This is a genomic window from Candidatus Competibacter denitrificans Run_A_D11 (assembly GCF_001051235.1).
GTDB classification, from domain to species: domain Bacteria; phylum Pseudomonadota; class Gammaproteobacteria; order Competibacterales; family Competibacteraceae; genus Competibacter_A; species Competibacter_A denitrificans.
This window is the reverse complement of sequence record NZ_CBTJ020000043.1, coordinates 1-57,671: the sequence shown is the minus strand read 5'-3', so window position 1 is coordinate 57,671 and position 57,671 is coordinate 1. Positions and strand designations below refer to the sequence as shown.

General features: G+C 57.7%; 53 protein-coding genes (1 of these 53 running past the window's edge). 31 read left to right on the top strand and 22 right to left on the bottom strand.

All coding sequences use genetic code 11. From position 1 onward, the window contains the following. The 8 genes from BN873_RS10350 to flgA all read right to left on the bottom strand — a co-directional run. Positions 1 to 873, bottom strand: the 5' portion of a protein-coding gene (locus tag BN873_RS10350) for an ATP-binding protein (RefSeq protein WP_048673514.1). 438 nt of this gene lie to the left of the window's left edge; 873 of the gene's 1,311 nt are visible here — the first part of the coding sequence; the start codon lies at positions 871 to 873; its stop codon lies beyond the left edge, outside the window. A gap of 57 nt (positions 874 to 930) precedes the next feature. After that, positions 931 to 1,107 (bottom strand): hypothetical protein, encoded by a 177-nt coding sequence (locus tag BN873_RS20395; RefSeq protein ID WP_171820453.1) that lies wholly within the window; start codon positions 1,105 to 1,107, stop codon positions 931 to 933. A 95-nt stretch (positions 1,108 to 1,202) separates the two neighbouring features. Then, the gene (locus BN873_RS10340) at positions 1,203 to 1,394 is read right to left on the bottom strand and encodes a hypothetical protein (RefSeq protein ID WP_048673512.1); all 192 of its coding nucleotides are present in this window, start codon (positions 1,392 to 1,394) and stop codon (positions 1,203 to 1,205) included. Between the two features lie 293 nt (positions 1,395 to 1,687). After that, positions 1,688 to 2,569 carry a ParB/RepB/Spo0J family partition protein gene (locus BN873_RS10335; RefSeq protein WP_048673511.1) on the bottom strand — a complete coding sequence of 294 codons (882 nt, stop codon included), beginning with the start codon at positions 2,567 to 2,569 and terminating at the stop codon, positions 1,688 to 1,690. After that, complete coding sequence (locus BN873_RS10330; RefSeq protein ID WP_048673510.1) at positions 2,566 to 3,774, bottom strand: AAA family ATPase; 1,209 nt, start codon at positions 3,772 to 3,774, stop codon at positions 2,566 to 2,568. Before BN873_RS10330 ends, BN873_RS10335 begins: the two co-directional genes overlap by 4 nt. 323 nt (positions 3,775 to 4,097) lie before the next feature. Continuing rightward, positions 4,098 to 4,565: a flagella synthesis protein FlgN gene (locus BN873_RS10325; protein WP_048673509.1), complete on the bottom strand. Its 468-nt coding sequence runs from the start codon at positions 4,563 to 4,565 to the stop codon at positions 4,098 to 4,100. A 9-nt stretch (positions 4,566 to 4,574) separates the two neighbouring features. Continuing rightward, the gene (gene flgM / locus BN873_RS10320) at positions 4,575 to 4,874 is read right to left on the bottom strand and encodes a flagellar biosynthesis anti-sigma factor FlgM (protein WP_048673508.1); all 300 of its coding nucleotides are present in this window, start codon (positions 4,872 to 4,874) and stop codon (positions 4,575 to 4,577) included. Positions 4,875 to 4,968: 94 nt separating this feature from the next. Next, a complete protein-coding gene (gene flgA, locus BN873_RS10315) occupies positions 4,969 to 5,703 on the bottom strand; it encodes a flagellar basal body P-ring formation chaperone FlgA (protein WP_048673507.1) in 735 nt (244 codons plus the stop codon). 96 nt (positions 5,704 to 5,799) lie between these two features. Between flgA and flgB the strand changes: the two genes are divergently transcribed. The 13 genes from flgB (at position 5,800) to flgL (ending at position 17,123) form a co-directional block, all read left to right on the top strand. Then, a complete protein-coding gene (flgB, locus tag BN873_RS10310; protein WP_048673506.1) occupies positions 5,800 to 6,189 on the top strand; it encodes a flagellar basal body rod protein FlgB in 390 nt (129 codons plus the stop codon). A gap of 2 nt (positions 6,190 to 6,191) precedes the next feature. Beyond that, positions 6,192 to 6,599 (top strand): flagellar basal body rod protein FlgC, encoded by a 408-nt coding sequence (gene flgC / locus BN873_RS10305; RefSeq protein WP_048673505.1) that lies wholly within the window; start codon positions 6,192 to 6,194, stop codon positions 6,597 to 6,599. A gap of 21 nt (positions 6,600 to 6,620) precedes the next feature. Then, positions 6,621 to 6,995, top strand: coding sequence for a flagellar hook assembly protein FlgD (locus tag BN873_RS10300; RefSeq protein ID WP_053085296.1), 375 nt, complete (start codon positions 6,621 to 6,623; stop codon positions 6,993 to 6,995). Positions 6,996 to 7,044: 49 nt separating this feature from the next. Continuing rightward, positions 7,045 to 8,415: a flagellar hook protein FlgE gene (gene flgE, locus BN873_RS10295; protein ID WP_048673504.1), complete on the top strand. Its 1,371-nt coding sequence runs from the start codon at positions 7,045 to 7,047 to the stop codon at positions 8,413 to 8,415. Between the two features lie 76 nt (positions 8,416 to 8,491). Then, positions 8,492 to 9,241, top strand: coding sequence for a flagellar hook-basal body protein (locus BN873_RS10290; protein ID WP_071244124.1), 750 nt, complete (start codon positions 8,492 to 8,494; stop codon positions 9,239 to 9,241). Between the two features lie 17 nt (positions 9,242 to 9,258). Continuing rightward, positions 9,259 to 10,002 (top strand): flagellar basal-body rod protein FlgF, encoded by a 744-nt coding sequence (flgF, locus tag BN873_RS10285; protein ID WP_048673502.1) that lies wholly within the window; start codon positions 9,259 to 9,261, stop codon positions 10,000 to 10,002. A gap of 10 nt (positions 10,003 to 10,012) precedes the next feature. Continuing rightward, on the top strand, positions 10,013 to 10,798 hold the full coding sequence (gene flgG, locus BN873_RS10280; RefSeq protein WP_048673501.1) for a flagellar basal-body rod protein FlgG: 786 nt from the start codon (positions 10,013 to 10,015) through the stop codon (positions 10,796 to 10,798). An 11-nt stretch (positions 10,799 to 10,809) separates the two neighbouring features. Further along, entirely contained in the window at positions 10,810 to 11,490 is a 681-nt protein-coding gene (gene flgH, locus BN873_RS10275; RefSeq protein ID WP_048673500.1) for a flagellar basal body L-ring protein FlgH, read from the top strand. 40 nt (positions 11,491 to 11,530) lie between these two features. Beyond that, complete coding sequence (locus BN873_RS10270) at positions 11,531 to 12,628, top strand: flagellar basal body P-ring protein FlgI (protein ID WP_048673499.1); 1,098 nt, start codon at positions 11,531 to 11,533, stop codon at positions 12,626 to 12,628. 2 nt (positions 12,629 to 12,630) lie between these two features. Then, complete coding sequence (locus tag BN873_RS10265; protein WP_048673498.1) at positions 12,631 to 13,482, top strand: SPOR domain-containing protein; 852 nt, start codon at positions 12,631 to 12,633, stop codon at positions 13,480 to 13,482. A gap of 11 nt (positions 13,483 to 13,493) precedes the next feature. After that, complete coding sequence (flgJ, locus tag BN873_RS10260) at positions 13,494 to 14,492, top strand: flagellar assembly peptidoglycan hydrolase FlgJ (RefSeq protein WP_048673497.1); 999 nt, start codon at positions 13,494 to 13,496, stop codon at positions 14,490 to 14,492. Between the two features lie 63 nt (positions 14,493 to 14,555). Beyond that, positions 14,556 to 16,196, top strand: a complete 1,641-nt coding sequence (flgK, locus tag BN873_RS10255; RefSeq protein WP_048673496.1) for a flagellar hook-associated protein FlgK — start codon at positions 14,556 to 14,558, stop codon at positions 16,194 to 16,196. A 3-nt stretch (positions 16,197 to 16,199) separates the two neighbouring features. Continuing rightward, entirely contained in the window at positions 16,200 to 17,123 is a 924-nt protein-coding gene (gene flgL, locus BN873_RS10250; protein ID WP_048673495.1) for a flagellar hook-associated protein FlgL, read from the top strand. On the opposite strand, the gene BN873_RS10245 is transcribed toward flgL, so the two are convergent. The 4 genes from BN873_RS10245 to mmuM form a co-directional block, all read right to left on the bottom strand. Then, the gene (locus BN873_RS10245) at positions 17,107 to 18,129 is read right to left on the bottom strand and encodes a biotin synthase BioB (protein ID WP_048673494.1); all 1,023 of its coding nucleotides are present in this window, start codon (positions 18,127 to 18,129) and stop codon (positions 17,107 to 17,109) included. The genes flgL and BN873_RS10245 overlap by 17 nt on opposite strands. Before the next feature lie 69 nt (positions 18,130 to 18,198). After that, positions 18,199 to 18,957: a hypothetical protein gene (locus tag BN873_RS10240; protein ID WP_048673493.1), complete on the bottom strand. Its 759-nt coding sequence runs from the start codon at positions 18,955 to 18,957 to the stop codon at positions 18,199 to 18,201. Between the two features lie 37 nt (positions 18,958 to 18,994). Further along, complete coding sequence (locus BN873_RS10235) at positions 18,995 to 20,431, bottom strand: coproporphyrinogen-III oxidase family protein (RefSeq protein ID WP_048673492.1); 1,437 nt, start codon at positions 20,429 to 20,431, stop codon at positions 18,995 to 18,997. A gap of 316 nt (positions 20,432 to 20,747) precedes the next feature. Next, complete coding sequence (gene mmuM, locus BN873_RS10230) at positions 20,748 to 21,713, bottom strand: homocysteine S-methyltransferase (RefSeq protein ID WP_048673491.1); 966 nt, start codon at positions 21,711 to 21,713, stop codon at positions 20,748 to 20,750. A gap of 718 nt (positions 21,714 to 22,431) precedes the next feature. Between mmuM and BN873_RS19445 the strand changes: the two genes are divergently transcribed. From BN873_RS19445 to BN873_RS10200, 6 genes are all read left to right on the top strand, one after another. Next, entirely contained in the window at positions 22,432 to 23,049 is a 618-nt protein-coding gene (locus BN873_RS19445; protein WP_082161213.1) for a PEP-CTERM sorting domain-containing protein, read from the top strand. A gap of 228 nt (positions 23,050 to 23,277) precedes the next feature. Continuing rightward, positions 23,278 to 23,574 carry a hypothetical protein gene (locus BN873_RS10220; protein ID WP_048673489.1) on the top strand — a complete coding sequence of 99 codons (297 nt, stop codon included), beginning with the start codon at positions 23,278 to 23,280 and terminating at the stop codon, positions 23,572 to 23,574. Positions 23,575 to 23,653: 79 nt separating this feature from the next. After that, positions 23,654 to 25,036: a DUF4921 family protein gene (locus BN873_RS10215; RefSeq protein WP_071244122.1), complete on the top strand. Its 1,383-nt coding sequence runs from the start codon at positions 23,654 to 23,656 to the stop codon at positions 25,034 to 25,036. 77 nt (positions 25,037 to 25,113) lie between these two features. After that, a complete protein-coding gene (locus tag BN873_RS10210) occupies positions 25,114 to 26,760 on the top strand; it encodes an outer membrane protein assembly factor BamB family protein (RefSeq protein ID WP_053085295.1) in 1,647 nt (548 codons plus the stop codon). 33 nt (positions 26,761 to 26,793) lie between these two features. After that, positions 26,794 to 27,288 (top strand): 2-amino-4-hydroxy-6-hydroxymethyldihydropteridine diphosphokinase, encoded by a 495-nt coding sequence (gene folK / locus BN873_RS10205; RefSeq protein WP_048673488.1) that lies wholly within the window; start codon positions 26,794 to 26,796, stop codon positions 27,286 to 27,288. Positions 27,289 to 27,427: 139 nt separating this feature from the next. After that, positions 27,428 to 28,204, top strand: coding sequence for a ferredoxin--NADP reductase (locus BN873_RS10200; protein ID WP_048673487.1), 777 nt, complete (start codon positions 27,428 to 27,430; stop codon positions 28,202 to 28,204). 56 nt (positions 28,205 to 28,260) lie between these two features. Here the strand turns inward: BN873_RS10200 and BN873_RS21160 are convergent, their stop codons facing one another. From BN873_RS21160 to BN873_RS10165, 8 genes are all read right to left on the bottom strand, one after another. Next, the gene (locus tag BN873_RS21160) at positions 28,261 to 29,130 is read right to left on the bottom strand and encodes a DUF533 domain-containing protein (protein ID WP_048673486.1); all 870 of its coding nucleotides are present in this window, start codon (positions 29,128 to 29,130) and stop codon (positions 28,261 to 28,263) included. A 129-nt stretch (positions 29,131 to 29,259) separates the two neighbouring features. After that, positions 29,260 to 29,700, bottom strand: coding sequence for a peptidoglycan-binding protein LysM (gene lysM, locus BN873_RS10190; RefSeq protein ID WP_048673485.1), 441 nt, complete (start codon positions 29,698 to 29,700; stop codon positions 29,260 to 29,262). A gap of 184 nt (positions 29,701 to 29,884) precedes the next feature. Beyond that, a complete protein-coding gene (locus BN873_RS10185; protein ID WP_048673484.1) occupies positions 29,885 to 30,979 on the bottom strand; it encodes an SPFH domain-containing protein in 1,095 nt (364 codons plus the stop codon). Positions 30,980 to 30,981: 2 nt separating this feature from the next. Further along, positions 30,982 to 32,166, bottom strand: coding sequence for a toxic anion resistance protein (locus BN873_RS10180; protein ID WP_053085294.1), 1,185 nt, complete (start codon positions 32,164 to 32,166; stop codon positions 30,982 to 30,984). 121 nt (positions 32,167 to 32,287) lie between these two features. After that, the gene (locus BN873_RS10175; protein ID WP_048673483.1) at positions 32,288 to 33,205 is read right to left on the bottom strand and encodes a 5-bromo-4-chloroindolyl phosphate hydrolysis family protein; all 918 of its coding nucleotides are present in this window, start codon (positions 33,203 to 33,205) and stop codon (positions 32,288 to 32,290) included. Between the two features lie 15 nt (positions 33,206 to 33,220). Continuing rightward, positions 33,221 to 33,352 (bottom strand): hypothetical protein, encoded by a 132-nt coding sequence (locus BN873_RS21155; RefSeq protein ID WP_277921593.1) that lies wholly within the window; start codon positions 33,350 to 33,352, stop codon positions 33,221 to 33,223. Between the two features lie 280 nt (positions 33,353 to 33,632). After that, positions 33,633 to 34,721: an alanine racemase gene (alr, locus tag BN873_RS10170; protein ID WP_048673482.1), complete on the bottom strand. Its 1,089-nt coding sequence runs from the start codon at positions 34,719 to 34,721 to the stop codon at positions 33,633 to 33,635. Between the two features lie 171 nt (positions 34,722 to 34,892). Beyond that, a complete protein-coding gene (locus tag BN873_RS10165; protein WP_048673481.1) occupies positions 34,893 to 35,912 on the bottom strand; it encodes a LacI family DNA-binding transcriptional regulator in 1,020 nt (339 codons plus the stop codon). 381 nt (positions 35,913 to 36,293) lie between these two features. On the opposite strand from BN873_RS10165, the gene BN873_RS10160 reads away from it, so the two are divergent. The 6 genes from BN873_RS10160 (at position 36,294) to BN873_RS10130 (ending at position 44,071) form a co-directional block, all read left to right on the top strand. Then, positions 36,294 to 37,340, top strand: a complete 1,047-nt coding sequence (locus BN873_RS10160; protein ID WP_048673480.1) for a porin — start codon at positions 36,294 to 36,296, stop codon at positions 37,338 to 37,340. A gap of 525 nt (positions 37,341 to 37,865) precedes the next feature. Beyond that, positions 37,866 to 38,822: a PfkB family carbohydrate kinase gene (locus BN873_RS10150; protein ID WP_048673478.1), complete on the top strand. Its 957-nt coding sequence runs from the start codon at positions 37,866 to 37,868 to the stop codon at positions 38,820 to 38,822. A 159-nt stretch (positions 38,823 to 38,981) separates the two neighbouring features. Next, positions 38,982 to 40,031: a sugar ABC transporter substrate-binding protein gene (locus tag BN873_RS10145; protein ID WP_048673477.1), complete on the top strand. Its 1,050-nt coding sequence runs from the start codon at positions 38,982 to 38,984 to the stop codon at positions 40,029 to 40,031. A gap of 122 nt (positions 40,032 to 40,153) precedes the next feature. After that, the gene (locus BN873_RS10140; protein WP_048673476.1) at positions 40,154 to 41,686 is read left to right on the top strand and encodes a sugar ABC transporter ATP-binding protein; all 1,533 of its coding nucleotides are present in this window, start codon (positions 40,154 to 40,156) and stop codon (positions 41,684 to 41,686) included. A 14-nt stretch (positions 41,687 to 41,700) separates the two neighbouring features. Then, positions 41,701 to 42,879: a sugar ABC transporter permease gene (locus BN873_RS10135; protein WP_242434410.1), complete on the top strand. Its 1,179-nt coding sequence runs from the start codon at positions 41,701 to 41,703 to the stop codon at positions 42,877 to 42,879. A 76-nt stretch (positions 42,880 to 42,955) separates the two neighbouring features. Then, positions 42,956 to 44,071, top strand: coding sequence for a substrate-binding domain-containing protein (locus tag BN873_RS10130; protein WP_048673475.1), 1,116 nt, complete (start codon positions 42,956 to 42,958; stop codon positions 44,069 to 44,071). Positions 44,072 to 44,234: 163 nt separating this feature from the next. Here the strand turns inward: BN873_RS10130 and BN873_RS10125 are convergent, their stop codons facing one another. Next, complete coding sequence (locus tag BN873_RS10125; protein ID WP_048673474.1) at positions 44,235 to 45,413, bottom strand: ABC transporter substrate-binding protein; 1,179 nt, start codon at positions 45,411 to 45,413, stop codon at positions 44,235 to 44,237. Positions 45,414 to 45,668: 255 nt separating this feature from the next. After that, on the bottom strand, positions 45,669 to 45,827 hold the full coding sequence (locus tag BN873_RS20390; RefSeq protein WP_171820452.1) for a hypothetical protein: 159 nt from the start codon (positions 45,825 to 45,827) through the stop codon (positions 45,669 to 45,671). Positions 45,828 to 46,191: 364 nt separating this feature from the next. Between BN873_RS20390 and ptsP (BN873_RS10115) the strand changes: the two genes are divergently transcribed. The 6 genes from ptsP (BN873_RS10115) (at position 46,192) to ptsG (ending at position 57,559) form a co-directional block, all read left to right on the top strand. Continuing rightward, positions 46,192 to 48,690, top strand: a complete 2,499-nt coding sequence (ptsP, locus tag BN873_RS10115) for a phosphoenolpyruvate--protein phosphotransferase (RefSeq protein WP_048673472.1) — start codon at positions 46,192 to 46,194, stop codon at positions 48,688 to 48,690. Then, complete coding sequence (gene pfkB / locus BN873_RS10110) at positions 48,687 to 49,679, top strand: 1-phosphofructokinase (RefSeq protein WP_048673471.1); 993 nt, start codon at positions 48,687 to 48,689, stop codon at positions 49,677 to 49,679. The genes ptsP (BN873_RS10115) and pfkB overlap by 4 nt, the downstream gene beginning before the upstream one ends. Positions 49,680 to 49,755: 76 nt before the next feature. After that, complete coding sequence (locus tag BN873_RS10105; RefSeq protein WP_048673470.1) at positions 49,756 to 51,525, top strand: PTS fructose-like transporter subunit IIB; 1,770 nt, start codon at positions 49,756 to 49,758, stop codon at positions 51,523 to 51,525. Positions 51,526 to 51,635: 110 nt separating this feature from the next. Then, positions 51,636 to 53,060 (top strand): GH1 family beta-glucosidase, encoded by a 1,425-nt coding sequence (locus BN873_RS10100; RefSeq protein WP_048673469.1) that lies wholly within the window; start codon positions 51,636 to 51,638, stop codon positions 53,058 to 53,060. A 155-nt stretch (positions 53,061 to 53,215) separates the two neighbouring features. Beyond that, positions 53,216 to 55,762, top strand: a complete 2,547-nt coding sequence (ptsP, locus tag BN873_RS10095; protein WP_048673468.1) for a phosphoenolpyruvate--protein phosphotransferase — start codon at positions 53,216 to 53,218, stop codon at positions 55,760 to 55,762. A 21-nt stretch (positions 55,763 to 55,783) separates the two neighbouring features. After that, the gene (gene ptsG / locus BN873_RS10090) at positions 55,784 to 57,559 is read left to right on the top strand and encodes a PTS glucose transporter subunit IIBC (RefSeq protein ID WP_048673467.1); all 1,776 of its coding nucleotides are present in this window, start codon (positions 55,784 to 55,786) and stop codon (positions 57,557 to 57,559) included. Positions 57,560 to 57,671: the final 112 nt, after the last annotated feature.

The window sequence follows — 57,671 nt, the reverse complement described above, 5'->3', positions numbered from 1 at the left end:
TCCCCGTAAATCGATCATTTCGCGCCGAGCAGGAGGTTGAGCCTCCAGCCGAGCCATGACCAGCAGTTGTTCAATCAGGTGGGTAGCACGCTCCAGGCCCGCATTCAAATCTCGCAGTGCGCCGGCCCGCTCCACGGCATCGGTAGCCCGCCCGGCCAGCTCGGCTTGCAGACGAACGGCAGTCAGCGGGGTGCGCAGCTCGTGGGCGGCATCGGCGATGAACTGGCGCTGATGATCAAGCGTTTGGGCCAGTTGCGCCAACAGGTCATTCAGGGCGTGAACCAGGGGGGCGATTTCCACCGGTAACCGAGTAGCGCCGACCGGTTCCAGCGCACCGGAATGGCGGTTCTGGATTTCATGAGCGACCCGCTGTAAAGGTCGCAAGCCGGCGCCTACCCCAAACCAGACCACCAAGCCCATACCCGGTAACAACAGCAGAAACGGCGCCAAGTTATGGAGAGCGATATCGGCGCTCATGCGTAGCCTCACGGCAACCGGCTGCGCGATTTGCACGATCCGGTCTCCGGCATGGAGCGCGAACAGCCGCCAGGGTTCATCGCGCCAGACCAAATCGGTAAATCCGCCCTGGGCTACAAAAGGCAATTGCCGTTGACGATCCGACACATAGAGTAGATTTCGGCTTCGATCCCAGATTTGAACCAGTAGATCACCGCCGCTGTCGGTTTCGGCTCCTATCGCCAAAGCCAGCAGATTTTGGTTACGCAATGCCAGCGCGGTCTGTTGGAACTGGTAGTCGAAGAGGGTATTGGTTTCTAGACGGGCCTGCCGGTACATGGCATAGCCGGCGATGACAAGTACCAGGGTCAACCCGGTCAGCAGCCACGTCAGCAGCCGCTGGCGAATGGAATTCACGGGGCGTCCGCCCGTGTGCTGTCGCGCCGTCTGACCGGTAATAACAGGCGGTTGCAGCTACTGGGTGTGATTGGGCGAGCGCAAACGACGAATCGCAGCCAACCACTCACGCGCCAAGCGTTGCCGCTCCTGACGAGGACGCGCCTGATCGGTCGCGATGAAATACGCGCGCATGGCTTCAAGGGCGACTCGGGTTTTTTCCTGAGAACCGTCACTGGCAGGGCTATGAATCATGGTGGCTTCCTCGGTGGCAATGCATAGAAATAAAAGAAAAATGAACCAAACTGCTGAGGGCCACCGATAAACCACCGCTGACGCGGCTGGCTCTATCAGTTCTCTCGATTAGAGGACTCGGAGGAGTGTGCGAGGAAATCACGGATAAATCGCCGCACTTCCCGTGATGCGGTCGTATCGGCCGCCTGGCACGCCTCAATGAAGGCATCGCGCAGCCCTACTTCGATCCTCACCACCAGCTTCACGTCCTCTTCCTCGTCAGACTTTTGTTTTTTTTTCTTACCCATCAGCGAGTTCAAATTAACGTATATACGCTGATCATACCTTGTATATATTTTTTGTCAACAAGCCAAAAAAAAGCCGCGCCCTATGCAGGACGCGGCAAGAGTGGGCCTACCACAACTAATACCTAATAATTGATCTTTGACCTCATTAATATAGTTACAATATAGCATTTAAAAAATAATATTTCAATCTCATACACAATAAACGATAAAAATATTATTCCAGTGTAATTAAAATGAGTGAATTAGCAATCCATAGTTCACTTAAACGGCTAAAAAGGTGGACCATCGGGAAATCAACTATCCAACGAATTCAAGCCCAACCGTTCCAAAATACCCTCGCACTCCTCCAAATTGGCAAAACCGATTTCGATGCGGCCCCGACCACGGACCGGGTCATACCGCAGCTTCACCGCCGCCGCCAGACGTTCCTGCAAGCGTTCTTCTAGCTGAACGAGATTAGGGTCACGCGCAGGAATAGCGTTAATCGGTGAATCAGCAACCAGTAATGCCCGGCGTCGTTCCAGCTCACGCACACTCCAACCGGCCCGCACGGCCTGCTCCGCAAGCTGTACTTGCGCGACAAGCGGCAGACTGAGCAGGGTTTTACCGTGACCGGCATCCAATTGCCCCTCTTCGATGAGGCTTTGCACTTGAGGCGCCAGATCAAGCAATCGCAACGCTTTACTGATGGTGGGTTGCGATAAACCAACCAGTTCCGCCAATCGCTCTTGGGTCAGACCGAACTCTTCGTGTAACCGTCGCAACGCCCGCCCCTCTTCAATGGGATTCAACTCACGACGCAAAAGATTCTCTACCAGCGCAATCGCGGCAGCAGTGCGGTCATCCGCCTCACGAATCACGGCGGCCACCCGTTGCAAGCCAGCGCGTTGGGCCGCACGCCACCGCATGTGTCCGGCTAAAATCTCATAGCGACCATCAGGCAACGGGCGGACGACGAGCGGCTCAATCACCCCGAAGCGGCGAATACTTTGCTCCAAGTCGGCCAGATAGGCTTCGTCAATCCGCTGGCGCGGCTGATACCGACCGGCAACCAGCCGATCTAATTCCAATAGCTGCACGGTGCCGTCATCGCCGTTCAACAGGCTGCCATCAAACCCGTGACCTCCGGTGCCGATCCAATCACCCAGACTCTTCAACGGCTTGTGGCGACTCATGAGCTAGCCCCCACCCGATGGCTCTCACCCGCTTCGATCCCGCTGAGAACCTCTTGCTGCCAGATCTGGCGGGCCGCCAATAAAATTTCGCTGTTGACGCCATCCAACATCATGATCGCCCGGTTATAGGTATCGCGGGAGCCGCGCGGTTGGTCGATTTCATAGATGCTGAGCTGGTCGCTGGCCGATTTCTGCAATTCCTTGGTCAGGCCCATGCGATTGCTGAGCAGCAACTCGCCGTAAGCGCCATTGATGACGGCAATGTTATTGAGCGTTTCGGTGCTGCCATCCACTTTGGTCAGCAGGATGCAGAGCCGCTGCACATTGATCTCCCGCTCGTACAGCGCACAAATCTGCTCCAGGATGCGGAAGTACTGCACGCTGGAGGAGATATCGTACATGTGGGGCACGATGGGCATGACGATCAAGTTGGCGGCCGCGATGGCATTCAGCGACAGCATGCCCAAAGAAGGCGGGGTATCCACTACGATCAGATCGTAACGATCTTCGAGCGTCTTTAGCGCCCGATGCAGCCGCACCGGCGGTGGCCCCAAGGTTTCGTTCTGGCGCTCCTCCGGCTGCGATAGCCGCCAATCGGTGTATTGCAGCGCCAACCGCGCTGGAATCAGATCCAGGCTTTCCCAATGCGTCCGCTTGATGGCTTGGGCGATCAGCGAAGGGGCCTCGGCCAACGCGGGAAACAGGTCATCACCATCGCTAAGATCAAGATCGGGAATAAACCCGAAGGCACCGGTCGCCGTCGCCTGGGGATCGGCGTCAACCAGCAACACCCGATAGCCCTCCCGCGCCAGATATTGGGCGAAATGCAAGGACATGGTGGTTTTCGCCACCCCACCCTTCAGATTGGAAAACACGACCCGTACACAACTCGCCCCGGCCGGTCGGCTGGGCCGTTTGCCGATGGCGGCGCGCAGGCGGTTCACCTCGTTGTAGTTGTAGATCCGGCGTTGGATCGAACCCGCATCGACGAGCCGGGGTTGCGGCAAGTCACCGCGCGTTTCCAGATTGCGGATATGGTTGGCGGTACAGCCGGCCAACTGAGCCGCCCGCTCAATACCGAATTCGGGCAGCGTTTTAACGGTGTGGCGCGCTTCCAACGCATCAAGCAAGCGCCGTTGCATTTGCCCGCCGCGTTCCGCCGCGTTGCGGCAGAGCGTCCGAAAATTAAATCGCATCGCTTGCATGAGAGGCTCCACATAAAATCAATCCATTGTTGATTTTATCGCATTTGAACCCAATTTTCGCATTAAAGCGAATGCGTGAATCACAGCGGCCAATGACCAGCTAACGCGGATTTTTAGGCCACACTCCAGAAAATAGGCCGCCAAAGAATTGACGGATCGGCGGTCTCGTCGCTGATTTTTAGCAGCGTGAGTGCATTTGCCATGGCAGCCGTCGAGGCAACGGCAAGCTTGTCACCACAAAGGGAGAAAATAGCCGCTGTTCAAGAACAGTAGAGGAGGAGAGAAAACGACGGAAAAAATAGTGGCCGGCGCGCTGGGCGCACTTATGCCTTGGCAATGGGCTGGGTGCTACCGCTAAACACCTTGCGGGTCTCTTGATCGTAGAGAAAATCCAGCGAATCGCGGCCGCGCAAAATAGCCAACGTCCGCTCGACATGATGACGGCTGGCAGCGATGACGGTGCCGTTCACCTCATTTTGCTGATGCACCTGCTCAGTGGCTTGCGTCAATGCCGCCCAGAGCTTGCCGGCTTCGGCCCGCTCCGGCACCGGCAACGTCTCCAGATAAGCGGCCAATCCCTGGGCGTCAGCGCTGAAGCCGAGCGCCTGTAAATCATGCAGCCGATGAGCGATCAGTCCGCGCAGGTCATCCAGGCAAACGTGTTTTTCAGCGACCGCGTGCTCCAAACCAGCCACATCACGCGATTTCAGCGCATCGTATTCGGCCGTCAACAGCCGCTTCAACCGCTCAACCGCCTGCAACTCGTCCCGTAGCAGCGCCGCCAGGTTCATGGGTCAGCCTTAGGGAAACAGGGCGGATTCGAAATCGGACATCTTGCGGGCGATCCGTTCAGAATCAACCTGATAGGTGCCATTGTTGATAGCCTCACGCAAGGCGGCGACTTTGGCATGATCAATCGGCGGCGTCTGCGACTCGGTTTCCAGTTGGCGCAAGCTCACGGAGCCGGGCGTCAACTGGACTTGATCGACCTCGCCTACTGGCTTGCCACGCAGAGTCGCTACGTTTGACGAAACCGCTCGTTCCACACCACTGCCGCGAACGGGCGGCGAATAGATGCTGTTAATTGGGTTGATGGCCATGGTGCTAAATCCATCCGGTTCGGTAAAAGGTCGGTTTTTTGGGGGCACAACACGCTTATCGGCCGTCTTCGCAGCAACTTTAATGGAATTTCCGCTACCTTCCAACCTCAACCCGTCGCTGGGCCGTCACAGTCCCTTCGACCACGCGCTTGGAGCCTTCGTTGCGCACCCGCACTCGTTGGCCTAATTCTGCATCGCTTAAGGCCGTGCCACTGGAACTGACTTCCATACCACCTTGCCGGACCACGAGTGTCACTGTTTCTCCCTGCCGAACGAGCGGTACGGTTTTGACGGCGTGCGGTGAAATAACGGCGCCCGCTACGAAAGCGCTGCGTAATCGCTTGCCGAGCAGATGATCCGGCACGGTTTCATAGCTGCCTGCCAACGTGGTCAGATCGCGCCGCTCAATCCTGAAATCCGCCCTTCCCAAAATGGTGCCCGACGCTAAAAAGCGGCTGGCGACCAACACGTCGCTAAAAATCCGCACGCTAGCCCTTTGATAGACCGTCCACGACGGGCGACCAGGGCAACGCACGCCGACCGAGAGATTGCCCGTCGTCGGCGCACCGCTAGGCAAAAAAACTTCTAGGGGTACGGTGCATTTCGGCAGCCGCAAGCGGGGATCAAGGTCAGTTAGTTGGATTTCTGGCGATTCTTTCCCCGCGCGCGGCTGCGCCAATAAAAACTGTTGGGCCGCTTGGCGGATACCTTCCAGCGGTTGAATCGCTTCCTCAGCAGCCCACGCCAGTGCCGGAATCCCGCAACAGACCAGCAGCAGGCGATATAACCAATGACCGGCTTTTACCCGATGACCTGGTTTTCGGCACATGATTTGCTTCTTAGTAGATAGTATCACAAATGAGTCGTTTTTTTGGCGGCAGAACCGCTAACTCTCAGCGGGCCAGGCTAACTCCAGGAGTCGTGAATGACCATCGGTTTCGATCAGGCGCTCAGTGTCCACGCCCAAGCGTTAACACTACGCTCCCGGCGTGCCGAAATTTTGGCGGCCAACATCGCCAATGCCGATACCCCAAACTACCGAGCGCGGGATATCGATTTCAGCGCAGCACTGGCCAGTTTACAAGGCCAGGGTGGGGCATTGAAAACCACTCACGCCGCGCATCTGCCGGCTGCTGGCGAGGCGAGAGACAACCTGCTCTATCGGACACCGGATCAGATGGCCCTTGATGGCAACACGGTGGAAGAAGAACAGGAAAAAAGCGCTTTTTCCGACAACGCCTTACGTTATCAGGCCACTTTGCAACTGCTGAGCAATCGCGTCCAGGGCCTGCTGACCGCGATTCGGGGAGAGTAACCATGTCGCTGTTCAACGTGTTCGACATTTCGGGATCGGCACTGCGGGCACAGACCATCCGCCTGAACACCACAGCTGGCAACATGGCCAACACCGATAGCATCAGCAGCAGCACGGGCAGCACCTACCGAGCACGTCAGCCGGTATTCGCCTCTCAGCTTGACGCCGCCGGTGAGGCGATGGGCGGCGTTGAAGTCCTTGGTATCGTCGAAAGCCAAGCTCCGCTGCGGCGGGAGTATCGGCCGGAACACCCGCTGGCGGACCAGGATGGTTACGTCAATCTGCCAAACGTCAATCCGGTCGAGGAAATGGCCGACATGATCTCCGCGTCCCGCTCGTATCAGAGCAACGTGGAAGTGTTCAACACCTCCAAGCAGATGCTGATGCGCACGTTGAGCTTGGGCGACTAACCGCAATCGGAGACCCCCTCCATGACCACCATTTCAACCACCGGAACCAGCGCCACAGCCACTAGCACCGGCGCGACGGCGAAAACATCGGGAAAAAAAGCCAACGACCAGCTCAATCAGGCTGATTTTCTCCGCCTGCTAACCACGCAGATGCAAAACCAGGACCCAACCAATCCGCTCGACGGCCAACAGTTCATGGCGCAAATGGCTCAGTTCAGCACCTTGAACGCCATCATTGAGATGAAAACGTCCATCGATTCGCTGGTGAAAACGCTAGGCACCAGCACAACCACCAGCACAACCACAGCCACCACGGCGAAAGCTGCAACAAGCAAAGCGAGCGCTACCCAAGCCGACCGGGCGACCGACATCATCAACGGCGCTGGTTCGCGGTAACCAAGAGTCCTTCGCCCCTGTCGCACTATTCCCGCAAGGAGATTACCCCATGTCATTTCGTACCGCCCTCACCGGGTTGAATGCCGCCAGCTCGGATCTCGGCGTGATCAGCAACAACATCGCCAATAACAATACGACTGGCTTCAAAGCGTCGCGCGCCGAGTTCGGCGATATTTATTCGCTCAGCGATCTGGGCACCTCGACTCGCCGCAGCATTGGCACCGGCGTGCGGCTCAACGCGGTCAGCCAGCAATTCAAGCAGGGCAATCTGGAAACCACCAGCAATCCGCTGGACATGGCTATCGACGGTGAAGGCTTCTTTGCGGTGAAAGATACCGATGGTTCAATGGTTTACACCCGCGCCGGTGCGTATGGCCTCGACAAGAACGGCTATGTGGTCAATAGCCTTGGGCAGAAATTGCAAGGCTATCAGACCAACCCCACGACCGGCTTAATCGACATCGGTACTGAAGGCGATCTGCGCACCCAAACCGCCAACATCGACCCCAAGCAATCCACCACCGGGGAATACGGCATCAATCTCGACTCAAGCAGCGTGGCCCTCGATCCGGCTAATTTCGATTTTCAGGATTCCCGTACCTACAGCTTTGCCTCGGCGATGACCGTATTCGACAGCCTGGGCAATGATCATAGCCTCACCGCCTACTTCGTCCGCGACAGCACGACCACGCCGCCTGCGGTTCCGGGCGGCACGGCCTCTTGGCAGATTTTTTTCAGCATGGACGGCCTGGGATTGAACGGTAATGCACTACCGCCGGCTGGAACAGCAACCCCGTCCGGCACGCTGTGTTTTGACGCCTTCGGCGCGTTGACTGGCACCCTGGATGCTACGGGAACCCCTACCGGCAATAGCTCGCTCACCCTGGCCAGCATCGTTCCTACCAACGGTCCCGATCCGATTACTGGTAACGGCACACCCAACGGTTCGGAAAACCCACTCAACAGCGCCGGAACCCCGGCGGGACTCACCCTGAAATTCGACACGGCGACCCAGTACGGCAGCGCTTCCAGCACCAATTCGGTCACCCAGGACGGCTATACCACCGGCCGGGTTGTGGGGGTGGATATCGGCGAAGACGGCAGTCTGTTCGGCCGTTACAGCAACGGCCAAGCAAAGGTGCTGGGCCAAGTGATCTTGGCGAATTTCCGCAACACGCAGGGTCTTAGCCCCATCGGCGACTCCAGTTGGGTGGAAACCGCCGCATCGGGCCAACCGGTCAAAGGTCCACCGGGCACCGCGAGTCTGGGCCTGGTCCGCGCCGGTGCCCTGGAGTTATCCAACGTCGAGTTGTCCGAGCAACTGGTCAAAATGATCAACGCCCAGCGTAATTTCCAGGCCAACGCCCAGGTGATCAGCACATCCGACCAGATGACGCAGACCCTGTTGCAGATGCGCTAATCGCATCTTCGCTTAAGCGGCTCATCACCATCAATCGTCAACCATCCCTGGAAATTCCAGCAAAGGAATCAATACCATGTCTATGAATATTGGCCTAACCGGCCTCAAAGCGGCGACTACCCATATCGATGTCGTTTCACAAAACATCGCCAATTCCAGTACCACCGGCTTCAAAAGCGGTCGTGCCGAATTTGGCGACATCGTGGATGCCAACGCGGGCAAGAAAACCGCCGGTTCCGGCGTGCGGACCCAAGCGATCAACCAGCAATTCAAGCAAGGCAGCACGACCATCACCGACAATGCCCTGGATCTGGCGATCAACGGCAATGGGTTCTTTGCCGTCAAAGACAGCTCCGGGGTTTCCTACACGCGCGCAGGCAGTTTTCATGTTGATAAAGACGGCAACATCGTCAACAACCTGGGCCAAAACTTGCTTGGTAAAGACGGGCAAACCCCCTTGAAGTTCGGTGGAACCGGTGGTTGGCACGATATTAGCGTGGATGGCAATGGCAACATCACTGCCAAGGACAGCACCGGCGCCGACACCCCAGCGCTGCAAGTTGGGCTGACTGACTTCCCCAACGCCAATGGTCTGAAGCGGGTGGGCGATACCCAATGGATCGCAACGCCCGAAGCCGGCACAGCCGTCAGCGATGCGCCGGGCAGCAAGGGTCTGGGTTTGGTATCCAGCGGTGAGTTGGAGGCTTCCAATGTTGATATCAGCGCGGAGCTGGTGGATTTGATCGTCGCCCAGCGTGACTTCAACGCCAACTCGAAGACGATCACCGCCAATAAGGAAATGGTGCAGACCGTCATTAATATGTAACCACAGGTCATTGAATTATGGACCGCATGTTGTATGTCGCAATGAGTGGCGCCCGGCAAACCCTGCAAGCCCAGGCCGTCGTTAGCCATAATCTGGCCAATGCCAACACCGCTGGCTTCCGGCAGGATTTAGCCGATTTTCGCAGTATGCCGGTCTTCAGCGAGCAGGGTTTGCCAAGCCGGGTGTACACCATGGCCGAACGGCCAGGCTCAGACCTGCGGTTGGGCCGGGTGATGACCACCGGCCGCGATCTGGACATTACCCTACAGGGCGCCGGTTGGCTGGCAGTGCAAGGCCCCGACGGCCAGGAAGCCTACACCCGCTCTGGCGACTTGCAGGTCGGGCCGAGCGGTCAGCTCACGACCGCTGACGGCCGCCCAGTGCTGGGTAATAGCGGCCCCATTTCGATCCCACCGGCGGCCAAAATCACCATCGGCGGCGACGGCACGATTTCCGTCCAGCCGCTCGGCGGCAATGGCGCCAGCACGGTCACGGTCGATCGACTCAAGCTGGTCAATCCCGCCGACAACGCGCTTTATAAAGACACCACCGGCCTGATGCGCGCCAATGATGGCCAACCCTTTCCGGCCGACGCGGCGGTGCGTGTCCAAAGTGGCGCCCTGGAAAGCAGTAACGTCAACCCTGCCGAAGCACTGGTCGGCATGATCGAGTCGGCCCGCCGCTTTGAGTTGCAGGTCAAAATGATGAAGGTGGCCGAAGACAACTCCAGCGCCACCAACCAACTGCTGCGCTTGGAATAGGAGCATCCCCATGACATCCGCCTTATGGATCGCTAAAACGGGCCTCGACGCCCAACAAACCCGCATGTCGGTCATTTCCAACAACCTTTCCAACGCCAGCACCACCGGTTTCAAGCAAAGCCGTGCCCAATTTGAGGACTTGCTGTACCAGAATGTGCGCCAAACCGGCGGCCAATCCTCGCAAAACACCCAGTTGCCTTCGGGCCTGACGCTGGGCACCGGCGTGCGGATCGTGTCCACCGCCAAAATTTTTACTCAGGGTAACCTGGTTCAGACCGGCAACAACCTGGATATGGCGGTTAACGGACGCGGCTTCTTTCAGGTGCAACTGCCAGACGGTACCGCCGCTTATACCCGTGACGGCTCTTTTCAAATCAATGCCGAAGGCCAAATCGTCACCGCCAACGGTTATCTGCTGCAACCGGAAATCACCCTGCCTACGAACGCGCAGACCGTCACCATCGGCAGTGACGGCACGGTGAGCGCACAAATCGCCAATCAACCGACCGCCAGTCAGGTCGGCACCCTCCAGTTGACCGATTTCGTCAACCCCGCCGGTTTGCAAGCGGTCGGCGGCAACCTGTTCCTGGAATCGGCCGCCAGCGGTTCGCCGCAAACCGGCACGGCCGGCACCAACGGCATGGGTCAGTTGGTGCAGGGTTCGCTGGAAACCTCCAATGTCAATGTGGTGGAAGAGCTGGTGGATATGATCGAAACCCAGCGCACCTACGAGATGAATTCCAAGGCGATCTCCAGCACCGACCAGATGTTGCAGTACGTCAACAACAACTTGTAGGCCATGATGTGATGAACAGACCATCCGCCGCGCTGATCCTGATGACCTTGCTGTCCGGTTGCAGCGGACTGGCGCCGCATTACGAATTCAAGCCGGTCACTCCAACGGTCATGCCGCTGGCCAATCCGGTCGATCCCGCCTCGCGGCAACCCGGCACGATCTACCAGGCCGGTGCCGATATGCGGCTGTTTGAAGATCGTACCGCGCGGCGCGTCGGCGATATGGTGGTCATCCGCCTGGTTGAAAAAACCGCTGCTACTAAATCGGCGACCACCAGCGCGGAAAAGAAAAGCGAAATCGACATCCAGAACCCAACGCTGTTCGGCGTACCGCTCGGCATCGGCAGCGCCACGCTGGAGAATAGCGCCAATGGCGAGCGCAAGCTCGGCGGCAAGGGCGCCAGCGACCAAAGCAACAGCCTTAGCGGCGACATCGCGGCGGTGGTCACCGGCGTTTATCCGAATGGTAATCTGGCCATTCGCGGTGAAAAAATGTTGACGCTCAACCAGGGTGAGGAAGTCGTGCAAATTTCTGGGGTGATTCGGCCGGAAGACATTGGTGGCGATAACTCGATTCTGTCCAGCCGAGTTGCTGACGCCAAAATCACCTACGCCGGCAATGGCGCTTTGGCTGATGCCAACACCATCGGCTGGCTGGGCCGGTTCTTCCTAAGCCCGTTATGGCCGCTGTAACGGTCAGGGCGTGTTCAATCTATTGCTAAGGGGATAGGCTATGCTTCGCCGCTTCTCGCTGTTTTTGCTGCTTGCGCTGGTAGCCCAAGGCGTTTGGGGCGAGCGCATCAAGGATCTGGCCACCATTTCCGGCGTGCGTACCAATCAGTTGATCGGTTACGGCCTGGTGGTCGGGTTGACGGGGACCGGTGATCAGACCACCCAAACCCCGTTCACCGTCAAAAGCCTGAAAAGCATGTTATCCAACCTGGGGGTGACCGTACCGCCTGAGGTAAATCTGCAACTGAAAAATGTCGCCGCTGTTTCCGTGCAGGCCGAGTTGCCGCCCTTTGCCAAACCGGGACAGACCATCGATGTCACCGTCTCGTCCATCGGCAACGCCAAAAGCTTGCGCGGCGGTAGCTTATTGCTGTTGCCGCTCAAAGGCGCTGATGGGGCAGTCTACGCCATGGCTCAAGGCAATGTGGTGGTCGGTGGTTTGGGCGCCGAAGCGGGCGGATCGAAAGTGACGGTCAACATTCCCAGCGCCGGACGTATCCCCAACGGCGCAACCGTCGAACGCCAAGTCACCGATGCCTTCGGTAAAGACGGGCCTATCGTTCTAAATTTACGGCAGGCCGATTTCACGACCGCCGAACGGATGGTCGAAGCGATCAATAAAACCTTGGGCGGTGACATCGCCCAGGCGCTTGATGCCACGTCCATTCAGGTAAATGGCCCCGCTGACCGCCATCAGCGGGTTAGCTTGATTGCGGTGCTGGAAAATATTGAGCTAGTCCCCGCGCAAACCGCTGCCAAGGTGATTGTCAACGCCCGCACCGGCACGGTGGTGATCGGTCAAAACGTGAAAGTTGGGCCGGCAGCGGTTTCGCACGGGGGTTTAACGGTCACGATTGCGTCTAATCCCACCGTCAGCCAGCCAGCGCCGCTCTCCAACGGTCAAACGGTCGTAGTCCCGAACGCCAGTATCGCGGTGAATGAAGAAAAGAAACCGATGTTCTTGTTCGATCCGGGCATCGCGTTGAATGATATCGTGCGAGCCGTCAATCAGGTGGGTGCCGCACCCAGCGATCTCGTTGCCATCCTGGAAGCGCTCAAAGCAGCCGGCGCCCTCAAAGCCGAACTCATTGTGATCTGACCATGGCTACCATCAACTGGAAAATCCTGTCGCTGTTAACCGCCCTCTTGCTGGCAGCGCTCGGCCTGCAAGCGGGTGCCATCAAAATCATGCTCAACCTGGCCCACACGCCCCAGGTCTCCATGCCGGTCGTACCGCCATCGACGCCCATGCGTCGCTCCGTTGCGCCCGTCGAGGCACAGGCCGCCGCCGATCCGGTGCCAGCGGTGCACGAAACCAAAACGGCAGTCGTCGTGGCTGATCCACCGCATTTGGCAGACCTGAGCGCAAAACCCAGCGTCAGCGCCAGCGCCAACGACCCAAACCCTGAAACCCGCTCCATCGCACCCGTACCGACGGCGGTAGCGCCCTCTGCTGAGGCGGCCCTGGTCGCCACAACACCCAAACCGGCGCCGACTCATCCTCAAGACAGCCATGCCTCTGCCTCGGCTGCTACGCCAACCCGAACCGCCATCACGCCGAGCGCACCCACCGAATCAACCAAGCTCTCTGCCGTTCCATCCCCTGAGGCCGGACTCAGCGCGCCCGCGCCTGTTGCTGCTGAAGCAACCGGCAGCGACACCCTCCAACAACCGGAGTGGCTTACAAAGCGCGATCCGAAGCATTACACCGTGCAGCTTTACAGCGGTAAGGATATGGGAACGCTGAAAGAAATCGCCGCTACCGTCGGCACCGGTGAACCGCAAGCCTACTATTCAACCGGCAGCCGCTCAGGCGCTTGGCATTCGCTGGTGGCGGGAGATTATCCCGATGCCGTCACCGCCCAGGCTGCCGCTGCCAAATTCACTGCCCAATCGCCCGCGCTCAAGCCCTGGATTCGCCGCTTTGAGGAGATTCAGGCCAAGCTGCGCTAAGGAGATCGACCGTGCTAACCGCGACCGATTCAGCCTTCGTCTATACCGACTTGCAGGGACTGGCCGGCTTGCGCCGCGAGGCTCGGCAACAGTCACCCGAAGCGCTGCGCGAGGCAGCCAAGCAGTTCGAAGCGGTTTTCATTCAGATGATGCTGAAAAGTATGCGCGCCGCCAGCTCCAATGAAGGTGGCGCCATGGAGAGCGATCAGACCCGGTTTTATCGTGATTTGCATGATCAGCAACTCGCCCTGGCTTTAGCCCAGAAAGGCAAGCTCGGCATCGCCGATCAGATCGTGCGCTCCCTGGGCGGTGAAGCGGCTTCACCGGAACCACCGGTTTCGCCGCTGATCATCGGCGATCCATTGGCGACATTACGCCAAGTCCAGCGCATCCGCTCCAGTGTGGCGATGCCAACGCAAACCGTCGGCCTCAAGGTCGATCCTCCCGACAATGGCCGCCATTCTGCGCCAACCAGCGACGCGCCCTTCGAACCATCCTCACCCGCTGCCTTTGTGCGCCGCATGTGGCCACACGCTCAGGAAGCGGCTCGCCGACTGGGGGTGATTCCCGAAGTATTGATCGCTCAAGCGGCTCATGAAACCGCGTGGGGCCGGTCGGTGCCCCGTTTCGCCGACGGCCGCACCAGTCACAACCTGTTTGGCATCAAGGCCAGCCGAGGCTGGGACGGTGAGCGGGTCGTCAATTCGACCCTGGAATTTATCGGTGGGGTGCCGATCCGCCAGCGTGACGGTTTCCGCGCTTACCCTTCCTATGCCGACAGCTTCAACGACTATGTGCGTTTTTTGCAGGTCAATCCGCGCTACACCCAGGCGTTGAGCCTGGTTCAGGACGGATCGGCCTATTTGCGGGCGTTGCAGCGGGCCGGTTATGCCACTGATCCCAACTACGCCAAGAAAATCCTCGGCCTGATGAATGGGCCGGCGTTCGATACTGCGCTTGAAACCCTAAAGTCCGCGCAAATCCAGCCGATATCCGAGAAAAGGGGCTAACCGTCCGGTGACCAGGTTGCGCCCATGACGCAAGGCCGCACCGGCGGCTGGAGGGACTGATTTATGGTAGACATTCTGCGTACTGGCCTTTCAGGACTTGTTGCTTCGCAACGCGCCCTGGCTACGACCAGCCACAATATTGCCAACGTTAACACGCCCGGCTACTCGCGCCAGCGCGCGGAGTTAACCACCAATCGGGCTGAGTTTGCTGGCGGCAACGGTCGCTCGCTGTACATCGGCACCGGCGTCAATGTGCAATCGATTACGCGGGTGTATGACGACTTCCTGACGCAGCAAGTGCGCAATCACGGCACAAATGTCGGCCAGTCGGAAACCATGAGCACCTGGATCAGCCAGTTGGACGGCGTGGTTGGTGACAGTGACACCGGCTTGGCACCGGCGCTCGAACAATTTTTCGGCGCGGTCCACGATGCCGCCAACAACCCGGCATCGCTACCGGCCCGCCAGGCGCTGCTCGGTCAAGCCAACAACCTGGCAGCTCGTTTTCAGGAAATGGATGGCCAGATGGACACCCTGCGCGCGGGCGTTAATGACAGCGTGCGCACCACCGTCACCGAGATCAACGCACTGGCCGGCACTATCGCCAAGATCAATGGCCAGATCGCGTTGACCCAAGGTCAAGGCGACGCTTCGGCGGATTTGTTGGATCAGCGCAATCAACTGGTGGCCGACCTAGCCCAGCGCGTGCCGGTCAGCACCGTAGCCCAGGATGATGGCACGTTGAGCGTGTTCGTCGGCAAAGGCCAATCCTTGGTGTTAGGAACCGAAGCTCGCACCCTGGAAACCGCCCCGGCAACTGATCCCCGTCAATTGGAAATCCGTTTTCAAGGCAGTCGCGCCGATGTCAACGATTTTTTGAACGGCGGCCGGATCGGTGGCCTACTCGAATTCCAGAATAAGGTACTGGACCCTGCTCAGAATCGGCTGGGATTGATGGCGGTCGGTTTGGCGGAAACGTTCAACGCGCAGCACGGACAAGGCATCGACCTCACTGGCGCCCCTGGTGGGGATTTCTTCACGCCTGCGACAGCCAAGGCCATGCCCGCTCCCGATAATGCAGGCAGCGGCGTGGCGGCGGTGAGCCTCACGCCGGGCGGTACCAGCGCCTTACAGCCGTCCGATTACGAAGTCAGTTACACCGGCACCGGTTACAGCGTGCGGCGGCTCAGCGACGACACCGAAGTCAGCACCGGAGCAGGCCCCACCTTCAGTGGTGTCGATGGTCTCGATATCACCATCTCCGGCAGCCCCGTCGCCGGCGACCGGTTTTTGGTGCAATTGACCGGAAATGCGGCTGGGAATGTCCAGGTCAACATCAGCGACCCACGCCAGTTCGCCGCTGCCGACGCGGCCGGCGGTGTCGGCAATAACGCCAACGCCCTCAAGCTCGCGGGTCTACAAACCGATAAGACGCTGCTGAATGGCTCCAGCAACCTCCAAGACCTGCAAGGGCAGATGGTCGCTGACATAGGGATCGCCGGTAGCACCACCAACCGCGCACTGGACGCGCAAACCGCCCTCCTCGATCAGGCTACCCAGGCCCGTGACAGCTTCTCCGGCGTCAACCTGGACGAGGAAGCCGCCAACCTGATGCGTTACCAACAAAGCTACGCGGCGGCGGCTAAAGTCGTGCAAATCGGCGACTCGATCATTCAAACCTTGATGGATGCGGTCAGGAGATAAACCATGCTGCGCGTCGCCACTTCGCAACTCTACCGGCAAGCCGGCAACGCCATCGGCGACCGGCAAACGGCGGTCTCTAAGCTCCAGCAGCAATTGACGACCGGCAAGCGCCTGCTCGAACCTGCCGACGATCCGGTGGGTAGCGCCCGCTTGATGACGTTGAACGGTGAGATGGGCCGCTACGATCAATACCAGCGCAACATCGATTCGGCTACCGGCCGACTGAATACCGAAGAAAGCGCGCTGGGCGATGCCGGGGATGTTTTACAGCGGGCACGAGTCTTGACGATTCAGGCCAACAACGACACGCTCAATGCCGAAAATCGGGGCCATATCGCCGCCGAAATTCGCCAGCTTCATGCCCAACTGGTCAGCTTGGGCAATGCCCAGGACGGTAGCGGCGAGTATTTGTTTGGTGGCTTTCAGAGCCAGACCGCGCCGTTTGCGCCCGATAGCGCCAATCCCCAGCAAATCGCCTATCGTGGTGATGGTGGCCAGCGGCTCGCGCAAACCGGCCCTACGTCAACTCTTGCGGTCGGCGATCCGGGAAATGAAGTTTTTCAAGTGGATAGCGCCGACCCCACGAAGGGGCTGTTCGCTACGCTGGATCGGTTGGCGACGACCCTGGAGACCGCGCCAGCGACCTTACACGCCGATCTGGGAACGGCATTGCAGGAGATCGACAGCGGGCTGGATAATCTCAACGGCATTCAGGCCAAGGTAGGAGTCCGTCTGCAAGCGCTGGAAAATCAAGGTTATACCAACAGCGACTTTAGCCTGCACTTGCAGCAGACGATCAGTGAGGTGGGCGATCTGGACTACGCCGAGGCGATTACCCAGTTGAGTCGGGAAACCCTCGGCTTACAAGTCGCCCAGCAATCCTTTATGCGCGTTCAGAACCTATCGTTGTTCAATTATATGAACTAACGACCTCCACCGGATTGGCCACCTGGCGGGGCCGCAAACCAGCAGCAGCGATGGTCGCATGGGCATGATCGAGGCTGACGACGAAACGCTCCTTCGAATAAATCGCGTATTTATCACGAAAATCCTTGGGCGTGAAGTTGATGGTGAGCACATTGGCCCCGGCGTTCAACCCCATCAGTTGCCCACCCTTCTTGATCTTTTCCAGAGCGCTCACCGCCGGAATCAGTGCGTGCGGGAACAGCAAGCGACAGATGGCGATAGAGTTCAGGGTCAATTGCAAATCGCCGACCCCCAAATGCTCCAGCGGTGTGTTTTCGTTGGGGATAAATGGCGAGGAACTGACAAAATCCGGCTGTAGCTCTTGCGCCAACAGGATATCGTCCACCAGGGTATCAAGCGTTTGGCCGGGCAAGCCGATGATGTTGCCAGTGCCCAATTTCATTCCGACATCCTGAATCCAGCGCGCGCACTCCAGACGTTTAGCGAGGGGAGTGCCGACGATGTTTTGATACAGTACCGGGTCTGAGGTCTCAAATTTCAGAATATAGGAATCGGCGCCGGCTTCCACGTAACGGGCATAGGTGGCACGGCTTTTCTCGCCGAGATTGAGCAAGACATTGACGTCCGCCTGACGGATGCGGCGAATAGCTTCGAGCACCATGGCATCGGATTTAGGGTCTTGGCCCGACTGGAGAAAGACGGTGGTGATCCCCTCGGCGACGATTTCCGCCGTAATCGCCAGGATGGTATCGACATCCATGCGGTAGCGGATCATTTCCTTGTTCTGCGGCCGGATAGCGCAGTAGTCACAGGTTTTTTGACAGTAGTTGGACAGTTCAATGACCCCCCGCAGCTTCACTGCGTCCATGCCGGCCGCTTGGCGAGCGGCGCGGGCGGCCTGGAATAGGGCTTGCTGTTCTTCCCCTTCGCAAGTCAGCAGACGCGAGATATCCGCTCGTTCCGTCGGTTGGAACAGGACCGGCCTGGCTTCGCAATAGGCGTTCATAAAAGCTCCCGATAATTCTAAATCAATGCCATGGTTGGTTCTCGTTCATTCTCGAAGACTTTGAACCACTTAGTTATCGTGCGGCGCCATCTTGCGCCCGGTACATTGCGGCGGAACCAGCGGTTCCAGGGTCAGTTCACGCCCTTGCATATCCTGAAGCCGGCGCTGTTGCGAGGTCGATAACAGGGCAACGACGCGAGAGCGGCCCTGGGCGCGCAGCCCTTCGAGCCGATCACGGTTAGCATACAGCGCGGTACACGGTTCCTCGCCGACCGTGGGCGGGCGAAACGCCGCCCGCATCTCCATAGCGACTTGGCGGCAAGTGGTGGCCATTGACGTCACTTGTGTCTCACTCAAATCAAGTTCCTGACTGAAGCGCGGGTCATTGACCGCCAGACACGGACCCTCGATTTGCAGCATGATCTGTTGCAGCCTTTGCAACTGTTGCCGATCCAAAATTTTGGCGATGGCCCCACGACTCGTCCAAATCTGCCGTTGCATTTCGCTTTTGGCCGCCGCGTCGGTGGCGTGAGCTAACTCCTGGAGCTGGTTGCGAAACAGTTGCCCGCTATGCCCCAAGCGGCGGATTTGATCCTCACTCAAATCAAGATCAGCCTGCACTTGTCGGCTATTTTCCAGCAGCATAAAGGGGTCAGCGCCCGGCATCATGCCGCCTGGCGTCTCACCAATCGCAGCACCCGGCGGCACCAGCTCGTTCTTCGGCAATTGACCATGCTCCGGCGGGGCCGGTTGCCCATAAACCAGCATCGACAAGCCAGCCCACATCAGCAAGGCTGCGATGGCGGCGCGAGAAAAGGGAATCAACATTCAGCAGTTTCCTTCAAGCGAGCATTGCGATGCCAAGCTAAGGTGTGGCGTCATTGGCCGGATGCAACGGCCCGGAATCGTAATGATCCGCCGGATACGGCATATAGGTCGGATGCTGGAATTGCTGCGCCACCTCATCGGCAAAGAAAGCACCCAGTTTAGTCAGTACCAGCCGCTCGTCATCCTCGACTACCAGCCCCGCATCCTGAAGTTTATTGATCTTGTTACGGAAATAACCGTTCATCGGTTTGCCCGTAGCCTGCAAGAAATCACTCTTGCGCGCCGAGCGGTTCTTGAGCGGCAAGACTATCGCCCAGCGCATCTGTTCTTCAGGGGTACGGATGATGCCCCGATTAATCGGCAGATGTCCCGATTCGATCAGGCTGTAGTATTCCTCGAAGGATTGGGTATTCAGCCCGAACCGGTCGCGGAGACTACTGAAGGCGGTCAGCCCGAAACCGATCTGATCGAGCAGCCGGCAGCATTGATTGTGGGCATACCGTGAGTGGTGCTTGTATTCCTTGGTGAATACTCGGCGCAGGTTTTCGGTATAGCCATACTCGGCCAGAATATCGATGGCGACCTGTTTCATGATCAGCGTCGATTCGATGGTCGGCAACAGGTCGGGCCGCTTCTTAATGAGCTGTTTAACCGGCCCTTGATAGTCGCCATAGGCGTCGATCTTGAGGCGATAGAGCTGAATCTCCTCGGTGCCAAGCTGGCAAGCGCGGTCGATCATATCAGCCCAACCTTCGATGGTTTGGCCGGGGAAGCCGAAGATGAACTCGATATTGACCGTCATCCCGGCGTTGTGGGTTTCCTCAATGGATTCGATGGCTTGCGCGGCGTTGTGATGGCGATTCATCAGGTGGAGGATATCGTCTTCCAGCGACTGGATGCCGATGGTCAGCCGATCCACCCCATAGCCGCGCAGCAGTTGCAGCCGCTCGCGCCCTTCCTCGCCGATCAGCGTGTTGGGGTCTACATCGAAGGTGTATTGGCGGCAGGTTGACATGTCGATGCGATCCGCCATCATGTCTAAAAACCGCTTTTGCTGCGCCAATGTCAGATAGGTTGGAGTTCCACCACCCACCAGCACCGAGCGAGCGACAAAACGCTCAACACCCAGCTTGGCGCGGTAGATATCCATTTCTTTTTCCATGGTGTCGAGATAATGGTCTTTCTCATCGACCTGCTTGGTACCCAATTTCAGGGGATAGTGGCAAAACACGCACCGCTGCCGACAAAAGGGAATATGGGCATAAATATCCAGCCGACCGTCGGGAGGCAGGGTATAACTGGCCAGCAGCTCGTCATCGGTGATCGGCTGATACATGGTAATGGGCGGATAGTGTACGGACGGGAAAAAGTCACCTTCCCGGCACACGACCCCTAACTGGCGCAGACGTTCGAGATCCTCGACCCGCGCCCGCGCCCGCGCTATCAGTTCTTGCTTTACTGCGGTTGAAAGCATCAGATGTCACCTCTTCAACGCCATTGAAATGCAACGGACAAAAAACCTACTGATATAGTCTGGATTATAATTATTTGGTTCCCAAAAGACGAACGCAAACTTTATTCCCAAGTTTTTTGACCACATACGAACCGCGAAGCATATCGACTTTTCTGGAAAAGCCACAGATGCAATCGGTTAGGACTCGATTCAGATTGAGCCGTTCCGGGCCAATTTGCCCTGATCAGTGGACTGCTTGATGGTGGGATTGTCGCCGCCCATGTCTGAATCCGACATGAATCAGCGCGGCTTAGACAGCGGCAGAGTTGTCGCAGGATTATACATGGACGATTGACGGCGGGCGGGGCAAGCGGCGCGCCCAATCGGCGAGGGCGGCGATATGATCCGGTGTGGTGCGGCAACAACCGCCGATCAATCGGGCGCCGCGCGCGTACCACTCCTGGGCAGCAGCCAAAAACTCGCTACTGCTGGCTGTGCCTTTCCAGGAGCGAGTATCGACGCAATACACTTCGCCGGAGTTGGGATAGACAATGATGGGTTTCGCTGTCGCGGATCGGGCGGCCTGGATTAACCCTGCAACGTACTGGGGCGCGGTACAATTGACCCCTAAAGCGACGATCTGCGGTTGATCATCCAGCCACGCTGCGCACTCCGCCAACAACTCTCCGTGGCAGATATGGCTGGCATCACGAGCGCTGAAAGTGATCCAGGCGCTTGCGCTGGGAAATTCGGCCAGCAATCGCGTGAGCGCGCGCGCTTCGATAAAACAAGGCAGCGTTTCGCAAGCCAATATCTCAGCGCCAGCCTCCAGTAAAAGCGCCATGCGTTCCCGGTGAAACTCCATGAGCTGCTCTTCACTGAGATCATAGTCCCCGCGATATTCCGAGCCATCGGCCAAAAAGGCGCCGTAAGGCCCAACCGATGCGGCCACCAGCGGGCGAGCACGACCCATGCGATGGCTCGGTTCCTGCCAGAATTCATCGCGCGCTTCCAGGGCCAGCCGCACCGAGCGACGTATGAGTTCTTGGCTTTCCTCGCGCCCCAGGCCCCGTTGCCTGAAACCTTGCATCGTCGCCTGATAGCTGGCGGTAATGGCGATATCGGCCCCAGCGTGGAAATAATCCAGATGCACTTGCCGGATTAGTTCGGGTGCTTCGTGCAGGACTTTGGCGGACCAGAGGGAGTCGCGCAGATCACAACCTCGGCGCTCCAGTTCCGTGGCCATGGCGCCATCAAGGATGACGACCGGGCATTGTTGGAGCAAGCCGCTGATGGGATTCATGGCGCCGATTCTTGTTTGGCCCGCTGTGCTGCCGAATCCTTTATAAAGCGGTTGATATCCGCCTCAAACGCCTTCATATCCTGGGGTCGATTCGGCACCTTTGGTGGTTCGGCACTATGCTCGGAGGCTCCTGATACCTTTGGAGCAGGCGGGCCGTGACCCAGCCACCGAACCAGGGTTAAGCCAATGATGGCCAATACAACCAGCAGTAATAACAAACGCACGGCGAATCCCCCTTGAGCGGGCTAACCATTTTCTTAAAGTGTAGCTTCGCCAAGAGGTTAAGTCATTGCGATGGCAGGCATGAGCCGCTGATCTGAGGCGGGTTAATTTCTGATCTTTACACTCAGGTTTGTAGATTGTAAAAAATCCTGACACTGTAAAATCGGTAGCAATTTTAGCTCGTAAATTTTATATGTATCTAATATTTAAATATTTATTATAGGTTGATAGTCATGTAAAGCTTCTTGCCATAGCCTTTTTGGCTACTAATTTGGGCGCACCACTGTCAGCTTTTTTTACAATTCCCAGCGCACGATTAGCCTTCATGATAGCTACGATTAAATTCTGAGGCTCGCCTAAAGGTGGAGGCACTATATGAAGTGTATTAAATAATTTCATATTCTATATATTGATAAAGTACTCTTTATTTAGATTATGGCATAAAATTTGCCATATCCAACTCGGAACTTATAAATACTGACTGAGGTACTACCCAATGAATACGAAAGTAAAGCGTTCTGGTTTGGCCGCTGTAACTCTTGCATTAGGGCTTGGCATCTGCGGTTTTGCAAATACCGCTTCGGCGACATCTATTGACTTCGCAGGAGACTATACCTTCCTTGGCTCATTAGACGCTACCAGCCCTCTTCCTTCATTGAATTCTGCAGGTTTCAACAATCCTGTTGTCCCTTTAGGACCTTTGAGCGATTGGTGGGTATTCTATCTTGACCCTACCGCTGCAGCCGGCCTCAACGTTAATTTCATACCCACGGATAATATTTCAAACTTTTCACTTAATCTCTATACGGTTAATTCTTCCAGTTGTGGTACGATTGGGTCGCTCTGCACTGGTGTTTCAGTTGGTTCCCTTGTAACACCAGGTAACACATCTCCAAATTTCAACAGCAATATTCCATTTGGCACCCTCACGGCGGGGCAGTACGCTTTTGAGGTAAGCGGTACTGTTTCGAATGTAACTTATGCCACTAATTTATACTCGGGGCAAATTTCTACTACTCCAGTCCCCGAACCGACCACCCTGGCGCTGCTCGGTATGGGCCTGCTCGGCCTGGGCGCCAAGCGCCGCCAGAAAAAGGCTGCCGAAGCCGCTTAAGTACCGTGTTGGTGTAGCGGTAAGCTCTAAAAAACGACGCCTTCGGGCGTCGTTTCCGTTTCTCCAAAAACTCAAATAAATTCAACGCCTTTTAATTATTTTCTTTCCTAAAAATACCGCTGAAATTATCAGCATGCTCCTCAACTCGTCTACAATTTAAGGTCAACTGATCACCTTGTATTTGGAGGCGAGGTAGTGAACGGTGATAACCCTTCTTCGAGACCACGTTTGGTTTTCGATATCCCCTTTCGAGTTGTCGGTTATGTCAGCACGCCTGCTGAGGAAGTCGGCGTCTTGCTCTGGTCTGGAATCGACCCCTACCGTTATTTCAATCAAAGCGACCGATCAGGGGCCGAATCGTTCGAACATTTGCTAACACTGGATTATGAAGGCGCCGTAGTAGGCTGGCAGTCTGCGCAACTCGATGGCTCGGAGCGTCGCTGGCTGGAGGTCTCCCCAGATCTCATCAAACAACTCAACGAGCGCATCCGCGCTGGCGAACCGCTACGATACCGGCAAACGTAATCCTTCCCCTGGTGGAACTGATTCACTGTTCCATCTGCCAGTGCAGACAGGCCGCCACCGTTAAGAGGTCATTATCAGCATGTTGCCGCAGACTGTTCCCGAATCCAACTATCTAATGCGGATGGCCGACGGGACCATCAAGCAGGTTAATCCCTTCACCGGCACTGAGGTGTGGACCGTTCCCGGCCGTGGCAATCGTCCGCTTGGCGTCATGCCTCTCAGTCCTCGCCCTATCGACCCGAATCGAGCCGAGGCTCATTGCGCTTTCTGCTCCCGCCAATATCTGGAGACGCCACCTGAGAAAGCCCGCCTGATCAAGGCCGATGACAAATACATCACCCTGCGTCACCTGCTAGCCGACGAACTGTTTGACACAGTGGCCGAATTTCGCCGCCTGCCAAACCTGTTCGAAATCGTCTCCTTCGATTACTGGCGCAAAAACTTCGGGTATAACCTGCCGGATGCCATTGAGCAGCACAAACACAAGTATCTATCGGGTGAAGCCGGGCGACAGCACGTCCTGAGAATGTCCGAACAGCGGCTAAAAGCGGCCGGCTTTGACGAATCGGCCTGGGAGCGGATGTCAACCGGGGAACGGCTACAGTTCGCCGATGCGTTCTTTGGCGGCGGTCATGAACTGATCGTGGCTCGGCGGCATTATATCGATGGCGCCACCCACGACCACCAACTGGCCTCCTCAGGAACCATGACGCTGGAGGAACACTATCAATACCTGCGCTTCACCATTGATGCCATGCGGGAAATTTACCTCGACAACCGCTACGTCCGCTATGTGGCCGTCTTCCAAAACTGGCTAAAACCGGCTGGTGCCTCCTTCGATCATCTCCATAAGCAACTCGTCGCCATCGACGAACGCGGCACCCAAAACGAAATGGAGATTGAGCGAGTCAGGGCCAACCCCAACCTGTACAACGAAGCGGCCGTCAACTTTGCCGCTTATCGTAACTTGGTGGTGGCCGAAAACGACCACGCGGTCGCCTATGCGGGTTTTGGCCACCTGTTTCCGACCCTGGAAATTTTCTCCAAGAGCGCGCGCAGCCAGCCATGGAACCATTCCCCCGACGAATTGCGCAACATGTCCGATTTGGTTCATGCGTGCCATGCCGCCACCGGCACCGATATTCCGTGCAACGAGGAGTGGTACTACAAACCACCGGATGTCGATGTCCCGATGCCGTGGCGAGTGCTCATCAAGTGGCGGGTATCGACTCCTGCCGGCTTTGAGGGCGGCACCAAAATCTACGTGAACACCATCGACCCGGAAACCTTGCACAAGCGCGTCACGCAGCGCCTGTTCCAGCTACGCGATCAGGGCCTGATTGCACCGATGAAGATCAATCGCGAATGCCCCTGTGTGCCGAATTGTCTGCGCTACAATCCAGCAGTCCGGCAACGGCAATCCGATCATCCCGAATTTCCGCCACTGTCCGCCGGTATATGATCGACGCTCGCAGATCTATTCACGGGCCGGATGTCCTCTGGCCCATCAAAAAATTCAATCGTTATCAGGAGTGACCGATGACTACCCGACCCACCGCGCTCTTCTTCTTAATGATTGGCGGATTTTTGCTGAGCGCTTGTAATGGCGACAGCAATGACGATGTGAGTGGCGCCACGCCGGGAACCGTGGCCGACAGTCGCTGGCTGACCGCCGGCCACGATCTGCACAATACCCGCTTCCAAAACGAAGAGCGCACCATCGGCCCTAACAACGCGCCAGCCCTGACCGTGCGCTGGCAATTTGCCACCGGCGGCGATGTTTCAGCCACGCCGGCAGTGGATGAACAAGCCACTTATTTCCCTGATTGGGCTGGAAATCTCTTCGCCGTTGACCGTCATACCGGGAAGCAGCTCTGGTCCCGCCGGGTAGCCGACTACACCGGCATCGCCGGTGATCTGGCGCGGGCGACCCCGGCTGTAGGCGGCGACAAGTTGATCTTCGGCAACCAAAGCGCGCGCCGGCAGCCATCAACAGCCTGGGTGATGGCGGTCGATAAGCGAACCGGGGACTTGCTGTGGAAAACCCAAGTCGATGCCCACCCGGCGGCCATCATCACCCAAGCTGCTATCGTGGCCAACGGGGTGGTTTACGTGGGTGTGTCTTCCTGGGAAGAAGCCTATGCGGTGTTGGTGCCTAATTATCAATGCTGCACCTTTCGCGGCAGCATGGTGGCTCTGGACGAACACACCGGCCAAATTCTCTGGAAGTGGCATACGGTCCCCGAAGGCTACAGCGGGGGCGCCATCTGGGGTAGCACCGCCGTGCTGGATGCAGCGCGCCGTAGCTTGTACGTGACGACCGGCAACAACTACACCGTACCGGAGGCCGTCCGGCAGTGTGTCGCCGGTGCGCAGGGCAGCCCCCAAGCGCAGCGAGCTTGTATCGCACCCGACAACCACTTCGATTCCGTGGTCGCTCTCGATCCCAGCACCGGTGCCGTCAAATGGGCCAACACGGTGTTGCCGTTCGACGCCTGGAACGCCGGTTGTATTCCCGAATTGGGCAACGACAGCAACTGCCCACAACCGGCCGGGCCTGATTATGACTTTGGGCAAGGGCCGGCCCTCTTTACCGTGCGCATTCCTGAAACCGGCCGGCTACGCCAACTCCTTGGCGCTGGCCAGAAAAGCGGCCAGTATTGGGCTTTCGATCCAGACACCGGCGCGGTCGTCTGGATGACTCAGGTAGGACCCGGTGGCCAGGGCGGAGGGTTGCAGTGGGGTTCAGCAGTCGATGGTCAACGCATCTACACCGCCGTTGCCAACACCGAAAACAAATCGTGGACTCTGATCCAGAATGGCAAATCCACGACCACCACCATCAATTCAGGGCTTTGGAGTGCCCTGGATGCCGCGACCGGGATTATCCTCTGGCAAGTGGCCGATTCCGGCATCGGGCGTGACGGTCAACCCGCACCGACCATGGCACCGGTCACCGTAGCCAACAACGTGGTCTACGCCTGTTCACTGGATCAAGCTGGCTCCATGTATGCCTTCCATGCCACGACCGGTGCCGTCCTTTGGAAATACGCCAGCGGCAATGTCTGTCTCGGCGGGGCTGCCGTCTCGGATGGCACGATTTACTGGGGTTCCGGTTACGGCAACTTCACCGGCCAAGCGACACCGGGCAATAAATTCTTTGCGTTCCATGTGCCAAGCCCCTAGCGACGACCGCCGGGACAATACCGAATTAAACCCATGACCTGGGTTTGTGTCGGTATCGGCAGCAATATTGACCCTGAACGAAATATCTGCGCCGCCTTGGCGGCGCTGAATCGGCACTTCGGCCCGTTGCTCGTATCCACCGTCTATGCCAATCCACCGGTTGGCTTTGTCGGTGACGATTTCCTCAACCTGGTGGTTCGGTTCGACACCGACCTGCCACCTCCCCGGCTGGCCGCCGAACTGCGCGAGATCGAAAAGTGCCAGCAACCCTCCGGTAAAGAGGTGCGATTTGCGCCGCGCGCATTAGATCTGGATTTGTTACTTTACGCCGATGCTGTGTTAATCGCTGATGGCGTGCGGGTTCCTCGTCGTGACATTACCCGCTACGCCTTCGTGCTGCGGCCCCTGGCGGAAGTGGCCGGCGACTGTTTGCATCCGCTGCTCGGTGTCACATTCGCCGAACTGTGGGAGCGATTCGATCAGTCGCATGAAAGATTGCAGCCGGTCGTGCTGCCCTGCGCCCACTAATTGGCCTTGCTGGGTGTCCAACCAGTATGTGATACCCTTCCCGACCGCTTAGCCGCCGGCGATCAGCCAGCGACCGTTTTCAACCTACCCAGCCGGTCATCGCGGCTCGTTGGGCAGTCTATTTTTGGTTAATGCACTCATGCAAGCTTTCAACGTCGAACGTGTACTTGATGTCCATCACTGGAACGAGACGCTTTTCAGCTTTAAAACCACGCGAGATGCGACGCTACGCTTTCGCAATGGTCATTTCGTGATGATCGGACTGGAGGTGGAGGGCCGCCCGTTGCTGCGAGCTTATAGCATCGCCAGCGCCAACTACGAGGAACATCTCGAATTTTTCAGCATCAAGGTGCGTAACGGGCCGCTGACCTCGCGGTTACAACATCTCAAGGAAGGCGATACGATTCTGGTTGGCCGCAAACCGGTCGGCACCTTGGTTATTGACGATTTGCTTCCCGGCCAGCGGCTTTACTTGTTCGGTTCGGGTACAGGCTTGGCACCCTTTCTGAGCATCATCAAAGACCCGGATACTTACCAGGGCTTTGAAAAGGTCGTGCTGGTCCATGGTGTCCGCCATATCAGCGAACTGGCCTACGCGGACTTTATTAAAGAAGAACTGCCGAAAAATGAGTTTTTAGGGGAGCTGATCCGAGAGAAGCTGATCTATTACCCCACCGTGACCCGAGAGCCTTTTCACAACCGGGGGCGGCTGACTCACCTGATCGAAAGCGGCAAGATTTTCGAAGATCTTGGTCTGCCACCGCTCGACCCGGCCCAGGATCGGGCGATGATCTGCGGCAGCCCCGGTCTCTTGAAAGACACTTGTACCCTTTTGAATGAACGGGGTTTCAGCATCTCGCCGCACATCGGTGAACCCGGCCATTACGTGATCGAGCGGGCATTTGTGGAAAAATAATGACAGCCGACGCAGTGACCGGCCGCCTCATGAGGGGAAGCCGGCCACCGCGATGCTTACGAATAAAGCGGGGTGATTCCTAGCTGTTGATGTAAGCCATTGACCGTTTGCGGGTCCAGGCCAAGGGCCTGTGCCAACCGCTGCATGTATTGAACTTCGGCGTTGGTGTCGAGATTGATCGCCATCAGCGACATCATATAGACGTTGCTGGCCATCCCCTGCTGGACCTGCTCCAGAAAATCCATATTCAGCGGCCGAGCGATTTCATCTTTGACAAACGCTGCCTCCTGTGGACCAAGATCAGCCAGTTTGCTAACGATGTTCTGTTGCTCTTGCGCATCGATTTGGCCATCCGCCTTGGCGGCGTTCAGCATCGCTTTGATGAGGGTGATGGCCTGTTGGTTTAAGTGGGCCACCGCTTCAGCGGGCGCCGCTTCCGCCCCGGGCGGCAGGATTGAAGCGTCGGTCAACGCAGAAGATTGACCCGCGCTACCTTTACCCAACATGCTAAACCCGCTCATCGCCAAACCAGCGAGCACTGACCAAGGAATACCACCGCCTTGGGATCGACCGCCACCGGCGAGATGCCCCAACACCGACCCCAAACCGCCTAGCCCACCCGATTGGCCACCACCGAGCAGACTGCCCAGCACCGATCCCAAACCGCCACCGGCACCTGGCGGTGGCGGGCGTTGGCCACCGAGCAGGCCGCCGAGAAGATCACCTAAGCCACCACCGCCAGGGGGCTGTTGCTGTGGGCCGCCACCGAGCAGACCACCGAGCAGACCACCTAAGCCGCCACCGCCCGGCTGCTGGGCGCCGCCCCTCGTCAACCCATTGAGTACTTGCCCGAAAACTTGTCCGCCGATCCCGGAGGACATGGCGTTATTTCCCAGCAAACTACCTAAAATCTTTAATGCATCCATTCCATTACCCTCATTCAGTTGGTGGGTCGATGACGCTAACCGTATTAGCGGTCACCCGGCAAAACGTTCATCGCGTGAACAGTGCGGAGTGACAACCTGTCACCCCGCAGAAACCGCTCCCGTGAAAACTCAGCTTCCGCTGAGAGGAATCCGAATCTTCTGACCGACATAAATCTTGTCGGGGTCCTGGATCACTTCGCGATTGGCTTCAAAAATTTGGTTATACGCCGAGGCATTGCCCAGGAAATGCTTGGCAATCGAGGACAGCGTGTCACCCGACTTGATGGTGTAATACTCGACCTTACCCGTCTGAGGCGGGGCCTTTATCCCATCGGCGGATACATTCTGAACCCCTTGAACATTACCCGCCATCAAGACCGCTTTTTCCATGGCTTCCGGAGTGATGGCATCACCAGAAAGCTGAACCTGGCCGTCTTTGAATTTCACATCCAGATTCTTGACACCGGGATTGGCCGCTTCAATTTCCGCCTTGATTTTCGCGGCTGGGTCCTGCTCGTCCGCGCCGAACAACTTTTTACCCTGGTTGACGATAAAGTCGAAAAGTCCCATTGCAATCTCCTGTGATTTCTCGGTTTCAATCCACGCCCTTGACCGGGCGAAACAGCATGGCAGAGGTCACTCCTCCCCCACGCACACTTATCCCCCTGATGGGGGAGGTTTCAAGCCAGAGTTTCTGCTCGATGAAACGTCGTCGAGCCGCTCAGAAAACCAATGCCTGCCTGATCGTGGCTTTTCAGGCATTGGGTAAAGGGGGCGGCATGGCGGCAAACAGGGCGTTCAATTCCCTGACCTCGCCGGCTGGTGTCCAACTCGCCATGCCCTGGGTCCACACCAAGGTGGTGCGGGTTAATTGGCCGCTTTGTGCCTGCTGTTGCAGATCCTCCATGCCAAACGGCCCAGCTTGCTGGTTATTCACCGCGACAAAATAGCGGTTAACGGTCGGCAAAGGCGGTGGGGCCGGTGCCGATTGGGTCGGCCGCGCCAGCGCGTCGTTTAAGCGCTGCGCCATCGCCAACCCCAGCCCCATGCTCATAGCCTCGGAACCACCACCGGGATTAGCGGCTGCATCGCGCAAGGCTTCCGCTGCCTGAAACTGCGTGTACTGATCGAGATTACCGACGATACCCATGCTGCTGCGCTTGTCCAAAGCCGCTTCGACTTCTTTGGGCAAGGAGATGTTCTCGACCAACAAATTGGTCAATTCCAACCCGACTGCCCCGAATTCTGGAGCGATCCGTTGTAACAAGAATTGACCGAGTTGGTCGTAATTGCCCGCCAAATCCAGCGCCGGGATCTTGGATTGCCCCAAGATGTTGGTAAAGCGCGATACCACCATGTTGCGCAATTGGTTGGTGATCTCGTCCGTCGTGAAATTGCCGTCAGTACCGACGATCTCACGCAAGAAAAGCGATGCGTCTTTAATGCGGATCGCGTAGCTACCAAACGCCCGCAGCCGGATTGGGCCGAATTCGGCATCGCGCAGCATCACCGGATTCTGCGTCCCCCACTTGAGATCGGTAAAGCGACGAGTGCTGAAAAAATACACCTCGGCCTTGAACGGACTCTCGAAACCGTGGGGCCAAGCTTGCAAGGTGGACAACAGCGGCATGTTGTTGGTTTTCAGCTCGTACATGCCGGGCTGAAAGGTATCGGCGAGCTGGCCTTCATTGATGAACACCGCCACCTGCCCTTCCCGTACCGTCAGCTTGGCCCCGTATTTGATTTCGTTGCCGTAGCGCTCGAAACGGTACACCAAGGTATCGTTTGACGGATCGGTCCACTGAATGACATCGACGAACTCACCAAGCAACTTGTCCCACAAGGCCATGGCTAGCGACCTCCGGCAGGCGGTTGGGTACGGGCGTGGGCAGCGGATAGCGCTTGGCGCAATTCGCCTTCCAGGGTTTCGAGTTGTGCAGTCGCTTCTTTGCGATGGCGGCGGCCCTCATCGGCGATTCGCAGGCTGTCTTCAATGGTGGCAATGAGGGTTTCGTTGGCTTGTTTCACCGTTTCGATGTCGAACACGCCGCGTTCGATTTCGGCACGGGTTTGGGCGTTGGCCTGGCGGAGATTTTCGGCGTTGGATTTCAACAGATCGTTGGTTAAATCGGTGGCGGCCTTGACGGTCTTGGCCGCTTCGCCGGAGCGATAGATAGTGATGGCTTGGGCCAGTTGCTGCCGCCACAGCGGCACGGTATTGACCAGGGTGGAATTGATCTTGTTGATCAATCCCTTGTCGTTTTCCTGCACCAGGCGGATGCTGGGCAAGCTTTGCATGGTGACTTGGCGGGTCAGTTTGAGATCGTAAACTCGCCGTTCCAGATCATCACGGCTGGCGCGCAAATCGCGCAAAGATTGCGCTTTCACCATATCCTCGCCGGCGGCAACCTCCTTTTCCAGGGTCGGCAGCACTTCAGTATCGACCTGTTGCAGCTTGGCGTCACCGGCCGCGATATACAATTCCAACGTGTGGAAATAATCCAGATTGGCGTCATACAACCGATCCAGCATGGCAACATCGGTCAATAGCTGGGTCTTATGGCGCTCCAGCGAATCGCTGATGGTGTCGATTTGATTGCGTACCGTTTCATATTGCTGGACGATTTTGACCAGCGGCTTGGCCTTATTGAACAGCCTGGTGAAAAAACCGGGCTTCTTGTTAGGGTCCAGTTCGTCCAGATCGAAACCGCGCAGCACCGCCACCATTTCATTCAGTGACGCACCCGCCGGGCCGGTGTCCTTGTTGCGCACCCCTTCCAGCATCTTGTCGGAAATGGTGGTGAGCTGTTCTTGGGCTTTGCTGCCAAAGAAGATGATGGAATTGCTATCGTGCAGATCCAACTCCTTCATGAGCGCATCGACTTGCTGGCGGTCTTGCGCCGGCGCTGGAGCACGCTTGGCTAAATCCTGTTGGACTTGCGGCACGGCAGCGGCAAAAACGTCCGGTAGTGCGGGCAGTGCAGGAGGCGTGGCGGTGGCCGTTGGGGTGACCGTGGATTCGGGAGTCGTGCTCATAGCGTTTAGTTCCTTAATCTTTCAAGCGATAATTAAGCGGCAAAAGCCAAGGATAGCTGCGATTGCGGGCGCGCATCGGCCAGGTCATGCCGGGACTGAGATCCCCAAAGCCATCGCCTCATCAGATCACGCCTTCCCGTTTCAGTTGCGTGCTCAGCACTTCAATTTGTACATCGAGATCGGTAACGTCGGTTTCCAGCAATTTTTGTTGCTGCTCGGTGAAGACTTCCTCAATCGTGGTTAGCACCCGGCGGAAATTGTCCTCCAATTCCGGCGCCGTCACCCGCCCGTGGGTTTTGGCATACCCCTCAGTGACTTGCTTGGCGCCATCTAAATAAACATTAAGAAATTTGCGCGCACGCCGCAAATCCCGTGGATCTTCTTCCAGCATCGCGAGGATTTGGCGGGCTTGGGCCACGATGCGCCGTAGCCGGCTATTGAATTCAGCATTACGAATATCACGGGTGGCCCGCTCGATGGCGGCAATGGAATCTTCAGCTTGGGTTAGTGCTTCGATCACCCGGTCGGTGGTATCCACGCCATCACGGTCGGTGAAACGCTTGGCGCCGCGCGGATCGAAGCCATAACTTAAATAGCAGCCCAACAGCGCCAGTCCCCCGAAAACCACTGCTATCGGTAGCGAGTATTGGGCACTGCTCCAAGCGGTTAACGCGGTGGCCAGCGCGATCACTCCGCTGCCCAGTGTTTTCAGCGGCCAGGGGGCTTTGGCGACTTGGCGGCGGGTGTAATCGGCCTCGGTGCGCAGCCCGCGTCGCAGCAAGAGCGCGCCCCATAGAAACAAGCCATAACACACCGCGTTATCGAACAGGTTGCTTAAATTGCCGCGCCCCAGAGCGCCTATCGCCGCAAACAACACCGGCAATGGCAACACAAACAGCATCAGGCCCTTGGTGGTCGGGAAGCGTGCCGGTGCACCTTGATAACGTTCGGCCATGAGGCTAAATCTCCGTTTGATCAGCAAAACCAAAGCGACCAGCACCAGCAATCCGAGGCTGGTCATCAGGAACAGGCGGCCCATATCCACCTCTCCCGGCTACTGGGTCAGTATTGAGGAAATCGCCGGTAAACTCGAAGAGCAAGACACCAACATGGCTTGACAGGCCGCGATACCCACAGTGGCAAAGAGCAGCAACAAACCGATGAACTTGCGCAGGAAATCAGGCATGGCAGCCGCCTCGTTGGATGGTCCGTAATAAGGGTTACTATAACAGCATGAGCGCATTAGACACATTCCAGACCAGATATTCGTCAACAGCCGCAAACGATTTGTGCATTGGCTTCGCCTCATGGGAAAGCGGTTCGGCACGCCGCGCTCAGCGACGGTAGGCAAGAATCACCTTGGGCCACGCAGCGGAAAATCAAGTGTCCCGGATCACTATTGCACACTCACAGCTCTGACTCGCCACTGTTACGAGCCAACAGGCAAGCGACAGTGCCAGGAAGGCTCAGTCGTTGAACTCGGTCTCGATCACCACAACCCGCGGCATCACCTTGCAAAACAGCTCATAGGTGATGGTATTGGCGTGACGCGCAATCTCCTCGGCCGGTAAATCACACCCCCACAAGACCACCGGATCGCCGACATTCGCTTCAGGTAAATCCGTCAAATCGACGGTGATCATATCCATCGAAACCCGACCCACTAGAGGAACACGCCGCCCATTGATCAAGACCGGCGTACCGGATGGCGCATGGCGCGGATAGCCGTCGCCATAGCCAATGGCAACCACGCCGATACGGCTATCCCTTGGACACCGCCAACTGCCGCCGTAGCCTATCGGCTCGCCCGCCGCATACCGTTGTACAGCTATTAAGCGACTCGCCAGGGTCATAACCGGCCGCAGCCTCTCGTCCGCGCCGACGCCATGGTTAAAAGGCGTGCAGCCATAGAGCATGATGCCAGGGCGCACCCAATCAAAATGGGTCTCCGGCCATCCCAAAATACCGCCGGAATTAGCCATGGAACGCTCAGCAGTTATTCCTTGAGTAGCAGCCTGAAAAACTGCCAGTTGTTGACGGGTATACGGATCTTCCCGGTCATCCGCCTTGGCCAGATGGCTCATCAACCGTGGGTTGGGGCCTGCATTCGGACACGCGGCAAGGCGCCCCAGCACAGCGGGAACCTGTTCCGGTGGAAAGCCCAACCGATGCATCCCGCTATCGATCTTGAGCCAAAGATCAAGCGGCCGGCCCGGCTTGGCCAGTTCGAGCATCCGCACTTGAGAATCATGATGCAAAGCAACTTGCAGGCCGTGCTGGCGGCATAAGTCTATTTCTTCGGGTTGCAGAAACCCTTCCAGTACCACCACCGGCTTGGCAATACCAGCCTCTCGCAAGGCCAATGCTTCATCGCAACGTGCGACAGCGAAGGCATCAGCGGTAGACAGCGCCCGTGCGGCCCGCAACAGACCGTGCCCATAGGCATTCGCCTTAAGGGCGGTCGCAACGCGACAATGGGGCGCGGCGGCACGAACACGGGCCAGATTATGACGCAGGGCCGCCAAATCGATGGTGGCGGTGGTAGCAGGTTGCATTGCTCATCTCCAGTTCTTGCGATAGCGCGCGGGCGCTGATCTTGGCGATCATAGTGTACTGGAGATCAAGGTAGTGAAGACGCGCCGTGGCGTCCTCCCCCTTTGTCGAAAACCTCGGCCCTAGCGGAAAACCAGGGTCGGCTCAGGCGGGAACAGGTAACGGTTTGGCATCTAGGCGGCCACTGAAACACCGGCCGAGCCGTTGCGTTTCGCCGTCGAGCCACGCTCGATCAGTTCACCGCGCAACACGACCCGGCGCACGGCTTGATCCGGTTTGGCGATTCGCTGGAGCAGTAATTCGATAGCCGCCCGCCCAATCTCGTAAAGCGGCTGGGAAATCACGGTAATACCGGGTTCGACCAAACGAGTCCAGGGTAGATCGTCGAAACCGGCCAGGGCCACCGCATCGGGAAAGCGTAATTTTGACTCGCGCAACGCTTCGGTCAGCCCAAGCAGGATCAAGCCGCTGCTGGCTACCAACGCATCCGGCAGCGGTCGTCGCCGCAGTCGCTCGTAGGCAGCCGCCCGACCATGCTCAGCGGTCGCGGTTGAGCGCACGGGTTCTGCGTGCGCTTCCAGCCCGTGTGCCGCCATCGCCGCCACATAACCTTCGCGCCGTTGCCGACCGGTCGCACTGGTCGTGCCATAAAAAAAGATATTCCGGCGATAGCCGTTGTCGATCAAATGCGTCGTCAATCGATAGCCCGCATCGACATTATCCAAGATCACCGCATCAGCAGCGGTATCGCGGTCACAACGATCCACCAACACCATTGGAAACGGATAATCTCGGGCGCGGAAACCGGCCAGTGTCGTTAACGTGGGCGATAGAATCACGCCACTGACGTTCTCGTCCCGCATCAGATCAAGATACAAATTCTCTTTCTCTACATCTTCGTCGGTGTTACACAAGATCACCCGCAGGTGGTGTTGGTAAGACACATCTTCGACGGCCCGACTCACTTCAGTAAAAAAGGGATTACGAATATCCGAAACGATCAAGCCAATCGTGTCAGTTTGCCGGGAACGCAAGCGGCGCGCTGCCAGATCCGGCCGATAAGACAGATCGTGAACCGCTCCTAAAACTCGCTGGCGAATCGATTCACTCACCTTGCTATGGCCGGCCAATACCCGAGAGACCGAAGCGACTGAAACACCTGCCTGCTTTGCAACGTCCTTGATCCGCGCCATCGATACCCCTCCTCCGAGGATTGAGAAAACGATTAACTAAAGTAAACGATTACATTTTTATTCTTGCATATTCTCCAGCTATTTGTACATGGGCATAACCTGGGGTTCAGCCAACCCATACTTTTCAAGAAAGGTTAGAATTTATAATAAAATATTGATTAGAAAATAAATTTTAAATGTAAAAACAACAAGAACACGCTATAAAAAAATTTATAGGCACAGCATTGATAAAAAATATGTAAACGATTACAATTTTCGATGTAAATCATTCTGAAAACTATCTGTTTTTAATAAAGAAAACGATTACTAAATCTTTCTGAAATAACCACTTAAAACACGCTCTATACTCAGAGAGTTAACAACCACGAGGACTCGATAAAGATGAAAAAAACAGCACTCACACTCGCCTTGGCAACCGTTCTGGGGGCACCGCTCGCCGCTCAGGCCGATACGATTCTGTATGGGGAGGCTAGACCGTCCTTGACGTATACCGATGTTAAGAACGGCCCTGATACCTGGGATGTCACCGACGATGGCTCAAAACTGGGGATCAAGGGTTTTGAGGATCTCGGCGGCGGGCTGAAAGCGATCTATATGTGGGAATTTAATGTCGATATGACCGACGGAGGGAATTTCTCCGGCACCGCCCAGAAGTTTGCTGGTCTGAGCGGCGGTTTCGGTACGCTTACCCTGGGCACTCAAGACACACCTTACTGGAAAGTCTTGAACGTGATCGATGTTTGGAACAGCGGCAAGGTGCTCAATGGGTCTGCCTATCTAGGCGGCACCATCACCAAGGAAACCAGCCCGCACGGGGCTTTGAGCACTGTGGATAACAACCTCGATTATCAAACGCCAGTTTTCGGCGGCTTCAGCGCTGAAGCCATGGTATCGGCCAGCGGCGGCGATACGGTGACCAACGACATCGATATATGGAGCGTCAACCTCAAATATAATCAGGGGCCAATCTTTGCCGGGCTGACGTACATCAAGCTCAATGGCGACAACAACGCCTCTCTAGGCAGCGGCCGGACCATCGATCTCGATTTGGATAATTGGGGGTTGGGATTGGGCTACAAAACCAACCAATTCCTCGTCGGCTTCATTTATGAACAAGGCACCTTTAACGATGTCAACATCGCTCGGCAGATCCGGGTGAACGGCGTACCTCTGGCTGGCGGTGACGATGCCAAAAGCTGGTATCTGACCGGCCAATACAGCTTCGGCAATAACACATTGCGAGCTGCCTACGGCCAGACCGATACGGGTATCGACCGGGAAGACACCATCGATAACTGGCGGTTGGGCTACCAATATAATCTCAGCAAGCGCACTTGGCTCTGGGCCGAATATATCGGCCGCGACGCCAACACCCTGGTCTATGGTGATCAAAATATCATTACCACCGGTCTGCGGCACCTGTTCTGACAGGCTGCCTCGTTCGGGTGAAACGGCGGAAGCCCTGGCTAGAAACGGCTTCCGCCTCCTTGCGCCGCCCTGTCTGCGTTACCACATGTAAAAGCGCGTGATCTGAGATGAACCCGCAAGATTCAAGTAGTCATCCAATCACCTGTCAGTACCGTGACGGAACGGTGTCATCATTCTCTCAGGGTACTCAGGATACTTCGCAGTCCATATCCGGCACGCGTGTTTGTTGTGGTTTGATCGGGCGGCGTGCAGCTTTTGCTAAGAACCCTGCCAGAACGCCTGACCGTGATCCGGCAAGGTTTGATACGCCGCGCGAAGCCGAAAAGTTACCCGCTTCGCTGCCACTCACCGCGTGCCCCCGCTGTCAACGCCAGGTGACCGCCCATAGATTCGTTACCGACGATGGTGTCCTGGTAATGACCTATCACTGCGACCAGCATGGCGATGTCGTGCCCTCTGCATTCAGCCTGAAAAGGCTTATTTCGGAGATCATCCCCGACTCGTTTGCCTCTTGAGGACTCCAGCATGGCCGAAGCGATCTGTCTGGGTGAATTGCTGATTGATTTCGTCCCCACCGTCACCGGCACCGGCCTGACCGATGCGCCAGCCTTCGTCAAAGCGCCCGGCGGCGCACCCGGTAACGTAGCGGTCGGTCTGGCCCGGCTGGGGATTCCGAGCGCGTTCATGGGCAAGGTCGGCGCCGACGCTTTCGGCCATTTTCTGGCCGCTACTCTGGCCGAAAGCGGGGTCGATGTCAGTCCGCTGGTGTTCTCCAGCGAAGCGCGCACCGCCCTGGCATTCGTTTCCTTACGCGCTGATGGTGAACGGGAATTCATGTTCTATCGCCATCCCAGCGCCGACATGCTGTTTACCCCGCAAGAAGTCAATGTCGGGGCGATTCAGCAGGCCAAGTTGCTACATTTCGGTTCGATCAGCCTCATCAGCGAACCCTCGCGCAGCGCCACTTTGCACGCTGTAGATACCGCCCGCGCCGCCGGTTGCCTGATCTCTTACGATCCTAATCTGCGCCTGCCGCTGTGGCCGGATGCTGACGCTGCGCGGGAAGGGATGTTGCTCGGCTTGAAGAAGGCTCACATCGTTAAGATCAGCGATGATGAAACCGCCTTTCTGACCGGCACCGACGATCTGGAGCAAGCCTGTAAAACGCTCTGGCACGATGAACTCAAGCTGATGGTCGCCACACGCGGGCGTGACGGCTGTGTCTACTTCACCCCCTCTTTTACCGGCGCTGCCAAGACCTTCACCGTGGAGGCCGTTGATGCGACCGGTGCTGGCGACGGGTTCGTGGCCGGTCTCCTGCAAGGCGTGCTGGCTGATCCGACCGCCTTCACTGATAAAACGAAGCTGGGCGAGCTATGCCGTTTTGCCAATGCCGTCGGCGCGCTGGCTACCACCATCCGTGGCGCGATTCCCGCCCTGCCCGACCGCAAGAAGGTATTGGAATTCTTGCGCGATCAATGATCTAACCTTGAAATCAGGCAAAATACAGAGGAGAACTGATACTCAAAGTCATCTGAGCAACGACGAGCCACATTCGTTCGGCAACGATGCCGGTCATACCTTGGCAGCCTGCCAAACCAGCACATCGCAGCATTACTTGATCCGTTTTTGGAGAACCCGATGAGCCGAAAAACCCTTAAAGTCCTGTTCGCCGCCTCCGCCGTCGCCTTGGCCCTGGGCAACACCGCCTTGGCCGGCGACAAGGTAAAAATCGGTTTCCTGTTGAAAACCATGCAGGAAGAGCGCTACCAGCATGATAAAGCCGACTTCATCGCCAAGGCTGAAGCGATGGGCGCCGAAGTGGTGTTCGATTCAGCCAACAACGATGAGCAGGCGCAACTCTCCAAATTTGAAAACATGCTGTCGAAAGGCTGCAAAGTTATTGTGATGCAGCCCGTCAACACCGGCACCGCCGGCAAGATGGTTAAGACCGCCAACGAAGAGAAAGTCAAAGTGGTGGGTTATGACTCGATGCTGGTCAATGGCCCGCTCGATCTGATGGTCATGCAGGATAGTTGGGCGGTTGGCAAGCTCCAGGGTGAAGCGATGCTGGAATGGTTCAAAAAGCATCGGGAGGGCAAAATCGAAGGCAATGTTGCCCTGATCATGGGTCAACCGGGCGATTCCAACGCTACGGCGATGAGCAGCGGCGCTTTGGATCTCATCAAGAAAAACCCCGGCCTGAAGCTGGTGGTGGAACAATCCCACGAAGGCTGGTCCACCGACAAGGCGATGGCGACCACCGAAAACGCCCTGACCAAATATAAAAACAAGGTCGATGCCTTTATCTGCAATAACAGCGGTATGGCCCGTGGCGTGATCGCCGCCCTCGACGCCCAAGGGCTGGCCAGCACCGATAAAGTGTTCGTCGCCGGTTCCGATGCCGATCTGACCAATATTCAATATGTGGCGCAGGGCAAGCAGACCGTCGAAATCTGGAAGAAGGTCAAGCCGCTGGCGGAAACCGCTGCCGAAGCAGCCGTTAAGCTGGCCCAGAATCCCGACAAAAAACCCGCCGATGTCGTCAAGATCGATAAAACCATCAACAACGGCGCGGTCGAAGTGCCGACCATCGTCACCGAAATCGTTCCCGTCACCAAGGACAATCTGGATTCGACCATCATCGCCGGTGGGCTGTACACCAAAGAGCAGGTCTACGGCAAGAAATAACGCCTGATCCGCTCTCGATCAAGCCTGTTCACGCGGGATGATCTCCCCCGTTGCAGCCCACCTTCCACCGGACGATGAAGGTGGGCTTTTTTTAACTCGAACAAAACAGGACGGTGAACTCAATGGGCGAAGTCGTATTGGAAATGAAGAATATCGTCAAAGACTTTCCTGGTGTGCGCGCCCTGAATGATGTCAATTTCGAGGCCCGGTCGGGGGAGTTGCTGGCGCTGATGGGCGAAAACGGGGCCGGTAAATCGACCTTGATGAAGGTGCTCAGCGGCGTGTGGCCCTACCCGACCTACGAAGGCGATATTTATCTGCGGGGCGAGTTGAAGCGGTTCTACAACACCAAGGAGGCCGAAGCCGCCGGTATCGCCATCATCTACCAGGAACTAAACCTGATTCCCGAATTGACGGTGGCGGAAAATATCTTTTTGGACCGCCAAATGACCAATGCCTTTGGCGCGATTCAATGGAGCAAGCTGTTCGCGGAAACGCAACGCTTGCTGGATGAGTTGAATATCAGCGACTTCAAGCCGACCGATAAGGTCCGGGATTTGACGGTCGGCAAACAGCAAATGGTGGAAATCGCCAAGGCGCTTTCGAAAAAAGCCGACATCCTGGTGTTCGACGAACCCACCTCCGCGCTCACCGACAAGGAAGTGGCGGCGCTGTTTGAAATCATCCGTAAACTCAAGCGGCAAGGCGTCTGCATGTCCTACATCTCGCACAAGATGGAGGAACTCCAGCAAATCGCGGATCGCGTGGTGGTGCTGCGCGATGGCAAAACCATCGGCCCGGTGACGCCGATACCGGAGATCACCCTGGATCAATTGATCAGTCGGATGGTCGGGCGCGATGTCAAGGACATGTTCCCGAAAGGTCAATTCCAGCGCGGCGAAAAGGTGCTAGAGGTCAAGAACTTCGAGATCGACAATCCCGATCTGCCAGGCCAGAAGAAAGTCAAAAACGCCTCGTTCTGCGCCTACAAAGGCGAAATCCTCGGCATTTCCGGCTTGATGGGATCGGGGCGCACCGAGCTGGTTTCGGGCATTTTCGGGGCACCGCCCGGCGCGGCGCGTGGTGAAATCTACTTGGATAACAAACTGGTGCGCTTTCGCTCGCCCCACGCCGCCATCGAACACGGTATTGGTCTGGTCACCGAAGACCGGAAGCGGATTGGGCTGATTCTGGGGCAAAGCATCCTCCAGAACATGACCATCAGCTCGCTGGAAACCGTCACCAATATGCTGGGCATTATCAACGAATCCAAGGAGCGGAGTCTGGCGCAGGATTACGTCAAGCGGCTGGCGATCAAAACACCCGGACTGGATGTCAAGATCGACACCTTAAGCGGCGGCAACCAGCAAAAGGTCATTCTGGCCAAATGGTTGAACATCAAGCCCAAGGTTTTAATTCTCGATGAACCCACGCGCGGCATCGACGTGGGGGCCAAGGTCGAGATTTACAATCTGTTGAATAAGCTGGTTGAGGAAGGGGTGACGGTCATCATCATTTCCTCGGAACTCCCGGAAGTCATGGGCATCAGCGACCGCATCCTGGTGATGTGCGAAGGCGAGATCGTCGTCGAATTGACCCGCGAGCAAGCGACCAAAGAACTGATCATGGCTTACGCCACCGGCAGCCAGAAATAAAGGGGATCACACACATGGCAAACACCGCACCCACCACCGAACAACCGACAACGGGCTTTTTGCAAAGCGAAGGGATGCGCGCCTTCCTGAAATTCTTAAAAGATAACGGCACCCTGGTCGCACTGATCGCCTTGATGCTTATTTTCAGCTTCTGGGATGAAGCCTTCTTCACGCCCCGCAATCTCACCAACCTGGCTCGGCAAACCACCATCGTCGGCATCATCGCGGTCGGCATGACGCTGGTCATCATCATTAACGGCATCGATCTCTCGGTCGGCTCAATCGTCGGTTTGGCGGCGATTACCGTGACTTTGTTGATGCAATCGGGCGTCAACGTCTGGGCCGCCATCCTCATCACCTTGCTGCTGACGGGCGTGTTAATCGGGCTGTGGAATGCGCTGTGGATCGCTCATTACAACATTCCACCCTTCATCATCACGCTGGGCATGATGACGATTGCGCGCGGCATTGCGCTCACGCTTTCTGACGGCGGTTCGGTGCCGGTGACCAATCCGGTGTTCGGTGAGATCGGCGGCGGCTTTTTCTCGGTGACGGTCTCCACCATCGTGGTGCTGCTGATTCTGGGCTATCTGCTGTTCTCGCAATACCAGGATTTAAGGCAAAAACGTCAATATGGCATCACCGTCAAAAACCAGGAACTGATTACCGGGGCGGTCGTGACCGTGCTGGCCGGCCTGATCATTTTGTATGCCTTCTCCTATCGCGGGCTGCCGTATCCGGTGGCGATTTTTGCGGTCATCGCCTTTATTGGCAGCTTCACGCTTCAGCACACCAAATTCGGTCGGCGGATTTATGCGATGGGCGGCAATGAGGAGGCCGCGCGCTTATCCGGCATCAGCATCAAGAGCATGAAGATTGCGATTTACTGCATCATCACCACACTATCAGCGCTGGCGGGCATTATGCTGGCGTCGCGGCTGAATGGCGCATCGCCAAATCTCGGCAATATGTTTGAATTGGATGCGATTTCGGCGGTGATCATCGGCGGCACCAGTTTCTCCGGTGGCGTCGGCACTATCATCGGCACTGTCATCGGCGCGTTCATCATCAGCGTGCTGAATAATGGTATGAGTTTGCTGGAAGTGCCGACTTTTTATCAGTTGATCATTAAGGGCGGCATCATCATTCTGGCGGTCTGGTTTGACGTGTTGAGCAAGAAAAAACGCGGGTAAACAGCGGTTGCGGGGAGCAGGTCGCGTTGACTTGCTCCAACGCCAAGGGCTTCGTCAATTTTACCCGGAGGACTTTATGAACACGTTGAAACTGCTATTTCAGAGGATAAGCGGATTTTCTTCCCTCAACCGGCTCATCGGACTGATTGGGCTGCTGGCGGTGGCGCTGATGTTCCAACCCGCCGCGCACGCCAAGGAGTCGGGGCTCAAGATCGGCTTCCTGCTCAAAACCATGCAGGAGGAACGCTACCAAACCGACAAGGCCGAGTTCCTCGCGCGCGCCGAGGCGCTGGGTGCGCAAGTCCTGTTCGATTCCAGCGGCAACAGCGAACTGATCCAGTTGCGGCAGTTCGAGCAAATGCTGGATGAAGGCGCTCAGGTGATCGTGCTGCAACCAGTCAACACCGGACTGGCCGGCGCGCTGGTGCGGCTGGCGAATCAGAAAGGCGTCAAAGTGGTGGGCTATGACGCGATGGTGGTCAACGGCCCGCTGGACCTGATGGTGATGCAGGATAGCTGGGCGGTCGGCCAATTGCAGAGTGAAGCCATGATCCAATGGTTCCAGCAAAAACGCGGCAAGGTCGAAGGCAAAGTGGCGCTCATCATGGGCCAGCCTGGTGATTCCAACGCTGAGGCCATGAGCCAGGGCGTGTTGAAGACGATCCAACAAAATCCTGGCTTGAAATTGGTCGCGCAAATCTCCCATGTCGATTGGTCGCCCGATCGCGCCGCCGAAACCGCCAGCAATTTATTAGTGAAGTACAAGAATGGCGTGGATGCTTTTATTTGCAACAACAGCGGCTTGGCCAGTGGCGTGATCGCGGCGCTGGATTTGGAAAAGCTGGCGGATACCGGAAAGGTGTTTGTCGCTGGCGCGGATGCTGATTTGAAGAACATCCGCTACATCGTCCAGGGCAAACAAGTGGTCGAGGTCTGGAAGGCGATCAAACCGCTGGCGCACAAAGCCGCTGAAATCGCGGTCGAAATCGCCAAAAATCCCGCCAAGCCGTTGGAAACCATCGCGCGGGAAGCCGCTCAGGGCGGGTTACGTTTCGCCATGACCGATAACGGTTTCGCCAAAATTCCAACCGTGATTACCCCGGTAATGCTGATCACCAAAGACAACATCGACAGCACGCTGATCGCCGAAAAAATCTTTACGAAAGAACAGGTTTACGGCGAAAAGAAGTGATAGGGTAAAAAAATAAGAGGGGTGTTGCGAAATCAAAGATCGAACACCCCTCCTACGCGAACGGTGCTGCGTCGCAATGCTGGCAGTGGATTGGTCACCACACTACGCAGCGCCATGGTTGACCGAGTTGCATGAACGCGCCTGAAACGGCCAGGCGAGAAGATCACCGCTTAAACATCGCCTCCAAATCGCCGGGCTTGGCAGGCACCAGGGTTTTATCGTCCTTTAGATACGCCAGAAATACCCAATCTGAACCGGTGTTGCGACCATTGGTAAAATCGACCTTGACCCCACCGATGTCGTAGATTTGCCGACGGGCGGCTTTCAAAAAGCCCTCGCGGGTCAGCGGATTCTCGGCCGCTGCGGCGATAGCCAGGAATAGTTTGCCAACGATGTACGCCTCCAGCGAGGGGTAATCCAAACGCGGCCCGAACACTTTACGCGCCTCTTCAACGATAGGCAGCGGCGAATCCAACGGCGGTATCACGTTGGTTTGGATCACCTTGCCGGTGACTTGCAATTCGTTGAAGTGGGCATTGACTGGGGTATTGGTAAACGACACCATGCTAAACGTCCATGGTTCATTTTTATAGCGCGCGTAGCCGATGAATTTTGAGATCGCGTCGAATGTGCCGACCGTCACCATCAGCCGGCAAGTGGTGTTATTGGCTTTTTCCCACTTTTTCAGTGACTCATAACCGGTGGTGGCTACCAGTGTCTCACGCTGATAAACCCCAATCGGTCCCAAATTGTTGCGTGGCGGATTATCACCGGCCTGATTCATTATCTCGTCAAGCTTGGCGACCAGAGTAGCCATGTTGGGCTGCTCCGCCACGATTGCCCGAATCGCTTGCAAGCCATTCATGCCATAGCTGTCATTTTGTAGATAGCCGCAAATCTCCGTTGGCTTAATGCCTGCGCTTAGAGCGATCTCAATGACGCTTCTGACTTCCTTCACGTAGCTGGTACGGAAATTCAGTATCTCACCCGGTCCGGTTAAGCCTGCTCCGGTGTAAGGTCCGATGAGCGGGACCTTTTTATCGGCTAACAGCGGCAATATAGCTTTCGTGGTCGGGGTGCCATGGTTGCCGATCATCGCAAAAATCCCTTGATCGATCAGCTTTTTAGCACCTTCGGTGGCTTTCTCAGGCTGATAAAAATCGTTGAGTGCGGCCAACTCGACCCGCCGACCCTGGACTGATTGACCATTGAAGGCCGCTTCCATGCCCGCTTTGAGGGCGTTCCCAGTATCTTTGCGGTCGCCCTCCAAGGGTAACAGCGAACCCAGCCGGATGACTTTATCAGTGATCCCCGGGTCCGCCAAACTGATGGGGGAAAACAATAGCCCGCCACCAGCCCCTAGTAGAATGAGTAATAGATTAGCAAGGCGTCGGTACGCAAGCCTTTGTTTTGGTTGTAAATAACCGATAAAAATTCTTATTTTTTTATTCACTGTTATGGCCTTTTTACGCAGGATTCAGGCAAGCACTGGAGCGCTAACTGGCGCCATGCAACGTGGCGGGGACTCTTATCGTGAAGCGTTTGGCGGCAAGCCAGCGGCGGCGCGCGCGGCGCCGCCTTGGTAAAAAAAGCCCGTCTAAGGCGGATCTTTCTTGTCGGTGCCAGGACCGCAGGCGATCACCCTTTCAGCAGCCAGCGCTGCACCTTGAGTGTTTAGCACCGAGTCGTACTGGGCTTGGGCCAATGTAGCACCCCCCATGAATAAGGCCAGAAAAAGCGATAAACGAATGATCATACGGGCCTCCTTTGGTGTTTAGCCACTGACTAAAGGTAGTTTGTATTTTGTCTCTGTGCCAGTGTACCGCTACAGTCACTCCTAATTTTTTGCTAGGTAATTTGCTCTTACAGACTTACGAATCACAGAAAGCAATCAGCAATTTGCAGAAATATATCGATGAATTAACAGAAAAAACCTATTTATGCTCTATTATCAATACAGTCAACGATAACAAACCTGAATCAATGAGCAAAAAATTGCCAATGGAGACAGCCCAGTTCAATTCAAACCTCTTGTACCGACAAGAAGTTTTTCTTGACTTTTATGTGTAATCGATTACATTAATAAACCATAATATCTAAACTAACCAGAGGACAAATTTATGAAAACGATTACTAAATCATGTATTCGCCTTGATGCAAGAGCGAGTACTAAGGAGGAAGCGATCCGACAAGCTGGCCTGTTGCTGGCGGACGCCGGTTACATTAAACCGGCCTATATCGAGAGCTTGCTTAAGCGCGAACAGGTCGCCAACACATTTTTGGGAAGCGGAGTTGCCATTCCGCACGGGATGATTGACGACCGCCACCTGATCCAGCAAACCGGGATCGCCATCCTGCAATTACCCGAAGGCGTGGAATGGAATCAAGGCCAGAAAGCCCATCTGGTAGTGGCTATCGCCGCCCAATCGGACGAGCACATCAGCCTGTTGCGCCGGCTCACCCGCTTGATGCAGCAGCCCAGCGCCATTGATGCACTGGTTCATGCGGATAACCCGCTGGTATTAATGACGGCCCTCGGTGATACCCCCACTCCTGCCGAAGCACAGCCGCAGGCCGCGCCGCCGTGGCCCGCTGACGCCGAAGCCACCTGGACGGTCGATTACCCCAACGGCCTGCACGCTCGCCCGGCCAGCAAGTGGGTTGATACCGCCAAACGCTTCACCAACGAGATTCGCATTTACAAAGACGCCGAATTCGCCGATGCCAAAACCCTGACTGACCTGTTGGCACTGGGGGTGACCAGCGGTACCGCGCTGCGGCTGGCTGCGCGCGGCCCCGATGCGCAACGCGCCCTGAACACCCTGCTCGAAACCGTGCGCGGCTTGTCCGCCATCGAACAGGCCGATGCTGAGCGAGCGCGCAAAAACGCCTTGGCTGCCCGCAAGACCGCACCGGAATGGACGCCGAGCGGCGGGCCGCGCACCCTATACGGTCTGGGCGCCAGTCCCGGCCTGGCCATCGGCAAGCTGGTGCGCCACATTTCGCAGCGCATCGAAGTGACCGATCAACCCGGTGATGTGATCGCCGAAGGCGAAGCACTGGAGCAGGCCCTGCTGGCCGTGCGCGCCGAGCGCGAGGAACTGGAAGGCCGCACCCGCCAGCGCCTGAGCGCCGCCGAAGCCGCCATCTTTGCCGCGCAACGCGAATTGCTAGCGGACCCGGTGCTGACACGGGATGCGCTGACCCACATCATGCAAGGTCACGGCGCAGCCTGGTCCTGGCAGCGGGCGCTGCAAGCTCGCATCGAAAAGCTGCAAAAAATCGACGATCCGCTACTGGCTGCTCGCGCGGTGGATTTGCGCGATGTCGGTGAGCGGGTTTTGGGCCAATTGCTGGGCATTGAGCGTAAACAAATCACCCTCACCGAACCGACGATTCTGGCGGCGGAAGACCTCACACCATCTGACACGCTGCATTTGGATACCCGTCATGTCGCTGGCTTGGCAACCAGTGCCGGCGGCCCCACCTCGCACACCGCCATTCTGGCCCGCACGCTGGGTTTTCCCGCCATCGTGGCCGCCGGTCCCGCGCTGCTGGCTGCACCCGACGGCGGCATGGCGGTCCTCGACGGCGGCGCGGGCGTCTTGTATCTGGACGTAAGTGAAGCCGACCAGAAGAGCGTTGCCGAAGTCATCGCCCGGCAAACTGCCGCCCGCGAGAGCTTGCGCGCGGCGCGTCACCTGCCGGCGACCACCACCGACGGCCACACTGTGGAAATTGCTGCTAACGTCGCCAATCCGAAACAGGCGGCGGCGGCCCTTGAGGCCGGGGCCGAAGGCATCGGCCTGATGCGTACCGAATTCCTCTATCTGGAGCGCGATACTGCCCCGACCGAAGACGAGCAATACCAGGTCTATCGGGAAATGGTCGAGGTCATGGCCGGCAAGCGGCTGATCATCCGGGCACTCGATATCGGCGGCGACAAGCAAGTGCCGTATCTTCATCTACCGCGTGAGGAAAACCCGTTCCTTGGGTTGCGCGGCGCGCGGCTCTTACTGCAACGGCAGGATTTGCTCTATGGGCAATTGCGGGCGCTGTATCGGGCTGCCCAGCACGGCCCGCTGTGGATCATGTTTCCGATGGTGACCCATATCAGCGAGATCGAAGCGCTGCGTGGACACTGTGAACTGGCGCGCGAACAGGTCAAGGGGCCGGACGTCAAACTCGGCATCATGGTCGAGATTCCCGCCGTCGCGGTCATGGCCGACCGTTTTGCGCCACTGGTCGATTTCTTCTCCATCGGCACCAATGATCTCACCCAATATGCACTGGCGGTGGATCGCCAGCATCCCGAATTGGCCGCGCAGGCCGACAGCCTGCACCCAGCCGTGCTCAATCTGATCGATGCCACTGTGCGCGGTGCCCAGGAAGCCGGGCGCGTGACCGGCGGCGGTTGGGTTGGGGTGTGTGGTGGCTTGGCAGGCGATCCGCTGGGCGCGCGCATTCTGACCGGCCTTGGGGTCGATGAACTGAGCATGAGCGCCCAGGATGTCGCACCGGTGAAAGCCGCGCTACGCGGCGAATCGCGCACCGCTATGCAGGAACTGGCCCGCCGCGCCTTGCGTGCCCGCACCGCCGAGGAGGTTCGCGCCCTATGAATCCCTTGCAGCCTTTGAATCCCTTTGCCGAATCCCCGCAAGTGGTGACGGTGGCGCTCAATCCGGCGCTGGATCAGACCATCGAAGTGGCCGGAATCACACTCGGCGCCGTCAATCGCGCCTTGCGGATGCAGGTCGATGTCGGCGGCAAAGCGGTCAACGTCGCCTCCTGTCTGTCTGATTTCCATATTCGCACGGCGGTTACCGGCCAGATTGGCCGTGATAACGCCGCGCTGTTCGAGGAGTTGTTTCAACGTAAAAAGATCGCCAACCATTGCTGCTATCTGGACGGCCTGACCCGGATCAATTCCAAGCTGGTGGATACGGTCAGCGGAGACACCACAGATCTCAATATGCCGGGACCGGAGTTTACCTCGGCCACCGCTAAGGATTTGCTGGACCAGGTACTGCGCCGCCTCGACCAACTGGCTGGCCATGTGCAATGGATCGTGCTGTCTGGCAGCCTGCCGCCGGGAATGCCAGCGGACACCTACGCCACCATCACCCGGCAGGTACAAGCGGCCGGTGGAGCGGTGGTCCTGGATACCAGCGGCGCACCATTGAAAGCGGCACTGGCGGCTGGTCCGAAGATCGTCAAACCAAACCGGCACGAGCTGGCGGAATTGGTCGGTCGGCCGCTCGATACCCTAGACGCGCTGATTACGACGGGCCGCGAGTTGTTGGCCGCCACACCCGCACCGGATTTGGTGGTCGTCTCGCTGGGTGAAGACGGCGCGCTGTTCCTGAACCGCGAACAGGCGGTGCAGGCGCTGCCGATCCAGATGACAGTCAGCAGCACGGTCGGGGCCGGGGATGCCATGGTCGCCGGCCTAGTGGCGGCACAGATCGAAAAGTTGTCGCTCGCCGACACCGCCCGTCTGGCCACCGCCTTTGCCGCTGCCAAGCTAACCCGACTGGGGCCGCATCTACCCCGACCGGCGGAGGTGCGCGCCCTGGCCCAGCAGGTCAGCGTGTCAGCCATCAACTAACAGCACAACCAACTTCCCTCTCCCTTTGAGAGAGAAGTAAACGATTACCAGATCAATAACTAGAGGAGTTCAGAACATGGCAAAGATTGTTGCCGTCACCTCCTGCCCGACCGGCATCGCCCATACCATCATGGCGGCGGAAGGGCTGGAACAGGCCGCCAAGAAACTCGGCCACGAGATTCAAGTCGAGACGCAAGGCTCGGTCGGTGCCCGGAATACCCTGTCCGATGAGACCATCGCCGCCGCAGATGTGGTGATCATCGCCGCCGATACACGGGTCGATACCGCCCGCTTCCTCGGCAAACCCCTCCACGAAACCGCCACCGAACCGGCGATCCGCGATGGCGTGCGCGTCATCGAAACGGCGCTTGCCAGCGTGGGGGCGGTTTCAGCGGCTGCGCTACCCACCAGTCACTTGAAAATCGTCGGCATCACCTCCTGCCCGACCGGCATCGCCCATACCTTTATGGCGGCCGAAGGTCTGGAACAAGGCGCGGCCAGTCTTGGCCACGCCGCCAAGATTGAAACCCAAGGCTCGGTTGGCGCGAAGAATACCCTGACCGCCGAGGACATCGCCGCCGCCGATTTAGTCATCATCGCGGCCGATACCCAGGTGGATAAAACCCGTTTCGCGGGCAAACGGCTTTACGAGGCCAGCACCAAGGCGGCGATTCACGACGGCGCGGCCTTGGTGCGCAAGGCGATTTCCGAGGCCACGGTGGCGGGTGCTGCGACGACGGCCAAGCTCACCCCGGAACAGCAGCTACAACAGGTCAAGGCCCAGCAGGCCGCCGCCCGCACCGGCGTTTACAAGCATCTGATGACCGGCGTGTCCTACATGTTGCCGTTTGTGGTGGCCGGTGGTTTGCTGATTGCCATCAGCTTCGCCCTCGGCGGCATCAACGTTTACGACGACGCCCACAAGGGCACTCTGGGTTGGACGCTGTTCCAAATCGGTGCCAAGTCGGGCTTTGCCTTGATGGTGCCGATTCTGGCTGGCTTCATTGCCTATTCCATCGCCGACCGGCCGGGCATCGCACCGGGCATGATTGGCGGCATGATCGCGGGCGCTATTGGCTCCGGCTTCCTCGGCGGTATCGCCGCCGGTTTCCTGGCCGGTTATGTTGTCAAATTCCTCAGCGACAACATCCCGATGCCGCGCACCCTGGCCGGTCTCAAGCCGGTGCTGATTCTGCCTTTACTCGGCACCACCATCGTCGGTTTGCTGATGTATTACGTGGTCGGCGAGCCGGTGGCCGCTGTGCTAGGCGCGATCACGCAATGGTTGAAAGGGATGCAAGGCACCAACGCCGCTTTCCTGGGTTTGTTGCTGGGTTCGATGATGGCCTTCGACATGGGCGGCCCGGTCAACAAAGCCGCTTACGCCTTCGCCACCGGCCTGATCACCAGTCAGACCGATCCGATCTACGGCCCGATGGCGGCGGTGATGGCGGCTGGCATGACCCCGCCGCTCGGCTTGGCCCTCGCCGCGCTGCTGTTCAAAGACCGCTTCTCGCTGGATGAACGGGAAGCGGCTGGCGCGACCGCCGCGCTCGGTATTTCCTTCATCACCGAAGGCGCGATTCCCTACGCCGCCAAAGACCCGCTGCGGGTAATTCCGGCGCTGATGATCGGTTCGGCGCTGACCGGCGCCATCTCAATGGTGTTCGGCTGTGAGTTGAAGGTGCCACACGGTGGCGTGTTCGTGCTGCCCATTCCCAATGCGGTGGTCAACCTCATGCCCTATCTGATCGCCATTGTGGTGGGAACGGTGGCAACCACCGCCGCGTTGTTCTTCCTGAAAAAACCGCTGGAGGTGAAAACACCGGCCATCGCGGCGCACTAATCCTTTTCGCTTGGTGGTGGTAAGTCAGTGGGGCAAGGCCCCACACCTTTCACGGACGGTGTTGATTCTGTTCCGCCGTCCGTGTTTTTTTACCCTGGGTCATCGCATCAATGAAAAATTTTCCGAATGATTTTTTATGGGGCGCGGCGACCGCCGCTTATCAGGTGGAAGGCGCTTACCAGCAAGATGGCAAAAGCTTATCCATTTGGGATATTTACTCGCATTTACCGGGAACCACCTATCAAGGCACCAATGGGGATCAGGCCGTGGATCACTATCACCGCTATCAGGAAGATGTCCGGTTAATGGCGGAAATGGGCCTTAAATCCTATCGCTTCTCTATTTCCTGGCCTCGGATTTTTCCTAATGGACAAGGCGAGGTCAATCCGAAAGGCATCGAATTTTATAGCAGGCTCATCGACGAATTACTGAAATACAACATCACGCCGGTAGCAACGCTTTATCACTGGGATTTACCGCAAGCCTTGCAAGAGCGGGGCGGCTGGGAAAACCGGGAGCTAATCGAGCTTTTCGCTCAGTACGCTAAAACCTGCTTCGAGCACTTCGGCGACCGGGTGCCTTATTGGATCACCTTCAACGAAACCATCAATTTCATCATGCTGGGCTATCGGGATGGCCTGCACCCGCCGGGCGTGAAGGATGAAAAACGGGCGGTGGAAGTCTCGCACATCGTCAATCTAGCCCACGCCCAGGCCGTGCTGGAATATCGAAGGCTGTGCCGGGAGGACAGGATAGCAGCGGGAAAAATCGGCATCGCCCACGTTCTGCTACCCGGCTTTCCGATCACCGAAAAGCCAGACGATATCGAGGCTTGCGGCTGGTACGAGGAGATGGATTTTCACTGGTTTTACGATCCCAGCGTGCAGGGTTGCTATCCCGAACGGCTGCTGAAATATTATCAAAATCGCTTCCAGGCCCCGACGCTGCGGGATGGCGATCTGGCACTTTTGCAAAGTGCACCCAATGATTTCATCGGCATCAACTATTATCAAAGTACCTTCCTCGCCCACAACCCCAGCGATGGCGTGGGCAGCGCGGCCATCAATGTCAGCGGTGAAAAAGGCACCCAGAAAGAAAGCGGCATTCCCGGCCTGTTTAAAAGAGTGTTCAACCCGAATGTCCACTATACCCCGTGGGACTGGTCGATTTACCCGGAGGGGCTTTACGAAGGCATGAAGCGCATTCGGAATCGTTACGGCGCTATTCTGATCATGATTACCGAAAACGGGCTGGGCGATAAAGACCCGATCAGCGCAACGGGCGAAATTCTGGATATGCCGCGCATCGATTATTTGCGGGAACATCTACGCTGGTGCCGACGGGCGATTGACGAAGGGATTCCGTTATTCGGTTATTTCGTCTGGTCGTTTATCGATTTATTGAGCTGGTTAAACGGCTATCAGAAGCAATACGGCTTTGTCTATGTCGATCATCAGGATGGCCTGAACCGCCGGAAAAAACAGAGTTATTTCTGGTATCAGCAGGTGATTAAAAGTAACGGCGCGACGCTGTAAAAACTAAAAACTTCACTCGCCCTAACCCTCTCCCAAAGAGAAAGGGAATCTTCTCCACAAGCTGCCCAGGAGGATTTGCAAATGCCGGACACCCCCGCCGCAATCAGCCGTAGGTGCGGTTTCGCTTCCGATAACAAAAGTCGAGCATTGACGCCATGACGAACCCCAATGTCATCACCCTCATCGCGCCGCTCTCCGGGCCGCTGGTGCCGCTGGAGCGGGTTCCCGATCCGGTGTTCGCCCAGAAAATGGTCGGCGACGGTATTTCCATCGACCCGCTGGATCAATGTTTGCGCGCGCCCTGCGACGGTCAAATCGTGCAACTGCATTCGGCCGGCCACGCGGTCACTGTCGCCACGTCGCAAGGGATCGAAGTGCTCATGCACATCGGCCTCGATACCGTCAACCTCAAGGGCCAGGGCTTTAGCTCGACAGTGAAAATGGGCGATGTGGTCAAGACCGGCGACCCGCTGATCGAGTTCGACGCCGATTATGTCGCCACCCACGCCAAGAGCCTGCTAACCCAGATCGTCATCACCAACAGCGACCGGGTGGCGGCGTTCGCGCCGCGCTCCGGTAACGTGGCAGCCGGAAAAAGCGCCATTCTGGAATTGACCCTGACCGGAGCCGCGCAAGCGAACACCGACGCCGACGCCGGTAAAACCGTCACCTCCGAGGCGATCCTGATTCCGAATCCGACCGGTTTGCACGCCCGTCCGGCGGCGGTGCTGGCCAATCTGGCCAAGAAGTTCAAGGCCGATGTCCGCCTTCAGAAAGGTGACCAGGTGGCGAACGCCAAGAGCGTGGTCTCCATCATGGGGCTGGAAATCGGCAACGGCGACAAGGTGACCTTAATCGCCAAGGGTGACGATGCGGATGCGGCGGTCGAAACGCTGACCCCGCTGTTGTGGGAAGGGCTGGGCGACGAAGGCTGCAAGCCCGCGCCCGCGCCGGCCAGCTTTGAACCCTCGCCCGGCAACGCCCCCGCACCGCGCGCCCGTTCGGAAGACCCTAACCTGTTGATTGGCGTGGCTGCCTCACCCGGTCTGGCAGTCGGAGAAGTGTTTCAAATCCGCCATCAGGAAATTCAGGTCAACGAAAGCGCCGCCGGTACCCCGCAGCAGGAACGCGACCGGCTGGACCGTGCGGTCGATCAGGGTCGGGCGCAACTGGAAGCCTTGCAGGCCAGTTTGCACGGCCAGCGCGCCGCCGACAAAGCCGCGATTTTCGCCGCGCATCAGGAGTTGCTGGACGACCCGGATTTGCTGGACATCGCCCATTCGGCGCTGGCCAAGGGCAAGAGCGCCGAATTTGCCTGGCATCGGGCGTTTAGCACCCACGCCGACCGGCTGGCCAGTTTGCGTAATGAGTTGTTGGCGGCGCGGGCCAACGATCTGCGCGATGTCGGCCGCCGGGTGCTGACCCTGCTGACCGGCGTCGAGCCGGAACGGCAGACTCCACCGACCAACGCCATTCTGGTGGCCGAGGAACTCAGCCCGTCCGACACCGCCAGCCTGGACCGCTCCAGGGTGCGCGGCTTCTGCACCACGCTGGGCGGTGCGACCTCGCATGTCGCTATCCTGGCCCGCTCGCTGGACATCCCGGCGGTGGCCGGCATCGAACCGCGGGCGCTGGAACTGGCCAACGGTACGCCGGTGGTGCTCGACGGCGGCAAGGGCATCGTCCGGCTGAACCCCAGCCCGGAGGAAATCACCCGCATCCGCGAAACGCAAGAGCGGATGGCGGCGCGGCGCAAGGCGGAACTGGAGGTCGCCCACGAACCGGCCATCACCCTGGACGGCCACCGCATGGAAGTGGTCGGCAACATCGGCGGTCTGGCCGAGGCCGAGCAAATCGCCGGGCTGGGCGGTGAAGGCGTCGGCCTGCTGCGTTCGGAATTCGTGTTTCTGGAGCGCAGTTCCGCCCCCAGCGAGGACGAGCAGTTCGAGATTTACAAAGCCATCGTCGAGGCGCTGGGACCGGATCGGCCGCTGATCATCCGCACCCTGGATGTCGGCGGCGACAAGCCGCTGGTCTATCTGCCGATTCCCAAAGAAGAAAATCCCTTCCTCGGTGAGCGTGGCTTGCGCATCGGTCTGGATCGGCCGGAAATTCTGCGGCTGCAACTGCGGGCGATTTTACGGGCCGCCGCTTACGGCAAGGTGCGGGTGATGTTCCCGATGGTCGGCCTGCTGTCGGAACTGCGCGACGCCAAGGCGATGCTGGAGGAAGAACGGCAACGGCTGAACGCAGCGCCCATCGAAACCGGCATCATGGTGGAAATTCCGGCGGCGGCGATCATGGCCGCCCAATTCGCCCGCGAGGTCGATTTCTTCTCCATCGGCACCAACGACCTGACCCAGTACACCCTGGCGATGGATCGCGGCCATCCCAAGCTCGCGCCCAAGGTGGACGGCCTCAACCCCAGTATCCTGCGACTCATCGCCTGGACGGTGAAAGCGGCCCACGACGAAGGTAAATGGGTCGGGGTCTGCGGCGGCATCGCCAGCGACCCGCAAGCCGTGCCGTTGCTGATCGGGCTGGGGGTGGATGAATTGAGCGTCAGCCTGCCGACCATTCCCAGCATTAAAGCCCAAATCCGCACCCTGTGGCTGCACGAATGCCAGGAACTGGCGCAACGGGCGCTGGCGCTGGAAACCGCCGCCGAAGTACGGATGGCGACCTCGGCGTCCGCGCCCTAACCGATTTTGGAGATGACTGTCATGTGGCAACACGCATTCGCATTTCTGCAAAAAATCGGCAAGGCGCTGATGCTGCCGGTTTCGGTGCTCCCGGTCGCCGGCATTCTGCTCGGCATCGGCAGCGCCCATTTCGCCATCTTCCCGGATTTGGTCTCCAACGTCATGGCCCAGTCCGGCGGCGCGATTTTCGGCATCATGGCGATCATGTTCGCCATCGGCGTGGCGCTGGGTCTGACCAATAACGACGGCGTTTCGGCGCTGGCGGCGCTGGTCGGCTACGTCGTTTTGCTGGCGACCCTGGGCGTGATGGCCAAGGTGCTGGGGGTGGAAACCAAGGAGGTGATGGGCATTGCCTCGGTCGATACCGGGGTGTTTGGCGGTATCGTCATCGGCGGCATCGCGGCGGCGCTGTTCAACCGCTATTACCGGATCAGCCTGCCGCCGTATCTGGGTTTCTTCTCCGGCAAACGCTTCGTGCCGATTGTCACCGCCTTCGCCGCTATCGGCCTGGGGATTGTGCTGAGCTTCGTCTGGCCGCCGATTGGCGCGGGCATCAAAGGTTTTTCCCACTGGGCGGCGGAGAGCAATCCGGCGCTGGCCTTCACCGTGTACGGTGTCATCGAGCGCCTGTTGATTCCCTTCGGCCTGCATCACATCTGGAATGTGCCGTTCTTCTTCGAGGTCGGCAGCTATATGGACCCGACCACCGGTAAAGCCATCACCGGCGAAATCCAGCGTTACATCGCGGGCGATCCGACGGCGGGCAACATGGCGGGCGGCTATCTGTTCAAGATGTGGGGTTTACCGGCGGCGGCGGTGGCGATTTGGCATTCGGCCCGCCCGGAAAACCGCGCCCGGATCGGCGGCATCATGATTTCAGCGGCGCTGACCGCGTGGTTGACCGGCATCACCGAACCGATTGAATTTGCCTTCATGTTCGTCGCGCCGGTGCTGTATCTGATCCACGCGCTGCTGGCCGGGGTCGCCTATTTCCTGTGTATCGAACTGGGGGTCAAGCACGGCATGACCTTCTCGCACGGTGCGATTGATTTCATGGTGCTGTACGCCAAATCCACCCACGGCTGGTGGCTGATCCCGCTGGGGCTGATGTGGGCGGCGATGTACTACACGATTTTCCGGGTGGTGATCGCCAAGTTCGATCTGAAGACGCCGGGCCGCGAACCGGAAGAAGTCGCCACTTCAAGCGAAGCGACCGCCGACATCGCCCACGGCTTCACCAAGCAATTGGTGCTGGCCTTCGGTGGCCGCAGCAATATCAAAGGTTTGGATGCCTGCATCACCCGGCTGCGGGTGGAATTGAACGATATGAGCAAGGCCAACCCCGGAAAGCTGAAGGCATTGGGCGCGGCGGGCGTGGTCATCGTCGGCAAGGGAATGCAGGCGATTTTCGGCACCCGCTCGGAGAATCTGAAAACCGACATGGAGGAGTATTTGAAAACCGCCGGGCCGGAAGCGGACGCCATCGAGGAGCCGTCGCCGGTGGCGGCTCCCGCACCCGCCGGCATCGTCTCCAAATTGCGCGATCCCGAAGCGGCGGACAAGGCCAAAAAGCTCATCGCCGCGCTCGGCGGGTCGGGCAACATCCAGCGGGTGGACGCCTGCGCCGAAACCCGGCTGCGGCTGGTGGTCGGCAATGGCGCATCAGTGGATGAGCGTGCCCTACAGGCGGCCGGGGTCGGCGGTTTGATGCGGCTGGCCAATAACACCGTACATCTGGTGGTGGGCTTGAATGCCGATCAGTATGCGGCGGAAATGCGGGGGCAATTGGCGGTTTAGCCCTCACCCCCAACCCCTTGTATGTTGGGGATTGGTTAAAGTGTAAGGGCGACGTGGTAGCACGAAAACCCTGAGGGACTGCAGATCCCGTGGGAGAGCGAGAAGCGCCACG

Excerpts from the sequence above, each read along its gene's own strand:
- BN873_RS20395 (WP_171820453.1), bottom strand. The coding sequence starts at position 1,107 with ATGATTCATAGCCCTGCCAGTGACGGTTCTCAGGAAAAAACCCGAGTC.
- BN873_RS10340 (WP_048673512.1), bottom strand. The coding sequence starts at position 1,394 with ATGGGTAAGAAAAAAAAACAAAAGTCTGACGAGGAAGAGGACGTGAAG.
- BN873_RS10335 (WP_048673511.1), bottom strand. The coding sequence starts at position 2,569 with ATGAGTCGCCACAAGCCGTTGAAGAGTCTGGGTGATTGGATCGGCACC.
- BN873_RS10330 (WP_048673510.1), bottom strand. The coding sequence starts at position 3,774 with ATGCAAGCGATGCGATTTAATTTTCGGACGCTCTGCCGCAACGCGGCG.
- BN873_RS10325 (WP_048673509.1), bottom strand. The coding sequence starts at position 4,565 with ATGAACCTGGCGGCGCTGCTACGGGACGAGTTGCAGGCGGTTGAGCGG.
- flgM (WP_048673508.1), bottom strand. The coding sequence starts at position 4,874 with ATGGCCATCAACCCAATTAACAGCATCTATTCGCCGCCCGTTCGCGGC.
- flgA (WP_048673507.1), bottom strand. The coding sequence starts at position 5,703 with ATGTGCCGAAAACCAGGTCATCGGGTAAAAGCCGGTCATTGGTTATAT.
- flgB (WP_048673506.1), top strand. The coding sequence starts at position 5,800 with ATGACCATCGGTTTCGATCAGGCGCTCAGTGTCCACGCCCAAGCGTTA.
- flgC (WP_048673505.1), top strand. The coding sequence starts at position 6,192 with ATGTCGCTGTTCAACGTGTTCGACATTTCGGGATCGGCACTGCGGGCA.
- BN873_RS10300 (WP_053085296.1), top strand. The coding sequence starts at position 6,621 with ATGACCACCATTTCAACCACCGGAACCAGCGCCACAGCCACTAGCACC.
- flgE (WP_048673504.1), top strand. The coding sequence starts at position 7,045 with ATGTCATTTCGTACCGCCCTCACCGGGTTGAATGCCGCCAGCTCGGAT.
- BN873_RS10290 (WP_071244124.1), top strand. The coding sequence starts at position 8,492 with ATGTCTATGAATATTGGCCTAACCGGCCTCAAAGCGGCGACTACCCAT.
- flgF (WP_048673502.1), top strand. The coding sequence starts at position 9,259 with ATGGACCGCATGTTGTATGTCGCAATGAGTGGCGCCCGGCAAACCCTG.
- flgG (WP_048673501.1), top strand. The coding sequence starts at position 10,013 with ATGACATCCGCCTTATGGATCGCTAAAACGGGCCTCGACGCCCAACAA.
- flgH (WP_048673500.1), top strand. The coding sequence starts at position 10,810 with ATGAACAGACCATCCGCCGCGCTGATCCTGATGACCTTGCTGTCCGGT.
- BN873_RS10270 (WP_048673499.1), top strand. The coding sequence starts at position 11,531 with ATGCTTCGCCGCTTCTCGCTGTTTTTGCTGCTTGCGCTGGTAGCCCAA.
- BN873_RS10265 (WP_048673498.1), top strand. The coding sequence starts at position 12,631 with ATGGCTACCATCAACTGGAAAATCCTGTCGCTGTTAACCGCCCTCTTG.
- flgK (WP_048673496.1), top strand. The coding sequence starts at position 14,556 with ATGGTAGACATTCTGCGTACTGGCCTTTCAGGACTTGTTGCTTCGCAA.
- flgL (WP_048673495.1), top strand. The coding sequence starts at position 16,200 with ATGCTGCGCGTCGCCACTTCGCAACTCTACCGGCAAGCCGGCAACGCC.
- BN873_RS10245 (WP_048673494.1), bottom strand. The coding sequence starts at position 18,129 with ATGAACGCCTATTGCGAAGCCAGGCCGGTCCTGTTCCAACCGACGGAA.
- BN873_RS10240 (WP_048673493.1), bottom strand. The coding sequence starts at position 18,957 with ATGTTGATTCCCTTTTCTCGCGCCGCCATCGCAGCCTTGCTGATGTGG.
- BN873_RS10235 (WP_048673492.1), bottom strand. The coding sequence starts at position 20,431 with ATGCTTTCAACCGCAGTAAAGCAAGAACTGATAGCGCGGGCGCGGGCG.
- mmuM (WP_048673491.1), bottom strand. The coding sequence starts at position 21,713 with ATGAATCCCATCAGCGGCTTGCTCCAACAATGCCCGGTCGTCATCCTT.
- BN873_RS19445 (WP_082161213.1), top strand. The coding sequence starts at position 22,432 with ATGAATACGAAAGTAAAGCGTTCTGGTTTGGCCGCTGTAACTCTTGCA.
- BN873_RS10215 (WP_071244122.1), top strand. The coding sequence starts at position 23,654 with ATGTTGCCGCAGACTGTTCCCGAATCCAACTATCTAATGCGGATGGCC.
- BN873_RS10210 (WP_053085295.1), top strand. The coding sequence starts at position 25,114 with ATGACTACCCGACCCACCGCGCTCTTCTTCTTAATGATTGGCGGATTT.
- folK (WP_048673488.1), top strand. The coding sequence starts at position 26,794 with ATGACCTGGGTTTGTGTCGGTATCGGCAGCAATATTGACCCTGAACGA.
- BN873_RS10200 (WP_048673487.1), top strand. The coding sequence starts at position 27,428 with ATGCAAGCTTTCAACGTCGAACGTGTACTTGATGTCCATCACTGGAAC.
- BN873_RS21160 (WP_048673486.1), bottom strand. The coding sequence starts at position 29,130 with ATGGATGCATTAAAGATTTTAGGTAGTTTGCTGGGAAATAACGCCATG.
- lysM (WP_048673485.1), bottom strand. The coding sequence starts at position 29,700 with ATGGGACTTTTCGACTTTATCGTCAACCAGGGTAAAAAGTTGTTCGGC.
- BN873_RS10185 (WP_048673484.1), bottom strand. The coding sequence starts at position 30,979 with ATGGCCTTGTGGGACAAGTTGCTTGGTGAGTTCGTCGATGTCATTCAG.
- BN873_RS10180 (WP_053085294.1), bottom strand. The coding sequence starts at position 32,166 with ATGAGCACGACTCCCGAATCCACGGTCACCCCAACGGCCACCGCCACG.
- BN873_RS10175 (WP_048673483.1), bottom strand. The coding sequence starts at position 33,205 with ATGGGCCGCCTGTTCCTGATGACCAGCCTCGGATTGCTGGTGCTGGTC.
- BN873_RS21155 (WP_277921593.1), bottom strand. The coding sequence starts at position 33,352 with ATGCCTGATTTCCTGCGCAAGTTCATCGGTTTGTTGCTGCTCTTTGCC.
- alr (WP_048673482.1), bottom strand. The coding sequence starts at position 34,721 with ATGCAACCTGCTACCACCGCCACCATCGATTTGGCGGCCCTGCGTCAT.
- BN873_RS10165 (WP_048673481.1), bottom strand. The coding sequence starts at position 35,912 with ATGGCGCGGATCAAGGACGTTGCAAAGCAGGCAGGTGTTTCAGTCGCT.
- BN873_RS10160 (WP_048673480.1), top strand. The coding sequence starts at position 36,294 with ATGAAAAAAACAGCACTCACACTCGCCTTGGCAACCGTTCTGGGGGCA.
- BN873_RS10150 (WP_048673478.1), top strand. The coding sequence starts at position 37,866 with ATGGCCGAAGCGATCTGTCTGGGTGAATTGCTGATTGATTTCGTCCCC.
- BN873_RS10145 (WP_048673477.1), top strand. The coding sequence starts at position 38,982 with ATGAGCCGAAAAACCCTTAAAGTCCTGTTCGCCGCCTCCGCCGTCGCC.
- BN873_RS10140 (WP_048673476.1), top strand. The coding sequence starts at position 40,154 with ATGGGCGAAGTCGTATTGGAAATGAAGAATATCGTCAAAGACTTTCCT.
- BN873_RS10135 (WP_242434410.1), top strand. The coding sequence starts at position 41,701 with ATGGCAAACACCGCACCCACCACCGAACAACCGACAACGGGCTTTTTG.
- BN873_RS10130 (WP_048673475.1), top strand. The coding sequence starts at position 42,956 with ATGAACACGTTGAAACTGCTATTTCAGAGGATAAGCGGATTTTCTTCC.
- BN873_RS20390 (WP_171820452.1), bottom strand. The coding sequence starts at position 45,827 with ATGATCATTCGTTTATCGCTTTTTCTGGCCTTATTCATGGGGGGTGCT.
- ptsP (WP_048673472.1), top strand. The coding sequence starts at position 46,192 with ATGAAAACGATTACTAAATCATGTATTCGCCTTGATGCAAGAGCGAGT.
- pfkB (WP_048673471.1), top strand. The coding sequence starts at position 48,687 with ATGAATCCCTTGCAGCCTTTGAATCCCTTTGCCGAATCCCCGCAAGTG.
- BN873_RS10105 (WP_048673470.1), top strand. The coding sequence starts at position 49,756 with ATGGCAAAGATTGTTGCCGTCACCTCCTGCCCGACCGGCATCGCCCAT.
- BN873_RS10100 (WP_048673469.1), top strand. The coding sequence starts at position 51,636 with ATGAAAAATTTTCCGAATGATTTTTTATGGGGCGCGGCGACCGCCGCT.
- ptsP (WP_048673468.1), top strand. The coding sequence starts at position 53,216 with ATGACGAACCCCAATGTCATCACCCTCATCGCGCCGCTCTCCGGGCCG.
- ptsG (WP_048673467.1), top strand. The coding sequence starts at position 55,784 with ATGTGGCAACACGCATTCGCATTTCTGCAAAAAATCGGCAAGGCGCTG.